This window comes from Streptomyces sp. NPDC000983, assembly GCF_040299205.1.
GTDB lineage: Bacteria > Actinomycetota > Actinomycetes > Streptomycetales > Streptomycetaceae > Streptomyces.
The window spans coordinates 56467-111785 of sequence record NZ_JBEPBM010000009.1 but is presented as its reverse complement, the minus strand read 5'-3'; the positions used below and the strand labels follow the sequence as shown (position 1 = coordinate 111785).

The window sequence follows — 55319 nt, the reverse complement described above, 5'->3', positions numbered from 1 at the left end:
GGCCAGGGTCACCACGAAGGGCGCCACTTTGATGTAGGTGACCACCAGGCCGTTCACGAGTCCGATCGCCATGGCGAGGGCGACGGAGGCGAGGATGGTGACGACGACGGAGGCGCCGTTGTGCAGGAGTTGGGCGGCGAGGGCGGCGACGACGTAGACGTTGCTGCCCATGGAGAAGTCCATGCCGCCCGCGGTCATCACCAGCGTGAGGGCGGCGGCGATGACGGCGGTGATGCTCACCTGGCGCAGGACGTTGATCAGGTTGTCCTGGGTCAGGAAGGCGTCGCTCCGGGTGGCGGTGAAGCCCGCGACGAGGATCAGCACGGTGAGCAGACCGAGGTGCGGGATCCGCCGTACGACCGCCAGGAGGCCGCCCGTGGTGTGCTCCGCGGGTCCGGACGGCGTCCGCCCGGCGGGGGATTCGGCCTCGGGGGCCGGCGTCTTCAGGCTCATGAGTTGTCCCCTCCCAGGGCGGTCGCGACCAGTTCGTCGCGGGTGATGCGGGCGATGTCGTGCTCGGCGACGATCCGGCCGGAGCGCACGACCACCGCCCGGTCGGCCAGGCGCATGACCTCCTCGGCGGAGGAGGAGGCGAGCAGGACCGCCACGCCCCGGCTCGCGAGGTCGTCGACGATGGTGTGGATGTCGGCCTTGGCGGCGACGTCGACCCCGTTGGTGGGGTCCTCCAGGAAGACCGCGGCCGGGGCGGTCTCCAGCCACTTGGCGAGCAGCACCTTCTGCTGGTTGCCGCCGGAGAGCGCGCTGACCGCGGGGTTGCGGGCGAGGGTGACCACGCCGTACGTCTCGCGGCGCGGGGCGGCACGGCGGGTCTGCTCGGCGTCCCGGTGCAGCCGGCGGCGGTCGAAGCGGTCGCTGGCGAGCATCAGGTTCTCGTCGACGGACAGGCCGGGGATGATGCCGAGGTTGCGGCGGTCGCCGGTGACGCAGCGCAGTCCGCTGCGCAGCGAGTGCCGCACCTTGCCGAGCGGTACGGGGCGGCCGTCGACGAGGAGTTCCCCGGTGTCCGGGCGGGTCCGGCCCGAGAGCAGGTCGAAGAGGTAGGACTGCGCGTCGCCGGCGGCTCCGAGCACCCCGACGACCTCGCCCCGGCGCACCTCGACACCGAAGTCGCGGATGAAGCGGCCCCGGGCGAGGCCCCGGACCTCCAGGCCGACCTCGTCTCTCGGTGCCGGCCGGGTCGGGCGGTGGGAGACGACGTCCCGGCCGACCATGTGCCGGACCAGTCCGGTGCCGTCGAGGCCGTCGACGGTGCCCGTGTGCACGACGCGGCCGTCGCGCATCACGGTGACCCGGTCGGCGACGTCGAGGACCTCGTCGATGTAGTGCGAGATGTAGACGATGGCGATGCCCTCGTCCCTGAGCCGGCGCACCAGGGCCTTGACCTGGTCGGCGGCGTCGGCGCCGAGGCAGGCGGTGGGCTCGTCGAGGATGAGGACCCGGCCGCCGCGGCGCACCTCGCGGGCGACCTCGACCATGGTCTGCTCGGCCACCGTCAGGGCTCCGGCGGGCTGTTCCACGTCGAGGTGGATCCCGAGGTCGCGCAGTGCCCCGCGCGCCTGGTCCTTCACCGTGGACCAGCTGACCCGGCCCCCTTTGACCGGCAGGTCGCCGAGGAGGACGTTCTCGGCGACGGTGAGGCCCATGACCAGTTCGCGGCGCTGCGGCACGAAGGAGATGCCGAGCCGCCGGGCCTGACGCATGGTCAGCGAGCGGTGGGCGTGGCCGTCGATGTCGACGGTGCCCCGGTCGGGCTGGTGGACGCCGGCGAGGACGTGCACCAGGGTCGATTTGCCGGCGCCGTTCATGCCCATCAGGGCGTGCACCTCGCCGGGGAGCAGGTCGAGGCCCACGTCCTTCAGCGCGGCCGCGCCGCCGAAGCTCTTGGTGACACCGCGTACGCGGACCACGGCGGAGGTGCTCACGGCGTGACCTCGGGCACGACGCGGGCGTAGCCGCGGATGTCGGGGAACGGCGGTTCCCTGTCGGCCTGGAGGTCGACCTGGAAGGCGTTGAGGCACATGCCGAGCATGGTGAAGTTGCCGAGGGCGCCGATGGTGTCGACCAGGCCCTTGGGGCCGAAGTGGGCGAGGGCCCGGGCGAAGGTGGCGTCGGTGACGAAGTGGTCGTCGAGGATCTCGCGGCAGAACTGGTAGAACGCCTGGTCCGCCTCGTCGTCGAAGACGGCCTCGCGGCGCTCGGCGACGGCCTGGACGGCGGCCTCGGGTATGCCGGCCTCGATCGCCTGGTGCACATGGGCGTTCCAGGAGTACTGGGCGTCCCAGTTGCGGGCGGCCATCAGCAGGCTCAGCTCGCGCAGGTGCTTGGGGAGGGAGCAGTCGAAGCGTGCGAAGGCCCCGAGGGACTCGGCCCGTTCGCACATCTCCGGGCTGTGCAGCCAGACCCGGAAGGGGCCGCGGACGGCGCCGCGGCGGCCGGCGATCCGGGCGGCCAGTTCCTGCTGCCGCGGATCCATTTCGTCTTGGCTGAGAACGGGGAGCCTCATGTGGCCGATACCTGCCTTTTCTTTCCGGCACGTTGCGGGCACGGAACGGATCGCCGTGCGACGCCAGCAGACGGTACAGCCGGGCCGGGGAAGCTCACCCTCCTCGGAACGCAAGGTAAAACTGCACGCCGGAGGGCACCCATTCGCTCGCGCGCGACCTACCGTCGGTCGCCCGGAACCACGTACTGGAGAGGAACCCCGGATGACCACGATCATCAAGGTCGCGTCGGTGCCGTTGCTGGACCGCGGCGGCTCCGTGGTGACGACGCCGCTGATCACCACGCCCTCGGCGGGCGGCGAGAACAGGATCACCAGCGGGATGAGCGTGTATCCGGTCGGTTCCGGCGCGCCGCTGCACTCGCACAACTGCGACGAGCACGTGACGGTCCTGGAGGGCGAGGCGGAGGTGGTGGTGAACGGCGAGGTGACGAAGTTGGAGCGGTTCGACACGACGTACATCCCGTCCCCGGTCCCCCATCTCTTCCGGAACACCGGCGACGGCCCGCTGCGGATCCTGTGGGTGTACTCCTCGGGCCATGTCACCCGCACCTTCACCGAGACCGGCCGCACGGTGGAACACCTGTCGGCCGAGGACCAGATGGGCTGACACCCCCGCCCCGCACGGCACCGCCACCCGGCACCGGGAGGCGGTGCCGACGCGTTCCCGGGCCCCGGCCGTGGGAACGGCCGACGCCGGTCTCCGCGTGTCGCGGGGACCGGTGTCCGGCGTCCTCAGTGGGTGCCGACCAGCTTCTGCGGGGCGCTCTCGGCGGCGTTCCTCCAGCCGTCGCGCAGGGCGGCGATGCCGATGAAGACCATGGACGACACCCCGGCGAGCGCGAACGCGGTGAAGCCCCAGTCGCCGTTGCCCGCGGCGAGCAGCTGGCCGCCGAGCCAGGGGCCGAAGACGGCGCCGAAGCGGCCCATGCCGGAGGTCCAGCCGACGGCGGTGGCGCGGTTGCCGGGCTCCGAGCCGATCGAGACGGTCGCGTAGATCATCGTCTGGGCGCTGTTGAGGAAGACACCGGTGAGGAAGACGACCGTCATGGTCACCGCGGTCGGCATGTGGACGCTGAGCAGGAACACCCCGGCCGCGGTGAGCGCGAACCAGACCGCCGAGATCCGCGGGGCGCCGAAGCGGTCGGCGGCGCGGCCCGCCACCAGCATGCCGACGATGCCGCCGAGGTTGAAGACGACCACGAAGGTCAGCGCGGAGCCGAGCGCGTAGCCCTCGGCGCGCATCAGGGTGGGCAGCCAGGTGGCGACGCCGTAGACCAGGAGCAGGCCGCCGAAGGAGGCCAGCCAGTACAGCAGGGTCTGGACCCACTCGCCGCCGCGGAAGAGGCCGACGAGGTTGGTCCAGCGGTCGGCGGCGCCCTGCCTGTCGCCCTTGGCGGCGGGGAGTTCGACGTCGTACCGGGCGGCCAGCGCGCGGGCCTCCTCGGTGCGGCCCTTGGCGACGAGGAAGCTCAGGCTCTCGGGGAGGAACCTGGCGAGCACGGGGGCGAACAGGAGCGGGAGCACGCAGACCCAGAAGGCGGCGCGCCAGCCGACGGGGTCGATCAGCCACTTGGCGACGTAGGCGGAGAGGATGCCACCGGCGTGGTGGGCGGTCATCAGCAGGCCGATGACGATGGCTCCGCGGCCCCGCGGGGCGTAGTCGGAGACCATGCTGATCGCGGTCGGCAGGAGCCCGCCGAGGCCGATCCCGGCCACCGTGCGGCCGAGGCCGAAGACGGCGACGCTGTCGGCCAGCGCGCAGACGCCGGAGGCCAGCGAGAACAGGGTCACGCAGGCCACCATGAGCTTCTTGCGCCCGATCCGGTCCGCCACGGTGCCCGCGGTCAGGGCGCCTATCAGCATGCCGAAGGTGGCGTAGGAGCCGAGGTCGCCGGCCTGGTCGGGGGTCAGGCCGAAGGTCTTGGTCTCCAGCAGGTGGGGCAGCACCGAGCCGTAGATGAACATGTCGAGGCCGTCGAAGAGAACGGCCAGCCAGCACAGGCCGACGACCAGGAGGGCCAGTCTGCTGCCGCGGGTGGATGGAGCGAGGGGGGACATCTTTGTTCTTCCTCTCGTGCGGGGTGCGCTAGACGCTAAGGAGCCGCCCCGAAAGAGTCAACGTTTTTGTCAACAATCTCAGCGACAATGCGGGAACGGCTCCTCGCGCGCCCCTGTCACGCGACGGGCGGGGTCCCGTGGGTGTGGAACGACTCGATGGTCTTCAGGCCCCAGGCCTGCCCCTTCTTCCGCTCCTCCTCGGTCCAGGTGACGAGCGGCCAGTCGGGCGCCAGCACCAGCCGGGTGAGCGGGTTGCACAGCTCGATCCGGTTGCCGCCGGGCTCGTACACGTACAGGAAGAAGGTCTGCTGGATCGCGTGCTTGTGCGGGCCCGTCTCGATGAACACCCCGCTGTCGATGGCCAGATCGGCGGCGCGCAGGATGTCCTCGCGGGTGTCGGTGGCGAACGCGATGTGGTGCAGCCGGCCGGCCGACCCGGTCCAGTCCGAGGTGTAGACGACGTCGTACGACTTGTTCGTGTACGTCAGCCAGCGGGCCGCGATCCGTCCGGTGTCGAGCCGGATCTGTTCCGTCGGGCGGGCGCCGAGGACGTTCTGCTGGAACTCGGAGTTGGCGAGGACGTCGGCGGCGAGGAAGTTGATGTGGTCGAGCCGCCGTACGCCCACGCCCCGGTTGGGTTTGGCCTGCGGCTGGTTCTTCAGCGCCGGTTCCAGCCCCTCGGGGGCCGTGTAGTGCTCGCTCTCCCAGTACAGGGCGTGTTCGTGGCCGTCGGGGTCGGTGGTGACGTAGAGCTTGCCGAGGCCGGGTTCGTCCTCGACCCAGTGCCCGGTGCCGCCGGACTCCTCGACCGCCCGGACCCGGCGGTGCAGCGCCTCCTCGCCGGAGGTGCGCAGCGCCAGCCGGCCGAGGCCGGGTGTCTCGCGGGCGGTGAGCACCAGGCTGTGCTGCTCGTAGTCGTCGAAGGTCCGCAAGTAGACGCTGTCGCCCACCTGTTGATTGACCGTCAGTCCCAGGTAGTCGGTGAAGAAGGCGACGCTGGCGTCCAGGTCGGGGGTGAAGAGCTGAGCGTGGCCGATGTGGGCGATGTCGCCGAGCGGCGGAGTCATCGTTGACCTCCTGTGGGGTGTCCGGCGGCCCTGGGGAACACGGAGCCGTCGAAGATCTTGCGGGCCGTACGGACCACGGCCGTACGGCGGGGGAAGGGGGTGCCGTCGGCGGTCACGCCGAGGCTACTTTCGATGTCGAGGAATCCCGAGGGATGTTCTATGCGAATTCGGTCACTTTCCGGATGGACTCGGGCGATTCCCTCGGCCACGCTTCCTTCGATGCGCAGGCCGGCGGCGACGCTCGCCCCGCCGAGCACTCCGATCGAGGGGTGGCAGCGCACGGGAATGAAGGTGCGGGTGGTGACGGCGCCGCCCTCGCGGGGCGGGGCGAGGAGGGTGAGCTTGGGCACGGTCGTGCCGGACACGTCGCCGAGCCCCATCAGGCGGCCCGCCTTCAGCCGGATGCGGCGCAGCCGGTCGGCCAGCGCGGCGTCCTCCTCCAGGTCGGCGGGCGGCTCGTATCCGGTGACCTTCAGCGCAGCGGCCTCGATCAGGACGGTCGGCATGCCGTTGTCCACGCAGGTGACGGGCACGCCGTCGATCTCGTCGCGGGCGCGTCCGGTGGGCAGCAGGGGCGCGGCGCCCGCCGGGAACTCGATCAGGACGGGGGCGGCGGTGCCGGGCACCCCCGAGATCGCGGCGTCGCCGGTGTAGTCGACCCGCCCGCCCGGTGTCGGGAAGGCGGCGGTGGCCCGCTCGCCGGAGTTGACCATGCGGATGCGGACGGCGGTCCGCGCCTCCCCCGGCGCGACCAGGCCCCGTTCCACGGCGAACGGGCCGACCCCGGCGAGGATGTTCCCGCAGTTCTGACGGTCGCTCACCTCCGCCCGGTCGACGGCGACCTGGAGGAAGAGGTAGTCGACGTCGGCGTGCGGGTCGGCGGACGGCGAGACCACGGCCACCTTGCTGGTGAGCGGGTGCGCTCCGCCGAGTCCGTCGATCTGGCGCGGGTCCGGGCTGCCCATGATCCGCAGGAGCAGGGCGTCCCGGGCGGCGGGCTCCGCGGGGAGGTCGTCCGCGAGGAAGTAGGCGCCCTTGGAGGTGCCGCCGCGCATCAGCAGACAGGGCACCTCCTCGGGCCCCCGCGTCACGGCCGCTCTCCGGTGTGCTCCTCGTACGTGCGGTACTCGACGCCGAGCGCCTTGAGTTTCTCCCGCAATCCGTAGCGGTCCAGGCCGAGTTCGCCGTCGAGGAAGGCGGCGCGCGCGGCGGCCTCCTTCGCCTCGCGGGCCTCGGAGAGCTCCGCCGTCTCCCGGGCCCGTTCGCGGGGGACGACGACCACGCCGTCGTCGTCGGCGAGGATCACGTCCCCGGGGCGGATCACCCGGCCGTCGACGGCCACCGGTACGTTGACCGAGCCGCCGGTCGCCTTGACCGTGCCCTGCGCCGAGACCGCCCGTGACCAGACCGGGAAGCCCGTCTCGCGCAGTTCCTGGGTGTCCCGGACGCCCGCGTTGATCACCAGGCCGCGTACGCCCCGCCGGTGCAGGGCCGTGGCGAAGAGTTCGCCGAACATGCCGTCCACGGACGGGGAGGTGGTGGTGACGACGAGGATGTCGCCCTCGCCGCACTGCTCCACGGCCGCGTGGATCATGAGGTTGTCGCCGGGCCAGCTCAGCACGGTGACGGCGGTGCCGGCGACCCGTACGCCCTGCTGGATCGGGCGGATCCCGTGGTCGAGCAGGCCGGTGCGGCCCATCGCCTCGCTGACGGTGGCCACGCCGAACGCGGCGAGCGCCTCGACGTCCGCGGCCTCGGCCCTGGGCGGACCGGTGACGACGACGCCGCTCATGCCAGCTCCTTCGCGATCTGCGGGTAGGGGCGCATGTACGCCTCGGCCATGGCCTTGTGGGCGAGGCCGAGGTTGGGGCCCGCGTTGCGCTTGAGCTGGACGCCCCGGCGGACGGCGAGGTCGGTGTAGTAGTCCCACAGGTGCTGCTGGGCGCCGAGGCACTCCATCGCCTTGCGCTTGGTCTCCCAGACCTCGGTGATGTCCAGGAGGACCTCGGGCCGGAAGCCGCTCATCTCCGGCTGGTGGGGCTCGAAGTAGAAGACCGGCGGGGCGCCGATGATCTCGCCCCTGCCCGGGTAGCCGATGGCCTGGGCGAGCACCCGGGCCTCCAGCGCCATGCGGTTGGCGGCGGGGTGGTCGCCGTTGTAGGGGTCCTCGGTGGGGTGGGTGAGGACGATGTCCGGCTGGGTCTCGCGGTAGACCTCCACGAGCCGGTCGGTCAGCTCGGGGGTGGCGATCAGCGGGTAGTCGCCGGCGTCGTAGAAGCGGACCTCGGCGCCGAGGACGGCGGCGGCCCGCTCGGCCTCGTCACGCCGGACCGCCTTGATCTCCTCCAGCTTCATGCCCTCGCGCCACGCCTTGGCGGACTCTCCGCGCTCACCGAAGGTCAGACAGGCGATGGTCACCTTCTCCCCGCGGGCCGCGGCCAGGGCGATGGCCCCGCCCGCCCGCCACACGAAGTCCCCCGCGTGGGCGGTCACCACGAGCGTGGAGCGTGGCGGGGCCGGCACGTTGGCCTGAGTCATGGTTGCGAGCTCTCTCTTCTCGGGCGGTGCGGCCTCGGGGCGCCCGTGCGCGGGCGGCGGCGCGAGCGGCCTCCGGCCCGGTGGGCCACGGCCTGCTCGCGCCGCCGTCCTCGCACGCCCCTTCGGCTCACGCCGCGTCGACAGGTGAGCGCCCGCCTCGTGCGAGGTTCAGTCGCGCAGCGCCTCGATGACGCTGCTGAGGTGGGCGCGGACGGCCGCCTCGGCCGCCTCGGGGTCCCTGGCACTGATCGCCTCGATCATCGCCAGGTGCTCGCTCAGGGACTGCTGCGGACGCCCTGGCCGCAGTGCCAACTGGAAGCGGTGACGCACCAGTTGGGCGTTGAGCCGCTCCAGCAGCTCCAGCGCGGTGCGCTGGCCGGAGAACTCCCGGATCCGGGTGTGCAGTTCGTGGTTGAGGTCGGAGTAGGTGACCGGCTCGCCGGCTGCCACGGCCTTGGTCATCGCCGTGCCCAGCTCGGTGAGTTCGGCCAGTTGGTCGTCGCTCGCCGCGACGGCCGCCTTCGCCGCGCACAGTCCTTCCAGGACCATGCGGCACTCGGTGATGGCGACCGCTTCGTCCACCGTGACCACCCGCACCCGCGAGCCGCGGTTGCGGATCCGTTCGACGAGGCCCTGGGCCTCCAGATCGATGAGCGCCGCGCGGATGCTCGCCCGTGTCACACCGAACTGCTCGGCGAGTTCGTTCTCCACCAGCCGCTGGGCCGGTGCCATCTCGCCGTGCAGGATGGCCTGCCGCAGCCGCGCGAGCGCGAGCTGTTTGGCCTGCTCCCCGGTGCCCGGACGGGCTTCTTTCGGCATCGTTGCCCTCCCTGAGTGAGTGCCTGTCGAACGTAAATCTAGCCAGACAGAATTGTCAACAATTTTGTCCAACGTTCTGCCGCCGCGACGAAGTGTCCTCCCGCCGCCCCCGACACCCCACACTCTGTCCGCGGCCGGGGCCCGCTCCCCCTGGTTAGGGTCCTGCCCATGACCCACAGTTTCGTCGTACACGTCCCCGACGCCGAGCTCGAACCCGAGCCGCTCGCCCCGGAGCAGATCGTCTCCGGCACCCCCGAGGTGACCGGGAAGGTCCTGTGGGAGTCGGCGGACGGACGTCAGGTGCGCGGGATCTGGCAGATCACCCCGGGCGTGGTCACCGACACCGAGGCGGACGAGCTGTTCGTGGTGATCAGCGGTTCGGCCACGGTCGAGGTCGAGGGCGGCCCGACACTCACGGTGGGGCCCGGCGACATGGCGGTGCTGCGCGAGGGCGACCGGACGACGTGGACCGTGCACGAGACGCTGCGCAAGGTCTACTCGATCAGTCTGTGAGCGGCGGGGCCGTGGTGCCCCGGACCTCCAGCGCGGGGGTGGCCAGCCGCAGCAGGCCCGGCGCGCCGGGCCGGTCGAACCGGTCGAGCAGACAGCGGGCGGCACGCCGGCCCACGTCGTACCCCGCGCCGTCCACGGTGGTCAGCCACAGGTGCCGCAGCCGGGAGATCCCGGTGTTGTCGTAGCCGACGACGGACAGGTCGCGCGGCACCCGCAGCCCCAGTTCCTCGGCCGCCGAGAGCGCGCCGATCCCGGAGATGTCGTTGACGGCGAAGAGCGCCGTCGGCCGGTCCGGGCGGCCCAGCAGCCGTACCGCGGCACGGTGGCCGCCCTCCTCGGTCATGTCGCAGGCCTCGACCCGGGCGAGGTCGCCGAGGCCGTGCGCCCGCATGGTCTCCTCGAAGCCGCGCCGGCGCAGCCCGCCGACCGCGCCGTAGCCCGCGAGGTGCGCGATCCCACGGTGGCCGAGGCCGATCAGGTGCTCGGTGGCCAGCCGGGCGCCGTGCCCGTCGTCGCCCGCCACGACGTCCACGTGCTCCGGCACCGCCTCACGGGCGCCCGCCACGACCACCGGCATCCGCTCGGCGACCGGCCCCAGCGCGGCCGGGTCGGGCAGCGTGCCGACCACGACGAGGCCGTCCACCCGCAGGTCGAGGAGGGGTTCGGCGGGGTCCTGGCCGGTGCGGCGGTTGAGCCGGGCGTCGGCGAGCAGCATGTGCAGGCCGTTGTCGTGGAGCAGGGGGTTCAGCCCGTCGAGGAGGTCCACGAACCAGGGGTTGCGCAGGTCGTTCAGGAGCACGCCGACGGTCCGGGTGCGGCGCTCGCTGAGGCTGCGGGCGGCGGTGTTGGGGCGGTAGCCGAGTTCGCGGACGGCCTGCAGCACGGCGTCCCGCTTCTCGGGCCGCACCTGGGGGGAGCCGCGCAGCACCAGGGAGACCAGGGACTTGGAGACGCCGGCGCGTTCGGCCACGTCGCGGATGGTCGGCGGTCTCATGCGATGGACCGTTCCATGGGGTGTACGGGCTTGTCAAAGGGTTGACACCGGGAAGGAGACCGGCTCAGGGTGGTCGGACACGTTGTGGACCGGTCCAAAATGTGGCCGGTGCGCGGAGGGGCCGTCCGGAGAAGGGCTGTCATGGTGGATGCGCTCGGGGTCGCCGTCGTCGGATTCGGCTGGATGGGGCGGGTGCACACCCAGGCCTACGCCCGTGTGCGGCACCACTATCCGCGGCTGCCGCTGCGCCCGGAACTGGTCGCCGTCGCCGAGGAGGTGCCGGGCCGGGCGGAGGAGGCGGCCGAGCGGTTCGGCTTCGCCTCGGCCACCCGCAACTGGCGCGAGGTGGCCGCCGATCCCCGGGTGCGGGCGGTGAGCGTCACCGCGCCCAACTTCCTGCACCGCGAGATCGGGGTCGCGATGGCCGAGGCGGGCAAGCACCTGTGGATCGAGAAGCCGGTCGGGCTGACCGCCGAGGACGCCCGGGCGGTCGCGGACGCGGTCGCGCGGGCCGGGGTGCACGGCGCGGTCGGCTTCAACTACCGCAACGCGCCCGCGGTGGAGACGGCCCGGAAGCTGATCGCCGCGGGGGACATCGGCACGGTCACACACGCCCGGTTCCGGCTGTTCAGCGACTACGCGGCCCATCCCGAGGCCGCGCTGACCTGGCGTTACCGGCGTGAGCGCGGCGGCAGCGGGGTGCTCGGCGACCTCGCCTCGCACGGTGTGGACCTCGCCCGGTACCTGCTCGGCGACCTCGTCTCGCTCGCCGCCGACACGGCGGTGTTCGTGCCCGAGCGGCCTCGCCCGTCCGGCGCCACGCAGGGCCACACCCGGGCGGTCGGCGGCGAGTTGGGCCCGGTCGAGAACGAGGACTACGTCAGCTGTCTGCTGCGGTTCGCCTCCGGCGCCCGCGGGGTGCTGGAGGCGTGCCGGGTCTCGGTCGGCGAGCAGAACAGCTACGGGTTCGAGGTGCACGGCACCCGGGGCGCGGTGTTCTGGGACTTCCGCAGGATGAACGAACTCGGCGTGAGCCGCGGCACCGCCTACCAGGACCAGCCCGTCAGCACGGTCCATGTCGGGCCGGGGGACGGCGAGTTCGGCGCGTTCCAGCCGGGCGCGGCGAACGCGATGGGCTACGACGACCTCAAGGTCGTGGAGGCGTACCGCTTCCTGCGCTCCATCGCCGAGGGCCGCTCCCACGGCGCCACCCTTGCGGACGCCGTGCACAGCGCCGTCGCCCTCGACGCGATGAGCCGCTCGGCACGGACCGGTGCGTGGGTCGAACTGACCTAGGGTCCTTCTGATGGATCTCCGTGGCAGAAGGAGCGGCGTTCGGTGCGTGCGCTCGGCGTGCGGCGTGGAGGGTCATGTGGCGGAGCCACCTGTCCCTCCACGCCGTGCGTCGAGAGTGCGTGCCGGGCGTCGCGACGCCGCGGAGGTCCATCAGAAGGGCCCTAGCCGGCGGGCATGTTGTAGGGCGTCACCACCTGGATCGGGGACGGCGGCGAGGGTCCGGCGGGCGGCAGCGCGCCGTGGGCGCGCATGACGTGGTGGCAGGCCTCGCGCAGGTCCTGGCGCAGGTCGTGGTGGAGGACCGCGGACAGGCGGTGCTCGCGCAGCAGCCGGGTGTTGTCGTGGTCGAGGTCGTGGGCGACGAACACCGCGCACTGTCGGCCGAGGTCGGCGAAGGCCCGCAGGGTGGCGTTGTTGCCGCCGCCGATGGAGTAGACGGCACGGATCTCCGGGTCCCCGAGGAGCGCGGCGCGGACCAGGTCGTACTGGGTGGCGTCCAGCCCCTGTCCCTCCGTCACCTCCACCAGGGCGCGCCCGGGGTGGCGGGCGCGCATGGCGCTGCGGAAGCCCATCTCGCGCTCCTCCTCGTTGCGGAAGAAGCCGCTGGACAGGCTGGTGAGCACATGGCCGGGCCGGTCGCCCAGCCACTGCCCCATGAGGTACGCGGCGGTCGCGCCGGCGGCCCGGTTGTCGATGCCGACATAGCCCAGGCGGGGTGTGGAGGGCAGGTCGGTCACCAGGGTCACCACCGGGATCCCGGCCTCCGCCAGCCGGCCCACGGCGGCGGTGACCTCGGGGACGTCCGGCGCCTTGAGGATCACCCCCTGGGTGCCGCGCCGGGCGATCCGGTCCAGGACCCGGGTCAGCTCCCCCGCCGGGCCGGTCTCCCGGAAGTGGAAGCGCGAGCGCACCACCGCCGGGTGCAGGGAGGGCAGTTCGGCCTCCAGGGCGGCCCGGACGGCGGTGCTGAACCGCTCCGGGGCCTGCATCACGATGTCGACCATGAAGGTACGGCCGACCAGGCGGACCTGGGTGCGCTGCCGGTCCAGATCGGCGATGGCCCGGCGCACCTCCCGTGCCGTGCTGTCGCGCACCCCTCCCCTGGCGTTGAGCACCCGGTCCACGGTGGCCTCGCTGAGCCCCGCCTGGCGCGCGATCTCGCGGATCGGGAACGGATGGCCCATCGGGCAGTCTCCCTTGAGGGGTTTTTGATGGCTTCCTGCTGGTTGTTCGACGTCTTTGTCCTGACAAGAATGACAGCACTGAGCCGCCCCTGTCACCGAGAGGACACCGATGTCCTTCACCCCCGCACGCCCCCGTGCCCGGCTGTCCCAGCGGGACTGCGACCTCGGCTCCTTCCGCGCGCAGGTCGAGCGCGCCACCGACCCGGCGGACTATCCGCACGCCGTGGCCGTCGAGCGGAACGTGCTCGTCTACGAGGGCGCCGCGCCCGACGAGGAGCTGATCCGCGCCCTCACCGACGGGCCGGGTGTGATGGTCTTCCGCGGCGCGTTCCCCGACCCGGCGGTCGTCGACCGGCTGACCGGGGTGTTCGACGCCCTGATCGCCGAACAGCGGGCCTCGGGCCGGGACGCGGGCGACCACTTCGCGCGGCCCGGCACCAACGACCGGGTCTGGAACGCGCTGGAGAAGGCCGCCCTGCGCGACCCCGACGGGTTCGCCGACTACTACGCCAACGACGTGCTCGCCCAGGTGTCCCGGGCCTGGCTCGGCCCCGGCTACCAGGTGACCTCCCAGGTCAACGTGGTCCACCCGGGCGGCGTCGCGCAGACCGCGCACCGCGACTACCACCTGGGGTTCCTCTCCGACGAGGCCGCGGCCGCCCATCCGGCGCACGTGCACCGCCTCTCCCCCGTGCTCACCCTCCAGGGCGCCGTGGCGCACGCCGACATGCCGGTGGAGTCGGGCCCGACGCTGTACCTGCCGTACTCGCAGACCTACGAGCCGGGCTATCTGGCCTGGCGGCGGCCGGAGTTCCGGGCGTACTTCGACGCCCACCACGTACAGCTGCCCCTGGCCAAGGGCGACGTGGTCTTCTTCAACCCGGCGCTGTTCCACGCCGCCGGGGCCAACCGCACCGCGGACGTGCGGCGCACGGCCAACCTGCTCCAGGTGTCGTCGGCGTTCGGGCGGGCGATGGAGACGGTGGACCGCGAGGCGGTGGTGAACGCCGTCTACCCCGTGCTGCTGCGCCGCCGCGCCGAGGGCGTGGCCCCGGAGCCGCTCGACAACGTGGTCGCGGCGGCCGCCGAGGGCTACCCCTTCCCCACCAACCTCGACCGTGACCCGCCGGTGGACGGACTCGCCCCGCCCTCGCAGGCGGACCTCGTACGGCGCGCGCTGGCCGAAGCCCGGCCGCCGGAGGTCCTGCGCGCCGAACTGAGGGCCGCCGCCGAGCGGCGCCTGAGCTGAAGGGAACCGCATCTCATGGGACTTCTCGACGACAAGGTCGTCCTCGTCAACGGCGGCACCCAGGGCGTCGGTGCCGCCGTCGCCCGGGCCGCCGTACGGGAGGGGGCGGCGGTGACGGTGACCGGCCGGCGCCCCGGGCCCGGCGAGGCGCTGGTCCGGGAGCTGACGGAGGCCGGCGGCAAGGCCCTGTTCGTGGGCGCCGACCTGGCCGGGGCCGAGGAGGCCGGGCGCACCGTCGCCGAGACGGTGGCCGCGTACGGCCGGGTCGACTGCCTGGTGAACTCCGCCGGGCTGACCGCGCGGGGCACCCTGCTGGACACCACGCCCGAGCTGTTCGACCGGCACATCGCCGTCAATCTCAGGGCGCCGTTCTTCGCGATGCGGGCGGCGGTGGCGGACATGCTGGCCCGCCAGGCGCCGGGCACGATCCTCAACGTCATCACGTCCTCGGCCCACGGCGGGCAGCCGTTCCTGGCGCCGTACGTCGCCGCCAAGGCCGGGCTGGTCGGGGTCACCCGCAACGCCGCGCACGCGCACCGCTTCGACCGGATCCGGATCAACGGCCTCAACATCGGCTGGACGGAGACCGAGGGCGAGGACGCCACCCAGCGGGCCTTCCACGGCGCCGGGGACGACTGGCGCGAGCGGGCCGGCGCCCGGCTGCCGATGGGCAGGCTCGGCCGGCCGGACGAGATCGCCGACTTCGCGGTGTTCCTGCTCTCGGACCGTTCGGGCGTGGTCACCGGCTCGGTGATCGACTGGGACCAGAACGTACTCGGCGGACTCGACTGACAACCCCCGCACCTCCCTAGGAGCCGCACCCTCATGCGTATCGGAATCCTCGGCCTCGGCCGCATCGGCGCCTTCCACGCCGAGACCCTCTCCGGACTCGACGCCGTCGACTCCCTCGTCCTCACCGATCCCGTCACGGACGCGGCCAAGTCCGCCGCCGGGCGCTTCGGCGGCGAGGTCGTGGACTCGCCCGAGGCCCTGTTCGCCGCCGGGGTGGACGGCGTCGTCGTGGCCGCGGCCACCGACGCCCACCCGGCGCTGATCCTGGCCGCGGTGGCGGCGGGCCTGCCCGTGTTCTGCGAGAAGCCCGTGGCCGGGACCATGGCCGAGGGCGTGAGGGTCCTGCGGGCCGTCGAGGGCTCGGGCGTGCCGGTCCAGATCGGCTTCAACCGCCGCTTCGACGCCGGTTTCGCCGCCGCCCGCGCCGCCGTGCGCGCCGGGGAACTGGGTGACCTGCACACCGTGCGGTCCACGACGCTGGACCCGGCGCCGCCCCCGGCCGCGTACATCGCCGCGTCCGGCGGGATCTTCCGGGACTGCTCGGTGCACGACTTCGACATCATCCGCTGGGTGACCGGCCGCGAGGTCACCGAGGTGTACGCGGTGGGCGGCAACCGGGGTGCCGACCACATCGCGCGGGCGGGCGACGCCGACACCACCGGCGCGATCCTCACCCTCGACGACGGCACCCTGGCCGTGGTGTCCAACTCCCGCCACAACGCCCGGGGTTACGACGTCCGCATGGAGATCCACGGCTTCGCGGACTCCATCGCCGTCGGGCTGGAGGACAGGCTGCCGCTGCGCTCGGTGGAGCCGGGGGCGACCTTCCCCGCGGGCACGCCGCACGACTTCTTCATGGACCGCTTCGCCGCGGCCTACCGGGCCGAACTCACCGCGTTCACCGAGGTGGTGGCCGGTACCCGGCCGTCCCCGTGCACGGTCGCGGAGGCCCTGGAGGCCGGCTGGATCGCCGAGGCGTGCACGCTGTCGCTGCGCGAGCACCGGCCCGTCACCGTCGGGGAGGTCCGCCGGGTCTGACGGGCTCGCGCGGTCGTGTGATCGGGCGGACGTCCGGTCGCGCGGTCGCGCGGTCGCGCGGTCAGGTGCGTGCCCCGGCCGCGCGTCGGCGCTCAGCCCTCCGCGCCGCTGATGTTGACCATCCAGAAGGTGCCGAAGCGGTCGGTGCACATGCCGAAGACGTCGCCCCACATCTGCTTCTCCAGCGGCACCGAGACCGTGCCGCTCTCGGCGAGCTTCGCCCAGTAGCCGCGCAGCTCGGCGTCGTCGTCGCCACTGAGGCTGACGGAGATGTTCCGGCCCGGCTGGTGCTCGGCGCCTGGTGGGTTGTCGGCGCCCATCAGGGTGAAGCCGCTCGGGGTCTCCAGCATGCCGTGCATGATCTTGTCGGCCATCGGCGAGTCGGGCTGCCCGAAGTCGCCGTAGGTGTTCAGGGCCAGGGTGCCGCCGAAGACCTCCTGGTAGAACTCCAGGGCCTGCCGGGCGTCTCCGGCGAAGCTGATGTAGGGGTTGAGTCGCGAAGCCATCACGAGCCTCCGGGAGCGGGTGCGGTCACTGCTGCGCACGCTAACCCGCCCGGTCGGCGACGGCCCGTCGGGCGGGGCGAGCGCGTGCTCAGCGGTAGAACGCGGGCCGTTCGGCCTGCTCCACCGGGACCCGGCCGCCCTCGCGCAGGGACCGCACACCGGCCTCGCAGACGGCGGCGGCCGCGTAGCCGTCCCAGATGCCGGGCCCGGTGACCTCGCCGCGGCGGGTGGCGTCGACCCAGGCCTGGACCTCCCGGTCGTAGGCGGCCGCGAACCGCTCGGTCCAGTCCTGGTCGACGGTGCCGCCCCAGCGTCCCTCCGCCGTGGTGACCAGGGCGTGGCCCTCGCCGATCCGGGCGGTGCCGCGTTCGCAGACGGCCTCGGCGCGGACCTGGTAGCCGAACCCGCAGTTGACGAAGATCTCCACGTCCGCCAGGGCCCCGCCGGCCGTCTCCAGCACCACGAACTGCGGGTCGATCAGCCCCTCGGGCGCCAGGGCGGAGGAGGCCGGGCGCAGCACGGTGACCGCGGTGATCTCCTGGCCGAGGAGCCAGCGCGTCACGTCCACCTCGTGCGCCACGGAGTCGGTGACGAGCATCTCGGAGGTGAAGAACTCCGCGCTCGAGACGTTGCGGTGCTGGTGGTGCAGCATCAGCGGGCGGCCCAGCCGGCCGCCGTCCAGCAGTGCCTTCAGGCTCGTGTACTCGGCGTCGTAGCGGCGCATGAAGCCGACCTGGACCAAGCGCCGGCCCAGCGCCGTCTCGGCCTCGACCAGGCGCAGCGCGGAGGCCGCGTCGGGGGTGAGGGGCTTCTCGCACAGCACCGGCAGGCCGTGGGCGAAGGCGGCGAGGAGTGCCTCCTCGTGCGCCGGGCCCGGGGAGGCGACGAGGACGGCGTCGACGTCGCCGGAGGCCATGGCGGCGGCCGGGTCGGTGTGCACGGCGCAGCCGTCGACGCGGGCGGCCACGGCCCCGGCCCGCTGTGCGTCGACGTCGACCACGGCGGTGACCCGGGCCCCGCTGACGACGTCCCTGATCCGGCGGACGTGGTCGGCGCCCATGCGTCCGGTGCCGATGACGGCAACGCGCAGCGTCGGGGTCATGACCGTCCTCTCAGGCGCCGCAGGAGCGCAGGAACTTGCGGGTGCGCACGGCGATCGGCAGCGGCCGGTCCGGCTCGCAGGGGTACATGTCCTGCTCGACGATCGCGAACAGCTCCACCCCGAGCCGCTGCGCCGCCACCAGGACCGGCTCCAACTCCGGTACGCCGGTGGGTGGTTCGCACATCACCCCGCGCTGCACGGCCGGACCGAAGGGGACGCCGTCGCGTACGACGTCGGCGAGGACGTCCGGGTCGACCTGCTTGAGGTGCAGGTAGCCGATGCGCTCGCCGTAGGTCTCGATCAGTTTGACGCTGTCGCCGCCGCAGTAGGCGTAGTGCCCGGTGTCCAGGCAGAGGTTGACGAGGTCGGAGTCGGTGGAGTCGAGGAACCGCTCCACGTGGTCCTCGGTGTCGATGTGGGTGTCGGCGTGCGGGTGGACGACGATGTCGAGGCCGTAGGTCTCCTTGACCTCGTGGCCGAGGCGTTCCATGCCCTTGGTGAGGTGGGCCCACTGCTCGCCGGTCAGCTCCGGCGGCTCCAGGATCTCGGCGGTCTTGTCGTCCCGCCAGAAGGAGGGGATGACCACGAGGTGCCGGGCGCCGGTCGCCCGGGTCAGTTCGGCGACCTGGCTGACGTGCTCCCAGGTGGACTCCCACACCGAGGGGCCGCGGTGCAGGCCGGTGAAGACGGTGCCGGCGGACACCTTCAGGTCGCGGGCGGCGACCTCCGCGCGCAGCAGGGCGGGGTCGGTGGGCAGGTAGCCGTAGGGGCCGAGTTCGATCCACTCGTAGCCGGCCTCGGCGACCTCGTCGAGGAAGCGGGCCCAGGGCACCTGCCGGTCGTCGTCGGGGAACCACACGCCCCAGGAGTCCGGGGCGGAGCCGATCCGGATACGGTCCAGTGCCGCCATGTTCACGCCTTTCCTTCGTCGGTGGGGGCGGTCGGCGCGGTGAGGTCCCCGGCTTCGGGCAGTTCCTCCACGTCGACGCCCCGCACCTGGGACAGCTCATGCTTGAGTGCGGCCAGCTCGGTGCCGCCGGCCATGTGGTGGGTGAGTTCCTCCAGGCTGACCCGGTCGCGGGGTGCGGACAACTCCAGGGTGCCGAGCCGCAGCACGCTGAAGTGGTCGCCGACCATGTACGCGTGGTGGGGGTTGTGGGTGATGAAGATGACGCCGAGGCCCCGGTCGCGGGCGGCCGCGATGTACTTCAGCACCACCCCGGACTGTTTCACGCCGAGGGCGGCGGTGGGCTCGTCGAGGATGAGGACGCGGGCTCCGAAGTGGACGGCGCGGGCGATGGCCACGCACTGGCGCTGGCCGCCGGAGAGGGTGCCGATGGGCTGTTCCAGGTCGTCCAGGACGATGCCCATGTTGCGCAGTTCCCGGTCGGCGGTGGACTTCATCCGTGCGATGTCGAGCCGGCGGACGGGCCAGGGGCCCCGGGTCAGTTCGGAGCCGAGGAAGAAGTTGCGCCACACCGGCATCAGCGGGACCGTCGCGAGGTCCTGGTAGACGGTGGCGATACCGCGGTCGAGGGCCTCGCGCGGGGTGCCGAAGCGGACCGCCTCGCCGTCGACGAGGAACTCGCCCTCGGTGTGCCGGTGCAGCCCGGAGACGATCTTGATGAGGGTGGACTTGCCGGCGCCGTTGTCGCCGAGCACGCAGGTCACCGTGGAGGGGTGGACGGCGAGGCTCACTCCGTGCAGGGCGCGGATGTTGCCGTAGGACTTGCCGGCGCCGCGCAGTTCGACGAGGGGCCGGTCCCTGCCGGGGGCGGGGTCGTCGGCCGTGGCGGTGTGCGGGGTCGTCATGGCGGTCACCTCCGGGTCGCCGTGCGGCGGACCCACAGATTGATGAGCGTGGCGCCGAGGAGCATCACGCCCAGGAACGTCTTGAACCAGTCGGGGTTCCAGCCCGCGTACACGATGCCCTGCTGGACCATGCCGAACATGAAGGCGCCGAAGACCGGGCCGATCGCCGAGCCGTGGCCGCCGGTCAGGAGACACCCGCCGATGACGGCGGCGGCGATGTAGATCAGCTCCTGGCCGACGCCCTCGCCGGACTGCACGGTGTTGAAGGAGAACAGCTGGTGCATGCCGACGAACCAGGCGCCGAAGCCGACCAGCATGAACAGGGAGATCTTGGTGAAGGTCACCGGGACGCCGACGGCGCGGGCGGACTCCTTGTTGCCGCCCACCGCGAAGATCCAGTTGCCGTACTTGGTGCGCAGCAGCACCCAGGTGGCGAGCGCGGCGAAGACCAGCCACCAGACGATGGTGATCTTGACCTGGACGCCGCCGACGTCGAAGGAGGAGGCGAACAGGGCCTCGGCCTGGCCGAAGCCGTCCATGTCGCTGATGTCGTCGGTGGCGACGTTCCCGGTCACCCACTTGGTGACGGCGAGGTTGGCGCCCTGGAGGATCAGGAAGGTGCCGAGGGTGACGAGGAAGCTGGGCAGGCCGGTCCGTACGAGCATCCAGCCGTTGAACAGCCCGACGGCCAGGGAGACGACCAGGGCCACGATCACCCCGGCCCAGACGTTCATGGTCAGCTGGTAGCTGATCATGCTGGCGGTGAGGGCCGAGGTGACCACGGCGACGCCCGCGGACAGGTCGAACTCGCCGCCGATCATCAGCAGGGCCACGGGCAGGGCCATGATCCCGATCGTCGACGACTGGTACAGGATGTTGGCCATCGAGCCGCCGTCGCGCACGGGCGGCGCGGTGACGAGGAAGAAGACCAGCACCGCGGCCGCGCCGAGGAGGACGCCCACCTCGGGCCGGGCGAGCAGCCTCAGCGCCAGGGGGCGGCGGCCGGTCCTCGGCGGGCCGGGGTCCGGCGGTGCGGCCACCGCCGGACCGGCCTGTCCGGTCGTGCTCATCACCGGGTGCCCTTGGCGGCGAAGCCCTCGACGGCCTCGACGTTGGACTTGTCGACGAAGGCGGGGCCGGTCAGCACGGGCTGCTCGCCGCCGCCCATGTAGTTGCCGTTGTTCTTGTAGAGCCACAGCGAGTCGATCGCGAGGTAGCCCTGGAGGTAGGGCTGCTGGTCGACGGCGAACTCGATGGAGCCCTCGCCGATGGCTCCGGTGAGTTCCTTGTTGAGGTCGAAGGTGGCGACCTTGGCCTTGCTGCCCGACTCCGACACCGACTTCGCGGCGGTCAGCGCGAAGGGCGCACCGAGGGTGACGACGTAGTCGATGGCCTTGTCCTCGGCGAGCTTGGCGGTGATCGTCGACTTGACCGAGGGCATGTCGGTGCCGTTGACGTTCAGGGTCTCGACCGTGCCGGAGAAGGTCTTCTCCACCCCGTCGCAGCGCTGGGTGAGCCCGATGTTGCCCTGTTCCTGGATGACGCAGACGGCGTTCTTGGCGCCCGCCTCGTTCAGCCGCTTGCCGAGCGCCTCGCCGGCGACGGTCTCGTCCTGGCCGAAGAACTCCATCAGGCCGAGGTCCTGCCACTCGCTGACGCCCGAGTTGAGGCCGACGACGGGTATGCCGGCCGCCCTGGCCTTGGCTATGACGTCCTTGAGGGCGTCGGGTTTGGCGAGGGTGACGGCGATGCCGTCGACCTTCTGGTCGATGGCGTTCTGCACCAGGTTGGCCTGGACGCCGGCGCTGGGGTCGGCCGAGTAGACGAGCTTGACGTTGTCCTTGGCGGCGGCGGCCTCGGCGCCCTTGCGGACGATGTCCCAGAAGGTGTCGCCCTGCGACTGGTGGGTGACCAGGGCGACCGTCATACGCGGGGTGTCCGCCTTGCCCGCGGAGGCGCCGTCCGCGCCCTCCTCGGCCTTCTTGCCGCCGGAGCCGCTGGAGCAGCCGGCGAGGGTCAGGGCGGCCGCGGCGGCCACGGCCGCCAGGGTCGTCGTCCTGCGGGAGCGGAAGCGGGAGCGGGCGTGCGAAGAGCGGTCCATCTTTCCTGCACCTCACTGTGCGACAGGGGAACGACGGGTGAGAAACGCGGCTGCGTTGGTCCCGGATCCAATCCCTTGAGGCGCCCGCTGTCAATACTTTGTTAAGACATCATTTCACGCAAAGGTCAGAATGTAAGTACAAATGACCGACGGGGTCGCAGCGGGAGGCGACGAAGGCGATCTCTACCCGCCGCGTCCAGGGGTATCCCTCGCACCTCGCGCCACTCCTCCGGCTTCCGGCCGCCGGCCGGGGGCCGAGCGCTTGACTGTGGGGGCCCGGGGGCGCACAGTCGTACATATACGTCGTAAACATACGGTGTTCGCGTTCTTCGTGAGATGAGGGAGCGGAGCCGGGCCCATGAGCGCACCGTCCACTGTCCTCGTGACCGGCGGGGGCGGATTCATCGGCAGTCACACCTGCGTCGAGCTGCTGGACCACGGCTACGAGGTGATCGTGGTCGACAACTACAGCAACAGCTCCTCGCAGGTCTTCGCACGCGTCGAACGCGTCGCGGGCCGCTTCGTCGGCGCCGTCTACGACCTGGACATCCGGGACCGGCACGCCCTGTCGGCCGTCTTCGACCGGCACACGGTGGACGCCGTCCTGCACTTCGCGGGCCTGAAGTCGGCGTCCGGGTCGCTGCGCAGACCGGTCGACTACTACGACGTCAACGTGGGCGGCACCATGGCCCTGCTGGGCGCCATGCACTCCCACGGGGTGCACCAGCTGGTGTACTCCTCGTCCTGCTCGGTCTACGGCGCGGCGGGCCCCGGCCCGATCCGCGAGGACGCGCCCACCCGGCCCGGCCATCCGTACGCCCAGTCCAAGTGGATCTGCGAGCAGATCCTCGCCGACCTGTGCCGCCGCCACCCCGAGTACTCGGTGCTGTGCATGCGCTACTTCAACCCGGCCGGCGCCCATCCGAGCGGACTGCTCGGCGAGGACCCGCGGGGCACGCCCGACAACCTGATGCCGTACCTGGCCCAGGTGGCCGTGGGCCGGCATCCGCGCCTGAGCGTCCGCGGCGGTGACTACCCCACCCGCGACGGCACCGCGGTCCGGGACTACCTGCATGTCATGGACTGCGTCGAGGCGTACCGCACGGCGCTGGACCACCTCGCCGACCGGACGGGCCTTCAGGTGTTCAACCTCGCCCGCGGCAAGGGCAGTTCGGTGCTGGACGTGGTCGACACCTTCTCCCGGGCGTGCGGACGCCAGGTGCCCTACGAGGTGGAGCAGCGGCGGCCCGGTGACGTGGCGGAACTGGTCGCCGACGTGAGCGCGGCGGACCGGGCCTGGGGCTGGCGGCCCACCCGGGACCTGGCCGACATGTGCCGGGACAGCTGGCGCTTCCAGCAGCTCAACCCGCTCGGCTACGCCGGGTCCGCGCGGCGCCAGAAGCCGTCGGGCTGAGGGCGCCGGAAGCCGTCGGGCCGAAGTCCCCGGCATCCGTCGGGCCGAGGTCCCCGGCCAGGGCGAACGCGGTCTCGGCGAGGGCGATGTGGCTGGACGCCTGCGGGGCGTTGCCCAGTTGGCGGCCGAGGGCGGGGTCCCACTGCTCGGAGAGCAGTCCCACGTCGTTGCGGACGGCGAGGACCCTCTCGAAGGTCTCGCGGGCCTCCCCGGTGCGGCCGGTGGCGGCGAGCGCGTCGGCGTACCACAGCGAGCAGGAGACGAACGCGCCCTCGCGGCCCGGCATTCCGTCCACCTCGTGCACACCGCGGCCGGCCCGGGCGTACCGCCGCAGGAATCCGCCGTCGTCGAGGCCGCTCATGGCGCGGACGGTCCCGCGCACCCGGGGGTCCCGGGCGGGCAGGAAGCGCAGCCGGGGCAGCAGCAGGGCGGAGGCGTCGAGGGCGGGCGAGCCGTACGCCTGGACGAAGGAGCGCTGGGCGGGGTCGAAGCCCTGCCGCAGGATCTGCCGGCGGACCTCGTCGCGCATGGTCCGCCAGCGGTCCGAGGAGCCGTTGCGGCCGAGGAGCCGCCCCATGCGCAGGGCGCGGTCGGCGGCCACCCAGGTCATGACCTTGGAGTGGACGAACTGGCGGCGCGGTCCGCGCACCTGCCACAGGCCCCGGTCGGGTTCGCGCCAGTGCCGCAGCAGGAAGCCCATCATCACCTCGACCAGGTTCCACACGTGCGCGGGCATGGGGATGCCGGCGAGCAGTGACCGCCAGAGCGTGTCCAGGACCTCGCCGTAGACGTCGAGCTGGAACTGGCCGACCGCCGAGTTGCCGAACCGCACCGGGCGCGAGCCCTCGTAGCCGGGCAGCCAGGGCGCCTCGGTCTCGGGCAGCAGGCGCTGCCCGCCGACGCCGTAGACGGTCTGGAGGTCGGCCGGGTCGCCGGCGATCGCCCGCACCAGCCAGGCCAGCCAGGCCGTGGCCTCCTCCCGGTAGCCGCAGCGCAGGAGGCAGGAGAGGGTGAGGGTGGAGTCGCGCAGCCAGCAGTAGCGGTGGTCCCAGTTGCGTTCGCCGCCCACGCAGCCGGGCAGCGAGGTGGTGGGGGCGGCGACGATCCCCCCGGTGGGGGCGTAGGTGAGCGCCTTGAGGGTGATCAGGGAGCGGACCACGGCGTCCCGCCAGGGTCCGTCGTAGCGGCAGCGGCCGGTCCAGCGGCGCCAGTAGTCGACGGTCTCCTTCAGCACCGTCTCCGCGGGCACCGTGAGCGGTGCGGGCGGGCCGGGCCGGTGGGAGGGCGCCCAGACCAGGGTCAGCGCGAGCCGGTTTCCGGCGGTGACGGTGAACTCGGCGACGGTGGAGGACTCCCCGCCGATGGTCCGCACGGGTCCGTCGGCGCTCACCCACACCGCGTCGGGCCCCGCGACGGCGACGACGCGGTCCCCGTCGGGCCGTGCCCAGGGCACCACCCGGCCCTGGTGGAAGCGCAGCCGCAGCTCGCTGCGGAGGGTCACCGACCCCGAGAGTCCCTCGACGACCCTGACCAGACAGGGCAGTTGGGCGCGCGGCGGCATGAAGTCGGTGACCCTGACGGTGCCGGTCACGGTCTCCCAGTACGTGTCCAGGACGAGGGTGTCGGGCCGGTACGCCCGGCGCGTGCAGCGGCCCCGGCCGAGCGGCGCGAGGCGCCAGAAGCCGTGGTCGGGGGTGCCCAGCAGGGCGGCGAGACAGGCGGGCGAGTCGAAGCGGGGCAGACACAGCCAGTCGACGGAGCCGTCCCGGCCGACCATGGCCGCGGTCTCCAGGTCGCTGAGGAGTGCGTAGTCCTCGATGGGCGCGCTCATGATCGTCGGCCACCCGCGGTCGTTCCGTCGCGGCACGGGCCCCGCGCCGACGGGGGCGGCAGCTCCGCCGGCGGCGCGGGTGCGAATCCGATCCATCCGGTTCCGCGTGCCCGTGGTCCCTCACCGCAGCATCGTATGTATACGATGTATACGTACATCATCCACTCAGGTACCGGCCCGGTCAACCCGGGACGGCCCGGATCACCCCGTACGCTGCCACCGGGCCCGCGCACCGCCGGACCTGACGGACGGAAACCCGAGGTGGTGAGGGATGGCGAACCCCAAGAAGCCGGCGCCCGCGCGACGCGCCGGCGACCGCGGCCGCTACGGCCGGCTGAGCCGGGAGCGGGTGCTGGCCAGCGCCCTGGAGCTGGTGGACCGGGAGGGCCTGTCGGCGCTGAGCATGCGCCGCCTCGGCGGTGAGCTCGGCGTGGAGGCGATGGCGCTGTACCGGTACGCGGCCGGCAAGGAGGCCCTGCTGGACGGCCTGGTCGAGGCGCTCTACCTGGAACTCGCCGAGCGGCTGGCCGCCGCCCCGGACGACACCTCCGACTGGCGGGCCGGACTGCACCGCATCGCCCTGGTCTCGTACGAGGTCTGTCTCGCGCATCCGCACGCGGTGCCCCTGCTCGCCACCCGCATGCTGGCCGTACCGCTGGCGCGCCGCCCGCTGGCCGTGCTGAAGGACCACGAGCGGGTGCTGGGGCTGCTGCGGGAGGCCGGGCTGGACGAGGCACGCTCCACGGCGGCGTTCCGCGCGTACACCGCGTGGCTGCTGGGCTATGTCTCGGTGGAGCTGCGGGCGATGGTGGACAACCCCGAGGAGACGGATCCGGCGTTCCGGCTGGGGCTGCACCGGATGCCGTCGCAGGAGCTGCCCCGGCTGCGGGAGGCGGCCCCGGCGCTGGCCGAGCGGGGCGGGGCGGAGGGCCTCGCCGCGGGGCTGGACGCGCTGCTGGACCGGTTCATGTCCTGATGCCGAGGCCTGGGACGGGTCACTTCTTCGGGATTCGTCGGGCGGTGTGCTTCCTCGGGCGGTGTGCTTCCTCGGGCGGGTCACTCCTTCAGCGTGCCGCTGAACACGGTGACGGGGCGCGGCAGGCGTTCGCCGTCCACGACGAGGTCGACGGCCTCGTTGTAGAAGGCGAGCCGTCCCTCGACGGCGCCGACCGCGGGCAGCGGCTCCGGGTAGCTCCACAGGACGTTGCTCGGGACGTCCGCCTCGCCGGCGAAGCTCCAGTAGCGGGCGTTGCCCTTGTAGGGGCAGAGCGAGGTGTGCCGGGTGGCCTCGAACAGGTCGAGGCGGACGTCCTCGGGCGGGAGGTAGTAGCGGGCGGGCAGTCCGGTCTCGAAGAGCAGGACCGGGCGGCGGGTGTCGGCCACCAGGACTCCGCCGATCTCCACCTGGACGTGACGGCTGCTGCGCAGGGCGTCCACCCGGTGGTGCGGGTCGCGGGGGTGGCCGAAGATCTCCTCGTCCTCGTCGTACCAGTGGTCCAGGCCGTTCTCCCGGCGCAGGAACCAGTCGAAGGCGAGGTGTCCGGCGAGGTCGGCGCCGGGGAAGGTCCAGGCCGCGTTCGCCATCCGCTCGCCGTCGACCTCCAGGTCGTAGAAGACGCGCGAGCCGGTGCGGGGGCCCGTCGGGGGGTTCGCAGCCGGATGCAGGAGGTCGGTGCGGACCTCGGCGCGGGGGAAGGCGTAGCAGGGGACGGGGATCCCCTCGGGTTGCCAGACCAGCACGGGGTGGCGGCTGTCGACGACGGTGGTGGTGCCCTTGACGCCGCGCACCCAGCGCTCGCAGGGCTCCCACAGCAGACCTTCGGGGGTGGTACGGACGGACCCGGCGCCGGGGATGGGCATGATCCACGCTCCTTCGGCTTCTCTTCGGAGCCTACTGCGGACGGCCGCCCGCCACCCGGCGCTCAGCCGTCCGCCACCCGGCGCCCAGTGGGCGGCGTCCGTCCACCCGGTGCTCAGTGTGCCGCGTCCAGCCGGGCGCGCTGTCCGGCCGTCAGCTCCAGGTCGACCGCGGCCAGGTTCTCCTCCAGCTGTGCGACCGAGGACGCCCCGGCCAGCGGGACCACCGGCAGCGGCGCGCCGATCTGCCAGGCCAGCACGACCTGGTTGACGGTGGCGTCGGCCTCCTTCGCCACCTCGCGCAGCACCTTCAGGCGGGCGGGGCTGCCCGGGTGCTCGTAGTCCGGCGGCAGCGGCTTGTCCGCGCGGGTGTAGGCGCCGGCGAGCAGCGGGGAGTACGCGACCAGGGTGAGGTCGGACTCGGCGCGCAGGTACGACATCAGCTCCGCTCCGGCGTGGCCGAGGCTGCCGTCGGGGAACAGCCCGCTCGGCATGTCCAGGCGCGGGCGCAGATGGCTGTGCTGGTACTGGAGCACCTGGTAGCCGGGGAGCCCCCGGGCGGCGGCCAGCGCTCGGGCCCGTTCCACCCGCCACACGGCGTGGTTGCTGGCCCCGAGGAGGCCGACGGTGCCCTCCGCCACCAGTGCGGCGAACCCCTCGACGGTCTCCTCCAGGGGGACCCGGTGGTCCTCGATGTGGGCGTACAGCAGGTCGATCCTCTCGACGCCGAGGAGTTCGCGGCTGCGTTCGGCGGACTCGCGGATCACCTTCGCCGACAGGCCCTCCGGGTTGTCGACGTAGCCGGTGCCGGGGGCCAGGGGGCGGGCACCGAGCTTGGTGGCGATGACGATCTCCTCGCCGATGCCCCGGCTGCGCCGCCACCGGCCGAGCAGTGCCTCGCTCTGGCCGCCCTGGCCGCCGTCCTCCCAGTAGGCGTAGTTGTCGGACGTGTCGATGAAGTTGCCGCCGGCCTCGACATAGCGGTCGAGCACGGCGAAGGACGTCGCTTCGTCGGTGCGGGTGCCGAACAGCATCGCGCCGAGCGCGAGGACGCTGACCTCGCGGCGGTGCCGGGGATCGGTGCCGATGGTGCGGTACTTCATGCGGATGCCTCCCGTTCGTGGTGTGAGACAGGGAGTCTTCAGCTTGAAGCGCACTTCAAGTCAAGTGCTGATGCGGCTACTTGGCGAACGGACCGTCCAGGGCCGCCCATTGGAGGAGCATGATGGTCTTGGCGTCGGCGATCTCCCCGCTTCGGATCATCTCCAGGGCCTGGCGGAAGGGGAGTTCGAGGATCTCGATGTCCTCGCCCTCCTCGTCCAGTCCGCCGCCCTCGTGGGTGCGGGTGGACGCGCCGTACTCGGCGGCGTAGAAGCTCACGCGTTCGGTGACCGAGCCGGGGCTCATGTAGACGTCGAAGACGTGCTCCACCGCTCCGATGGTGTGCCCGGTCTCCTCCACCACCTCGCGCCGCACGGCGACCTCGGGGTGCTCGTCATCGTCGTCGAGGAGGCCGCCCGGGGTCTCCACGAGCATGCCGTCGGGGTGGCCGTTGACGTAGACGGGGAAGCGGAACTGCCGTGTCAGCAGCACGGTTTCGCGGGCCGTGTCGTAGAGCAGCATGGTCGCGCCGTTGCCGCGGTCGTGGGTCTCGCGCTCCTGGGTGTGCCAGGTGCCGTCGGCGTGCCGGAGGTCGAAGGTGGTGGTCCGCTCGACGTACCAGTGGCTGGAGAGCAGCTTCACGTCCCGTACCCGCACGCGGGGGTTGCCGGTCAGGTCCAGGCCGGTCCGGTCGAGCCCGGTGCGCCTGCGGCGGTCGGGGGTGCCGGCTCCGGGCAGGCCGGCGGACGCGGGATCAGGTGCTGAATGGTTCATGGTCCGCTTCTATCACCACCGGCCGGGCTCGGGCCGCCGGCTCCGGTGCGCAGCGCGGCCAGCACATCGGCGTCGGTGAGCTGTGCGAAGTCGTCGTACCAGAGGCCGACGGCCGTGAAGTCGACCGGCCGGTGCGGGCAGATCACCTCGTCGGCCTCCTCGCCCACCAGGGCCAGGCCCTCGGGCGAGCCGACCGGCACGGCCAGCAGGACGCGCTCGGGTGCGCGGCCGCGGATGCGGCGCAGGGCGGCGCGGGCCGTGACACCGGTGGCGAGGCCGTCGTCGACGACGATCACCGTGCGCCCCCGCAGGGAGAGGGCGGGTCGGCCGCGCCGGTAGGCCTCCTCGCGCCGGTGCAGCTCCGCGCGTTCGCGGGCCACGGCGGGGGCGAGGTCCTCCTCCGTGAGGCCGAGCCGTTCCAGGGTCCAGTCGTCGAAGACCGGGGGGTCGTCCCCGCAGACCGCGCCGATGCCGAACTCCTCGTGGAAGGGCGCGCCGATCTTCCTGGCGACCAGGACGTCGAGCGGGGCGTCCAGGTCCCGGGCGACCTCCCGGGCCACGGTCACCCCGCCCCGGGGCAGCGCCAGGACCACGGGGTCGTGGAACTCCGCTCGCCGGCTCCGCAGCTCCCGGGCCAGCTCCCGGCCCGCGTGCCCTCGATCACGGAACAGCGTCATGACGGTCACCCCATCGGCGCGCGCCGGGGATCCGCACTCCCCTGCCGCGTGGTCCGCGTACCCAGGACGAAGCAGGTCATACGGGCGCATGCCCGGGCATACGAAAAGGGCCCCCGCGGGCTCTCGCCCGCGAAGACCCTTCGTACCGTCGGGACGACAGGATTTGAACCTGCGACCCCTTGACCCCCAGTCAAGTGCGCTACCAAGCTGCGCCACGTCCCGGTGCGCTCACCCACGGTGAGGTGGATGATCGCGCGGACAGCACTTTACCCCACACCGGGGGCCCGCTCGAAAGAGGCACCGGGCGCGGCACAATCGGTCATATGGACGGACGATCAGCGAGCCGGACGGCCGGGGCACGGGACCGGGACAGCGAGGGGCGGGCCCGCAACGCCCGGCCCCGGGACGGACTCGGGCGGCCGCTGCCCTACGGCGCGGACGGCGTGGCCCGGCAGCCCGAGGGCGTCCTGCGCATCCCGGAGCGGACGGTCGCGGAGGCGCAGGAGCTGCTGGACGCGGGCCGGCCCTTCCACGCCCACGAGGTCTTCGAGGACGCCTGGAAGGCGGGGCCCGAGGAGGAGCGCGGGCTGTGGCGGGCGCTGGCGCAGCTCGCCGTGGGCCTGACGCACTCGGCGCGCGGGAACGTCACGGGCGGCGCCCGGCTGCTGCGGCGCGGGGCCGGCGCGGTCGAGGAGTGGGCGGTGGCAGCGGGCGAGCCGCGGCCGTACGGGATGGACACGGCGGCGGTGACCGCGTGGGCGCGTGCGCTGGCATCGCGGGTGGAGGGTGCCGGGGGCGACGCGGCCCCGATCGACGCGGCGGCGTGCGCACCGCGGCTGCGGACGGACGCGTAGAGCGGGCCGCGGCATCCCCGAGGCCGCCCGGGCGCGACGTAGGCACCCGGGCGGCGCAGGCACCCGGGCGGACCGCCCCGCGTGCGGGGGCGGTCCGCCCGGGTGATCGTGACCTCGTGACAGTCGCCGAGGAAGCCGCGCGGCCACCGGCCGCCGAACCCCCCGTGCTGGACGTGCGCCGCCGCAACGTCGTCTTCGTGACGATCATGCTCGGCATGCTCCTGGCCGCCCTGGACCAGACGATCGTCGGCACCGCGCTGCCGACCATCGTGTCGGACCTCGGCGGCGCCTCGCACATGTCGTGGGTGGTGACGTCGTACCTGCTCGCGGAGACCGTCGCGACCGTGCTGGTCGGCAAGTTCGGCGACATGTTCGGCCGCAAGGTGGTCTTCCAGGTCTCGGCGATCGTGTTCATCACCGGCTCGTTCCTGTGCGGTCTGGCCGGGAACATGACGCTGCTGATCGTGTGGCGGGCGATGCAGGGTGTCGGCGCGGGCGGGCTGATGGTCACGTCGATGGCGCTGATCGCCGATGTGATCCCGCTGCGCGAACGCGGCAAGTACCAGGGCGCGATCGGCGCCGTGTTCGGCGTGGCCACGGTCATCGGGCCTTTGCTGGGCGGGCTGTTCACCGACCATCTGACCTGGCGCTGGGCGTTCTACGTCAACGTGCCCATCGCGATCGTCGTGGTGATCGCCGCCGCCCGCACCATCCCGGTGGTCAAGTCGGCCTCCCGGCCGGTGATCGACTATCTCGGCATCGCCTGCGTCGCGGTCGGCGCCAGCGCGCTGATCCTCGCGACGAGCTGGGGCGGCAACGAGTACGCGTGGGGCTCCGGCGTCATCGTCGGCCTGTTCGTCGGCGGTGTGATCGCGCTCGGCCTGTTCTGCTGGGTGGAGACCCGGGCGCCCGAACCGATGCTGCCGATGCGGCTGTTCAACAACCCGGTGTTCACGGTCTGCTCGGTGCTGAGCTTCATCGTCGGCTTCGCGATGCTCGGCGCGATGACCTATCTGCCGAGCTATCTGCAGTACGTCGACGGCGACTCGGCGACGATCTCCGGCGTACGGACCCTGCCGATGGTGATCGGCCTGCTCATCGCGTCGGTGTTCAGCGGCAACGTGGTCAGCAAGACGGGGAAGTACCGGCTGTTCCCGATCGTCGGCTCGCTGGTGATGGGGCTCGGCCTGTATCTGATGTCCCTGATGGGGCCGTCGACCGGGACCTGGCTGGAGTCGCTGTACATGTTCGTGTTCGGCACCGGGATCGGCCTGTGCATGCAGGTCCTGACGATCGCCGTGCAGAACACCGTGGACTACGCCGATCTGGGCACCGCGACCTCGGGCGTCACCTTCTTCCGCACCCTGGGCAGCTCCTTCGGCACCGCCGTCTTCGGCACGATCTACACCAACAGCCTCACCCCCAACCTGCGCCAGGGCGTCGCCGAGGCGTCCACCGTCCCGGGCGCGGACCCGGCCGTCGTCGCGCGGGCGGCGACCAGCCCGGAGGGCTTGCACGAACTGCCCGACGCGGTGGCCGCGCCGATCGTCGACGCCTACGCGGACACCCTCCAGACGGTGTTCCTGTGGACGGTGCCGGTGGCGGCCGTGGGGTTCGTCGTCGCGCTCTTCCTGAAACAGGTCGAACTGCGCGACAGCGCCCGCATGGGGTCGACGGACATGGGCGAGGGGTTCGGGCAGCCGCGCGGCGCCGACTCCCAGCCGGTGCTCGAAGCCTCCGTCATGAAGATCATCGGCAGTACGGACCTGGACACCGCGCGCCGGCTGGTCCAGGGCTCCGACACCCGGCTCGACGTGGCCGGCGCCTGGGCGGTGATGCAGGTGGAGCTGCTCGGCCGGGTGGTCGGCCACGCGAGCCTGGGGCTGGTCGCCGCCCGCCGCCATGTGCCGCCGGAGGTGCTGCTGCCGGTCTTCGACCGGATGGTCGACGAGGGCTACCTGACCCGCGACGGCTCCCTGCTCTCGCACACCCCGGCGGGCGCCCGGGAGGCCGAGGTGATCACGGCGGCGTGGGGCGCGTGGCTGATGGCCCGGGTCGAGCAGGACATCGGCCGCCCCTCCGGCGCGGCGCTGCGCGCGGCCGTCGACACCATCGCCAAGCGGCTGCTGACGGAGGACCTCAGCAGCGGACTGCCCAGCAGCAGACCGGCGCCCGAGACGGCCGACGCCCGCTGAAACCCGATTGCCGCGGGACGCCCGCGACCGTCATGATCGAGCCATGTCCCCGACCCCGACGCGCTTCCGCGACCCCGGCAGGAGCGACTACTCCTTCCGTGACTCCGTGCTGGTGCGCTGCCCCCGCTGCGACCGGATCGCGCACTTCGGGCGAGCCGGGGTGGTCTGCCGCTCCTGCGGGAGGTCCGGCCCCGTCGCCGCGGGCACCTGGCCGGCGCTGTGGCTGCGCACGGCCACCCGGCACGGCGAGTTGTGGGCGTACAACCTCGAACACCTGGACCTGATCCGCCGGTTCGTCGAGGCGCGGCTGCGGGAGCGGGACCCCTGGTACGAGCACGGCCGGAAGATGACGTGCGTCGCCCGGCTCCCCGCCTGGGTCAAGAGCGCCAAGAACCGTGCCGAGGTGCTGCGCGCCATCGACCGGATGCGCGCCTCGGTCGTCGAGGGCTGAACCCGGCGCGCCGGCCTCCCCGCGAGCGGGGCCGGCGAACTCTATGAACACAAACGATCAGACGGTGTCCCTCGCTCCGGGCGGTCCCTAGCATCACGGCCGACGTCGACGAAGACGAGGAGAAGCGCCTTGAACGGCACCACCGCACGCGCATGGAGACAAGGGCTCGCCGCCTGCCTCGCGGCCCTGACCGTCGGCACCCTGACCGCGGCCGCACCGGCGGACGCGGCCACCGCCGGACCGGCCCCCGTGGCCTGTCCGGCGGCCCTGGCCGAGAAGGCCACCTGCTGGACGGGACAGGACGCGAACGGCGCCCACTACGCCGTCGCCGTGCCCGAGGACTGGAACAGCTCGCTCGTCGTGCACGCGCACGGCGGCCCCGACCTGGGCGCCGGGTCCGACCCGGCCCGCAGCCTCGACGACCTGGGCCGCTGGTCGGTGATGGTGGACCAGGGGTACGCCTGGGCCGGGTCGTCGTACCGGCGGGGCGGCTACGGCACCCGGATGGCGGCGGCGGACACGGAGAGCGTGCGGCGGGTGTTCGCCGGGCGGTTCGGCGCACCGGAACTGACCCTGGTGCACGGGCAGTCCTGGGGCGGGAACGTCGCGGCGAAGGTCGCCGAGACCTACCCGGGCCACTACGACGGGGCGCTGCTGACCAACGGGGTGCTGGCGGGCGGCTCGCGCGGGTACGACTACCGGGTCGATCTGCGCGTGGTGTACCAGTACTACTGCGGCAACCATCCCCGCCCGACCGAGCCCCGGTACCCGCTGTGGCAGGGGCTGCGGGCGGACTCCACGATGACCTCGGCGGGACTGCGCGCCCGGCTCCAGGAGTGCACGGGGCTCGCCTCGGCGCCGCGGGAGCGGACCGCCGTGCAGCAGCGGAACCTCGACGACATCCTCGGCGTCACCGGGATACCGGAGCGCTCCCTGGAGTCGCATCTGCGGTTCGCCACCTTCACGTTCCGTGACCTCGTGCACAGGCGGCTCGGCGGCCGCAATCCCTTCTCCAACCGGGGTGTGCGCTACTCCGGTTCGCACGACGACCGGGCGCTGAACGCCGGGGTCGAGCGGTTCTCCGCCGATCCCACGGCCGTCCGGGACCTGTCGTACGACAGTGATCTCACCGGCGACGTCCACATTCCCGTACTGACGCTGCGCGCGATCGACGACCCGACCGCGTTCGTCGAGCACGAGTCCGCGTACCGGGCCACGCTCGAAGGGGCGGGCAGGGGGCGGTACCTGGTGCAGACGTTCACGCGGGAGAGCGAGCACAGTGAGCTGAGCGGCGCCGAGTACGCGACCTCCGTCGCGGCGCTGGAGCGGTGGGTGCGCACCGGGGTGCGGCCCACGGCCGGCTCGGTGGCGCGGGCCTGCCCGAGCGGCTGCTTCTACGATCCGGACTTCCGGCCCGGTTCCTACGCCTCGCGGGTCGCGGCCCGGCCGGGCGGGCTGCGGTGGCCGGCGATGACGGCCGCCCGGGAGCGGGCCTGGAGCCGGGTCCCGGGCGTCGGAATCGCCCCCTGATCAGCCCGCTCCGCACGGCTCAGGTCAGCAGCAGTTGCACGCCGCCCACCACGGTGGCCGCGATGACGAGCTGCTCGAAGAGTCGCTGGTTGATCCGGTTCACAGCCCATTTGCCGATGAGCGCGCCGGGCACGACGAACAGCACGAGTGCGGCGTCAAGGAGCAGCGAGCGGCCGTCGATCAGGCCGAGCCCCACGCTGAAGGGCACCTTGGAGACGTTGACGATCAGGAAGAAGAAGGCCGAGGTGCCCAGGAAGCCGAGCTTCCGGAACCCGGCCGACAGCAGGTACATCGACATCACCGGTCCGCCGGCGTTGGCGACCATGGTGGTGAAGCCGCCGAGGACGCCGTAGGAACGGGCCTTGATCCGCCCGGCGCGGGTGACGACCTCGTCGGGCGCCCGCTCCGCCTCGGCGGCCCGGCGCCGCCACACCGTCACGCCGGCCATCAGCAGCAGGATCGCGCCGATCGAGGTCCTGACGACCGCGTCGTCCGCCCACATCAGGAACACCGTGCCGGCCACCACCCCGGCCGCGACCGCGGGGAACAGCCGCCACAGGGTGGGCCAGTGGGCGTGCCGCCGGTAGGTGAGGACGGCGAGCACGTCCCCGGCGATCAGCACCGGCAGCAGGACCCCGGTGGAGGCACGGGCCGGCAACACAGCGGCAAAAACCGCCAAACTAACAGTGTTGGCCCCACTCACAGCAGTCTTGGAAAAGCCGACGAGCAACGCAGCAAGAGCAAGCGCCACAAATCCCCAGCCACTGATTCCCCAAAGCATCATCGTGTCCATATCGAACACCGATGCTATGCACCCCACCCCACCACCACCCACCAGGGGCGCGAGGAACTGCGCGACCAGCCCCAACGCCGCCCCACCCGAGCACCACCCCCAGGGCCGCGCGAACAACCAGCCCATACAAACCCCGCCCGCCCCCCACCCCGCCAGGGGCGCGGGGAACTGCGCGACCAGCCACGACGCCGCCGCACCCGACCAACCCCCCAGGGGCGCGGGGAACTGCGCGATCAACCACAACAGCGCCGCACCCGACCACCACCCAAGGGGCGCGGGGAACTGCGCGACCAGCCACAACGGCGCCGCAGCCGAAACCGCACCCCCAACTACACCCCCCGCTCCACCAGCACCGCACTCCCCTGCCCCACGCCCACACACATCGTGGCCAGCCCCCGCCCCGCCCCCACACGCCGCATCCGGTGCAACAACGTCGTCAGAATCCGCGCCCCCGAACACCCCAACGGATGCCCCAGCGCAATCGCGCCCCCACTCGGATTCACCAACTCCGGGTCAATACCGAGCAGATCGACACACGCCACCGCCTGCGCAGCGAACGCCTCGTTGAACTCCGCCTCCTGAACATCCCCCACCGCCCACCCCACCCGCGCGAGCGCCTTCCGCGTGGCCGGCACCGGCCCGATCCCCATCACATCCGGATGCACCCCGGCCGACGCCCCCGCGACATACCGCCCGAGCGACTCCAACCCGAGTTCGCCGAGCACCTCCTCGCTCACCAGGAGCAGCCCCGCGGCGCCGTCGTTCATGGGCGAGGCGTTCCCCGCCGTGACCGTGCCGCCGTCCCGGAACGCGGGCTTCAGCCGAGCGAGCCGCTCCAGGGAGGTGTCCTCGCGCACGCACTCGTCGCGGTCGACGACGACCCCGTCCGGGCGCACCACCGGGAGGATCTCGGCGTCGAAGTGGCCGGCCTCACGGGCCCGCGCGGCCAGCCGGTGGCTGCGCAGCGCGAACTCGTCCTGCCGCTCGCGGCTGACACCGTGCCGCGCGGCGACCTCCTCCGCGGTCTCGCCCATGGACAGCAGCCCGTGCAGGTCCCGCATCGCGGGGTTGACCAGCCGCCAGCCGAGCCGGGTGTCGACGGTCTCGATGCGGTGCGGCAGCGCCTCGTCGGGGCGGGGCAGGACGAAGGGCGCGCGACTCATGGACTCGGAGCCGCCCGCGAGCACGATGTCCGCCTCGCCGGCGGCGACGGTGCGGGCGGCGGTGGTGACCGCCTCCAGACCGGAGGCGCAGAGCCGGTTCACGGTGGCGCCGGGCACCGACTCGGGCAGTCCGGCGAGCAGCGCGGCCATGCGGGCGACATTGCGGTTGTCCTCGCCGGCCTGGTTCGCGGCGCCCCAGTAGACGTCGTCGATCCGGGCCGGATCGAGCGCGGGCACATCGGCGATCAGCCCGCGGATCACGGCCGCGGCGAGGTCGTCGGGCCGGACGGAGGACAGGGCTCCGCGCAGCTTGCCGATGGGTGTGCGGCGGGCGGCGGCGAAGTGGACGGGACGCACGAGAGGGACTCCTGACCGACGGCGTCGGCGGTCTGAGGACCGGCCATGGACAACGGCACCTTAATTAGCACCGCTAGTTTAGGGCAACAGCCCGTCCCCGCACCTCCGGAAGGCTCCGCCAGTCGTCGCCCCACCGAGAGCCCGGGTTGGCCCGAAGTCGCCACGCACCCGCACACCGCGCCCCGGCGAACCGCCGCACACACCACCCCGCACCCCACCCGGTACACCACCGCGGACCAGCCCGGGAACCGCACCACGAACCTCACCACGAACCCCACCACGAACCGCCAACCCGGCTTCCCCACCCACCCGTTGGCCCACCCCGAGGTGGCCGAAGACAGTCTCAGCGAGCCCGGATGATCGTGAAAGACTGCCCGCGACGCACACCGAGCCGAGCGAGCAGAGGAGCACTTCGTGACCGGGACCGAGCCGGCTGTCCACATCGACACGACCCGGCCCCATCCGGCCCGGGTGTACGACTGGTACCTCGGCGGCAAGGACAACTACCCCGTGGACGAGGCGCTCGGCCGCCAGATCATGGCGATCGACACCGGCGCCCCGCGGGCCGCCCGCAGCAACCGCCGGTTCATGCAGCGGGCCACCCGGCACCTCGCCGGGGCGGAGGGCATCCGCCAGTTCCTGGACATCGGCACCGGCATACCCACCGAGCCCAACCTGCACCAGATCGCCCAGTCCTTCGCCCCGGACGCCCGGGTGGTCTACGTCGACAACGACCCCATCGTGCTGGCCCACGCCGGGGCCCTGCTGCGCGGCACCCCCGAGGGCGTGACCGAGTACGTCCAGGCCGACGCCCGCGACCCGCGCACCATCCTCGAACAGGCCTCCCAGGTCCTGGACTTCGACCGCCCCATAGCCCTGTCCCTGATCGCGCTGCTGCACTTCGTCGCCGACGAGGACGGCGCCCACGACGTGGTCGGCACCCTGGTGGAGGCGCTGGCGCCGGGCAGCCATCTGGTCCTGTCGTGCATGACCGCCGACTTCGAGCCGGAGAACGTCCAGGAGGGCATCGCCCGTTACGCGGCCGGCGGCGTGACCCTGGTGGCCCGCTCGCACGCCGAGGTGGGCCGGTTCTTCGCGGGGCTCGACCTGGTCGAACCCGGCATCGTCTCGGTCCGGGACTGGCGCCCCGACCTCGCCCGGGACGAGGCCCCCCTCGGCGACGGCCCGGTGTCGCTGTACGGCGGCGTGGCCCGCAAGGGCTGACGCCTCCCGCGCGAGCCGGGAGCCGGGCCCCGAGGGCACCCGGCGAGGCCCCGGGGCGCCCGCGCGGCCCGGAACGGACGCCGCCCCGGCGCCGTACCGGCAGGGGCGGACAGCGCCCCGCTCCGGCGCCGTCCCGGTCGAGGCAGACGTCGCTCCCCCGGCGCCGTCCCGGCCGGGGCGGCCTCCGCTCACCCGAACGGGCCGGTGCCGGTGGTGGGCGCGCGGGGCCGGTGATGCGCTGGGGGGACGTGTCACGTTCCCAGGAGGCATCCCGCCATGACCCGCTCCCGACCGGTCCACCTCCTCGCCTCGGCCCTCGCGGCAGGTGCCCTGCTGACCTGCGCGGGCTGCTCGGACGGTTCCGACAACACCGGCAGCGGCACCGGGGAGGCCGTCGCCTCCCCCGTCGCCGCACGGACCACCGCGGCCCCGGACCGGCTCACCGCGGAGGGGGCCGAAGCGGCGCTGATCACCGAGTCGGACATCGAGGACGACTGGACCCAGTCCGACGACGCCGCCGACTGGCACGAGTCCCTGCTCGTCGGCAAGGTCGACGTCGCCGACTTCCTCTCCGCCAAGTCCGACGCCTCCGACTGCCAGCAGCTCCTCGACGGCCTGTACGACGACGACCTGCTCGGCAAGCCCGCCGGGGCGTCGGCGCTGCGCGGCTTCCAGGAGGGCGACTCCCGGCTGCTGTACCAGGTCGCGGCCTACGAGCAGAGCGACCTCGACTCGTCCCTGGCCTGGCTGAAGACGCTGCCGGTGGAGTGCGACCGGTTCACCGCGACGGACGGCGAGGGCGAGAAGCGCACGGTCGAGGTGATCGAGACCTCGGTGCCGGACGAGGGCGACGCCCGTCAGGGCCTGCGCGTCACGGTCCAGGGCGACGTCGACGGCTCCCCCGCCACCCTCACCCTGGACGTGGCCGCCGTCCGCGTGGGCAGCGACGGGATCACGGTCACCTCGGGCGGCCTGGACGGCGACGAGGACGACTCGGTGGAGGACGCGGTCGAGGCCGGCGTCCCGCGGCTGAAGGACGTACAGGCGGGGAAGACCCCGCAGTCCTGAACCCGTTCGAACCGAGCGGATTCCACTCCCGGTTCGTCCTCCCGCAGGCCAACCCCCGCCGAACCTGTGCCGATTCCGGAGACAAGGTGATCAAGGGACGGCACAATGGCCTCCACGGCCGGTTTCGGCCGACGTGCGAGAGAGGACGAATCGTGACCGATGGCGACACCCCGGCGGGCGAGTCGGCGAGGCTGAACACCGGTGTGGCGCACAACGCGCGCGTGTGGAACTACTGGATCGGCGGCAAGGACAACTACGCCGTCGACCAGCAGGTCGGCGAGCAGGTCGCCGGGATGTTCCCGATCATCCGGGACATCGCCCGCGCTGACCGGGAGTTCCTCGGGCGGGCGGTGCGGTTCCTCGCCGAGGAGCGGGGCGTCCGGCAGTTCCTGGACATCGGCACCGGTCTGCCGACGGCCGACAACACCCACGAGATCGCCCAGCGCGTGGCCCCGGACTCCCGGATCGTCTACGTCGACAACGACCCGATCGTGCTGGTGCACGCCCGCACCCTGCTGACCGGCACCACCGAGGGCGTCACCGACTACGTCGACGCCGATGTGCACGACCCGCAGGCGATCCTCGAACGCGCCGCGGGCACCCTGGACTTCACCCGCCCGGTCGCGGTGATGATGCTGGGCATCCTCAACTTCGTCCTCGACCTCGACAAGGCCCGCGACATCGCCCACCGGGTGATGGCGGCGGTCCCCTCCGGCAGCTACCTGGTGCTGACCCACCCCACCTACGACGACGCGGTGGGCGGCGCCGGCCAGATCCCGGCGATGGAGTTCTGGAACGAGAACGCCACTCCCCCGATCACCGCGCGCGACGGCGCGGACATCGCGGGCTTCTTCGAGGGCCTGGAGCTGCTCGAACCGGGTCTGGTCTCGTGCTCGGTGTGGCGCGCCGGGACCGACTCCCCGGTCGTGGTACCGCAGTACGGCGCGGTGGCCGTGAAACCCTGACGGCCACAGCGAGTTACGCGGCCCCGCTCGACGAGGAGAACGCATGACCACCCTTGCCGACCCCGTGCCCGGAGGACGTCCCGGAGACGTCGAGCGGGCCACCGCGCTGAGCGGGGAACTGGCCGGGCGGGGTGTGCACGGCGTCGTGCTGGCCTACGTCGACACCGCCGGGATCGCCAGGGTGAAGGCGGTCCCCACGGCGAAACTGCCCTCCGCGGCGGCCTGGGGCGTCGGCATGTCCCCGGTGTTCGACACGTTCCTCGCCGACGACTCGATCGTCACCACCGACGTCCTCGGCTCCCCCGACGGCGACCTGCGGCTCTACCCCGATCTGAGCCGGCTGGTGGTGCTGGCCGGACAGCCGGGCTGGGCGTGGGCGCCCGTCGACCGGATCACCCAGGAGGGCGGCACCCATCCCGGCTGCGCCCGCACCTTCCTGCGGCACCTGGTGGCACGGGCGGCCCGCCGCCACGGCCTGTCGTTCCGGGCGTCGATCGAGATCGAGTGGGCGGTCGGCCAAGGCCCCGCCGCCGAGGGCGAGTTCGTCCCCGCGGTGACGGGCCCGGCGTACGGTGCCGCCCGGCAGGTGGAGCTGAGCGACTGCCTGGCCGAGCTGCTGGCCGCCCTCGCCGCGCAGGGCGTGGACGTCGACCAGATCCATCCCGAGTACGCGGCCGGGCAGTTCGAGCTGTCGGTGGCCGCGCTGGACCCGGTGGCCGCGGCCGACCGCAGCGTCCTGGTGCGCCAGACGATCCGCGCGGTCAGCGGGCGGCACGGACTGGCGGTCTCCTTCGCCCCGGCCGTCCTGGCCCGGGGCGTCGGCAACGGCGGCCATCTCCACCTGTCCGCCTGGCGCGACGGCGTCAATCTGCACGCGGGCGGCGACCACCGCCACGGCATGACGGCCGACGCCGAGGCCTTCACCGCCGGCGTGCTCGCCCGGCTGCCCGCGCTGACCGCGGTCACCGCGCCCAGCCCGGCCAGCTACCTGCGGCTGAGGCCCTCCCAGTGGGCCGGGGTGTTCACCGCGTGGGGCAGGGAGACCCGGGAGGCCGGGGTGCGGGTGATCACCGGCACCGCGGGACACCGGGACCGGGCGGCGAACATCGAGATCAAGCCGGTCGACCTGGCCGCCAACCCCTACCTCGCGTTCGGCTGCGTCATCGCCGCCGGCCTCGACGGCCTGGCGAACTCCGCGGTCCTGCCCGAGGAGATCACCGGCGACCCGGCGGGCCTCGGCGCCGAGGAGGCCCGCGCCCGCGGTGTGCGCCGGCTGCCCGGCTCGCTGGCCGAGGCGGTGGCGGAGTTCACCGCCGACGAGGTGCTGACCGGCGCGCTGGGCCCGGTCCTCACCGACGCGGTGATCGCCGTGCGCCGCGGTGAGATCGCCGCCGTCGACGGGTTCGACGACGCGGCCGTCGCGGCCGCCTACCGCTGGCGGTACTGAGGTGACGGCCGCCGTCGCGGGCCCGGTCCACGAGGCCCTCGCCGCCCAGCCGCTGGTCGACCACCACTGCCACGGCGTGGTCACCGCCGGCCTGGACCGGCCGGGCCTGGAGTCACTGCTGACCGAGGGCGACGCCTGGCCGGGGACCTCCGCGTTCGACACCCCGGTCGGCGTCGCCGTACGCCGCCACTGCGCGCCCGTCCTCGGCCTGCCCCGGCACGCCTCCCCCGAGGACTATGCCGCCCGGCGGTCGGAGCTGGGCGCCGACGAGGTGAACCGGCGCTTCCTGGCCGCCGCCGGGACCGAGGTGTTCTGCGTCGACACCGGCTACGCCCCGGTGCCCCTCACCACGCCCCGGGAACTCGCCGAGGCGGCCGGCGGCACCGCCTTCGAGGTCGTACGTCTGGAGGGCGTCGCCGAGGCGGTGGCGCGGGACGGCGTCGAACCCGACGCGTACGCGGGCGCCTTCCGCCGGGCCGCCGAGGAGGCGGTGCGCCGGCCCGGCGTGGTCGCGGTGAAGTCCGTCGCCGCCTACCGCACCGGCTTCGGCCTGGACCCGGCGCGCCCCTCGGCCGCCGAGGTCACCGGTGCGGCCCGGCGCTGGCTCGCGGCGGGCGGGCGGCTCGCCGACCCGGTACTGGTCCGGCACCTGCTGTGGACGGCCGTAGAGCTGGGGCTGCCGCTGCAACTGCACACCGGGTTCGGCGACAACGACCTGCGGCTGCACCGCGCGGACCCGGCCCTGCTCACCGACTGGCTGCACCTCACGGCGGGCGCCGTCCCCGTGCTGCTCCTGCACTGCTGGCCGTACCAGCGCCAAGCCGCCTATCTGGCCGCCGTGTTCGAGCAGGTGTACCTCGACGTGGGGCTCACCCTGCACCATGTCGGCCCGGCCCGGGCCCGCGCGGTCCTGGAGGAGGCGATGGAGATCACCCCGTTCCACAAGCTGCTGTACAGCTCGGACGCCTACGGACTCGCCGAGTTCCACCTGTTGGGCGCCCTGTCGTTCCGGCACGGGCTGGCGACGCTGCTCCAGGACCGGGTCGACTCCGACGAACTGAGCCTGCCCGACGCGTTACGCATCGTGCGCCGGACCGCCTCCGCCAACGCCCGCCGCCTGTACGGACTTCCGCCCGAACCCGCCCTCCGTCGCGTCTGAGCACGCGCCGCACCCGGAAAGTATGATCAATAAATGTCTGACATGACCGAAATCACGCCCGGCTGGCTCACCTCCGACGAGCTGGACATGGCGCGCGCCCGGATGCCGATCCTCTACGTCGAGGCCGTGCCGGTGCGCGTCGACGACAGCGGCGAGGTCACCAGCATCGGCCTGCTGCTGCGCATCGGACCGGACGGGACGGTCAGCCGGACCCTGGTCTCCGGCCGGGTGCTGCACCACGAGCGGGTCCGCGACGCGCTGCTGCGCCACCTGGAGAAGGACCTCGGCCCGGTCGCGCTGCCCCGGGTCCCGGCCTCCCTCCAGCCCTTCACGGTCGCCGAGTACTTCCCCACGCAGGGCGTGACCCCGTACCACGACCCGCGCCAGCACGCGGTGTCCCTCGCCTACGTGGTGCCGGTGACCGGTGACTGCCGGCCCCGGCAGGACGCCCTCGACCTGGTGTGGTTCAGCCCCCACGAGGCGCTGTCCCCGGCGGTGCAGAGCGAGATGCCGGGCGGCCACGGCGCGCTGCTGAAGCAGGCGCTGGCCCATGTCGGATGCGTGATCTGACGGTCACCGCGCGTTTCTCGTGCGCGCCGAGAGGCGGAGTGGAGCGGAGTGCGGGAGGGTGCTGCGGTGCGCCGCACGGGCTTCGCGGGCCCGCCCTGCCCGCGACATCCGGACGCCATCACAATTGAATCTGTCGTTTTCTTGAACCGTTCGTGTTTTTGAGGGTAGGTTCGCCGTATGAGCTCAACCGGAACCCCGTCCACCGCCGAGGAGCTGCGTGGTGCCGGCCTGCGGGTGACGGCCGCCCGGGTCGCGCTGCTCGAAACCGTCCGGGCCGGCGACCACCTGGGCGTCGAGGCCATCGCCTCGGGCGTGCGGGACCGGGTGGGCCATGTGTCGCTGCAAGCCGTGTACGAGGGCCTGCACGCCCTGACCGCGGCCAGGCTCATACGTCGTATCGAGCCGGCCGGCAGTCCGGCGCGGTTCGAGGGTCGCGTCGGGGACAACCACCACCACCTGCTGTGCCGGTCGTGCGGCGTCGTCGCCGACGTGGACTGCGCGGTCGGTGACGCCCCCTGCCTGACCGCCTCCGACGACCACGGCTTCACGATCGACGAGGCCGAGGTCATCTACTGGGGCGTGTGCCCCGACTGCTCGACCCCCCGAAAACTCTGAGCACCAAGATTCACCAAGTCCGGAAGGATTCGCCATGGCCGAGAACCCCGACGCAATCGTCACCGACCCCAAGACGGAGGAGGGGACGGGGGGCTGCCCCGTCGCGCACGGGCGTGCCGCGCACCCGACCCAGGGCGGCGGCAACCGTCAGTGGTGGCCGGAGCGCCTGAACCTGAAGATCCTTGCCACGAACCCGCCGGTCACGAACCCGCTCGGCGAGGAGTTCGACTACGCCGAGGCGTTCAAGAACCTCGACCTCGCGGCCGTGAAGGCGGACATCGCCGAGGTACTGACCACCTCGCAGGACTGGTGGCCGGCCGACTTCGGCCACTACGGCCCGCTGATGATCCGTATGGCCTGGCACAGCGCGGGCACCTACCGCATCCGGGACGGCCGCGGTGGCGCCGGCGCCGGCCAGCAGCGCTTCGCGCCGCTGAACAGCTGGCCGGACAACGGCAACCTCGACAAGGCCCGCCGTCTGCTGTGGCCGGTGAAGAAGAAGTACGGCCAGTCCATCTCCTGGGCCGACCTCATGATCCTCACCGGCAACGTCGCCCTGGAGCAGATGGGCTTCGAGACCTTCGGCTTCGGCGGCGGCCGGGCGGACGTCTGGGAGGCCGACGAGGACGTCTACTGGGGTCCCGAGACCACCTGGCTCGACGACGAGCGCTACTCCGGCGACCGTGAGCTGGAGAACCCGCTCGCCGCCGTCCAGATGGGCCTGATCTACGTCAACCCCGAGGGCCCCAACGGCAACCCGGACCCGATCGCCGCGGCCCGCGACATCCGTGAGACGTTCCGCCGGATGGCGATGAACGACGAGGAGACCGTCGCCCTCATCGCCGGTGGCCACACCTTCGGCAAGACCCACGGCGCCGGCCCGGCCGACCACGTGGGCAACGACCCCGAGGCCGCCTCCATCGAGGAGCAGGGCCTGGGCTGGCGGAGCACCTACGGCACGGGCGTCGGCAAGGACGCGATCACCAGCGGTCTGGAGGTCATCTGGACCACCACGCCGACCCAGTGGAGCAACGGCTTCTTCAAGAACCTCTTCGAGTACGAGTACGAGCCGGACACCAGCCCGGCCGGTGCTCACCAGTGGATCGCCAAGGACGCGCCGGAGATCGTGCCGGACGCCTTCGACGCGGAGAAGAAGCACCGTCCGCGGATGCTCACCACCGACCTGTCGCTGCGCCTGGACCCGATCTACGAGCCGATCTCCCGCCGGTTCTACGAGAACCCGCAGGAGTTCGCCGACGCGTTCGCCCGCGCCTGGTTCAAGCTGACCCACCGTGACATGGGCCCGAAGTCGCTGTACCTCGGCGCGGAGGTCCCCGCGGAGACGCTGCTGTGGCAGGACCCGCTGCCCGCGGCCGAGGGCGAGACGATCGACGCCGCCGACGTCACGGCGCTCAAGGCGAAGATCCTCGACTCCGGTCTGACCGTCTCGCAGCTGGTCTCCACCGCGTGGGCGTCGGCCTCGACGTTCCGCGGCAGCGACAAGCGCGGTGGCGCCAACGGTGCCCGGATCCGTCTGGAGCCGCAGCGCGGCTGGGAGGTCAACAACCCCGACGAGCTGGCCCAGGTGCTGCGCACCCTGGAGGGCATCCAGGGCGAGTTCAACTCCGGCGCCAAGAAGGTCTCCCTGGCCGACCTGATCGTCCTCGCCGGCACCGCCGCCGTGGAGAAGGCCGCCCAGGACGCCGGTGTCCAGGTCGAGGTGGGCTTCACCCCGGGCCGCGTCGACGCCGGTGACGAGCACACCGACGCCGAGTCGTTCGCGGCGCTGGAGCCGTCCTCCGACGGGTTCCGCAACTACCTCGGCAAGGGCAACCGCCTGCCGGCCGAGTTCCTGCTGCTGGACCGGGCGAACCTGCTCACGCTGAGCGCCCCCGAGCTGACCGTCCTGGTCGGCGGCCTGCGGGTGCTGGGCGCCAACCACGCCGGTTCCAAGCACGGTGTCCTCACCCAGACGCCGGGCACGCTCACCAACGACTTCTTCGTCAACCTGCTCGACCTGGGCACGGAGTGGAAGTCGACCTCCTCGGACCAGAGCGTCTTCGAGGGCCGCGACCTGGCCTCGGGCGAGGTCAAGTGGACCGGCACCCGTGCCGACCTGGTCTTCGGCTCGAACTCCGAGCTGCGGGCGCTCGCCGAGGTGTACGCGAGCGACGACGCGAAGGAGAAGTTCGTGCGCGACTTCGCCGCCGCGTGGACCAAGGTGATGGAGCTGGACCGCTTCGACCTGGTCTGACCGACCCGAGCCTGACCTCCGGGCCGGCCGACACCCGTCGGCCGGCCCGGCCGTCTGTCCGAACCGGCCGCCGTCCGCTGCCGCCGTCCGCTGCCGCTCAAGGCGGCGGTCCGCAAGCCGCAGGGTCCGGCGGAGGGCGACGCGACGGCGGTGGAGCCGACCGCGCGCCTCTGAACGGGTCCGGACATGACGACGGCCGCCTTCTCGATGAGAAGACGGCCTCCGACCTGCTGTGAAGCTGGTCGGGACGACAGGATTTGAACCTGCGACCCCTTGACCCCCAGTCAAGTGCGCTACCAAGCTGCGCCACGTCCCGAGCCTCGCTGACCTGGGCTTTCCCCGGGCCGAACGAACAGGGAAACAATACCGCACTTGACTCCGTGGTCGCGCACCGGTTTTCCGGCCGCAGTCGGCGCACCGGGGCGGGCGGTCAGTCCGCCGCCGGGTCTGTGCCGGTCCGGCACACCCGGTCCGCAGGCCCGGCGGGCAGCGCGCCCGCGGTGGGGGCGTCCGCCCGTTCCAGGTTCCGTACGGGCCGGACGCAGAGCAGGACGGCGGCGACGACCAGGCTCATCGCACCGGCGACGACCAGGACCTGTCCGGCGCCGAGGGCCGCGGCGGCCGGTCCGGCCAGGGCCTGGCCCACCGGCATCATCGCCAGGGAGCCCGCCACGTCGTAGGCGTGGATGCGGTTGAGGACGTCGGCCGGGACCTGGGTCTGGACGGTGGTCGCCCACATCACGCCCCAGAAGGACATGCCGGCGCCTGCGACGGCGGCGCCCGCCGCCATCGCCGGGACGTCCAGTCCGAGCCCGACGGTCGCCGGGAAGCCGACGAAGGCGAAGAGGCCGATCGCACCGGCGCGCAGCATCCGCCGGGGCCGCAGTCTCAGGGCGAGCAGTCCACCGACGACGGTACCGGCGCCGAGGGCGGAGTTGATCAGCCCGTAGGCGCCGGGGCCGTGCCGCTGGACCACCTCGGTCGCCACCAGGGGGAGGGTGGGGCCCCAGACCGTGAGCATGTACAGGCACCACACGGCGATGACGCCCCAGAGCCAGGTGCGCGCACGGAACTCCCGCCAGCCCTCGACGAGGTCCGCCGTGAAGGTGCTCGGCACCGGCGCGCCGCCCACGGCGAGCGGGGGCAGCCGGAGCAGCAGCAGGCACAGCGCGCTCACCGCGTAGGTCGCGGCGTGGGCGGCGAAGACCCCGCCCGGTGAGGCGAGGCCCACGAGGAGTCCGGCGAACGCGGGTCCGGCGAGCTGGGCGGCGGACTCCGCGACGCGTATCGCGCCGTTGGCGCCCTGGACGTCGGTGGCGAGCCGGGGTGTGGTGCTGGCGACGCCGGGCTGGAAGAGGGCGCCCGCGACGCCGTTGACCAGGCCGATCGCGCAGATCTCCCAGAGGACCACATGGCCGCTGAAGAACAGGACCGCGGCGAGGGCCTGGGCGGCCAGGCGCACCAGGTCCGCGCCGATCATCAGCCGGCGGGTGCTGAACCGGTCGGCGATCACCCCGCCGAAGACGACGAACCCGGCGAAGGCGGCGACGGTGGCGGCCATCGCGAGGCCGACCGCGCCGGCACCGTAACCGTGCTGGAGCAGGCCGGCCGCGAGGGCCACCGGCAGCATGGTGTCGCCGAGCCGGGCGACGGCCCGGGCGACGAAGAACAGCGCGAAGTCCCGTGACCACACGGGATGGACGGCGCCCTCCCCGGCACCCTCCCCGCCCCCGCTCCTCGGTTCCGCCTTCGCCGGACCCCCGGGCATGCCCCGTGCTCCCCTCCCGCGCACCGGTCACCGTGGGAGCCGGGGCCCCCTCCGCCCCGGCTCCCACGCTCGTCCCCGGATCATGCCACGCCCCACTGACAACGCCGGAGGGGTTTTCATCCGCCGGCGGGCAGCCCCAACTCCGGGTGGGCGTCGAGCAGTCGGGTGGGCGCGGCCTGGCGCCAGGAGTCGGCCAGGATGTCGCGCAGTTCGTCCCCGTCCTCCAGGGCCGCGAGGCGCACCCGCACCCAGGCGAACTGCGCCTCGTGGTCGGCGATCCAGAACTTCTCCGGTTCGGCCAGCACCAGTTCGTCGCGCTCCTCCTTGGGGCAGCGCACGGCGATGGAGGTCTCCTCCTCGGGGAGCGTCGCGAACATCTTCCCGGCCACCCGGAACGTGGGCATGTTCCAGGCGATCTTCTCCGTGGTGTCCGGCAGGGACAGGGCGGTGCGGCGTACGTCTTCGGCATCCTGCATGGCAGGCACCGTAGCCGCTGGCACCGACAGTCACCCGGCGGGAGCGGCCGGGCCCAGGTGCTTGTAGTACAGGGTCGTCCCGCGCAGCACGCCGCCCGGGTCGGCGGCGTAGTCGGGGATCACGCCCGCGCGGGTCCAGCCGGCGGAGCGGTAGAGGCGCTCGGCGGGGCTGTCGGTCTCGGTGTCGAGGTGCAGCAGGGTGAGGTCCGCGGCGGCCGCGGCCTCCTCCGCGGTGGTCAGCAGCCGGCGTCCGAGGCCCCGGCCCCTGGCGTCCCCGTGGACGATCAGTTTGACCAGCTCCGCGCGGTGGCGGCTGTTGGGTTTGTCGGGGAAGGCCAGGGTGACGGTGCCGACGATCCGCCCGCCGTCGAGCGCTCCCCACACGGTGTAGGGCCCCGCGGCGCGCGCCTGCCACCAGGCGCGGGCCTCGGCCGGGTCCAGGGGCGCGAGGAAGCCTACCGAGGCTCCCCCGTCGACCGCGTCCACCAGCAGTGCCGCCAACTCATCGGCTCGGGCGAGGAGTTGCTCCGCGCCGAGCCGTACGACGACGGTCACGGCGTCACCACCGCCAGGACGTAGCGGGTCTCGGCCGGTGAGGCGCAGCGGAACCGGGTGGAGCCCCACACCCTCAGCCGCAGGCAGTCGCCCGGCTCCAGGTGGTGCTCGTCCTCCTGGACGGTGACGGCGAGGGTCCCCTCCAGCACCCAGATGTGCTGTTCGAGGCCGGGCACGGGCGGGCGGTCGTAGGCGATGTCGGCACCCGGGGCGAGCCGTCCCTCGACCAGTTCGCCGCGCATTCCGGGGTGCGGCGGGGACACCGAGCGCCGGGTGAACCCGGAGGCCCGGTCCTGCCAGAGGGGCTGTTCGGCGGCGCGGACCAGGAGGGCCGGCGCGGACTCGATCTCGCCGAGGAGCTGGGACATGGTCCGCCCGTACACCGCGCACAGCCGGTTCAGCAGGGCGGCGGTGGGGCTGATCTCCGCGCGTTCGGCGCGGGAGAGGGTGGACTTGCTGATGCCGCTGCGCTCGGCCACCTCGCCCAGCGACCAGCCGCGCTCGGCGCGGAGCGCGGCGAGCCGGGCCCCCAGCCGGACGTCGACCGGGTCCGGACCGACCTCGGATGCCTGTTTCATATCGGGGACGATATCCCAGATCCGCAACAAGCGGGCCCCTATCCTTCGCCCGCCGCCCGCAGCGCGTCCAGCACGGGGCGGATCAACGGATGGTCCTCCGCGCCCCGGCGTACGGCGGCGAAGACCCGGCGGGTGGGCGCCACTCCGTCGACCGGGCGGACCACCACACCGGTCAGGTCCATGCCGCGCAGCGCCGAGCGCGGGACCAGGGCGACGCCGGCGTCGGCCGAGGCCAGCGCGACGACCGCCCGGAAGTCGTCGGAGGAGTGCTCCAGGCGCGGCTGGAACCCGGCGCTCTCGCAGGCGAGGACGACCACGTCGTGGCAGGGGTTGCCGGGGTAGGGGCCGATCCACGGGTCCTTGGCCAGTTCGCCGAGCGGCACCTCCGCCACGTCGGCCAGCCGGTGCGTCATCGGCACCACCGCGTCGAAGGGCTCCGCGTACAGCGGGACATGGCTGAGCCGGGGGTCGTCGGCGGAGGGGGCCCCGCGGTACTCCACGGCGACCGCCACATCGGTCTGCCGGTCCAGGACCATCGGCAGACTGGCGTCGCCCTCGGCGTCCTGGACGCGGATCCGGATGCCGGGCGCCGAGACCGCGAGGCGGGCCACGGCAGGGGCGACCACCTGGGCGATCCCCGTCGCGAAGGAGGCGACGGTGACCGTGCCGGCCGCACCCGAGCCGTAGGCGGCCAGCTCCGCCTCGGCCCGTTCCAGCTGGGCGAGGACGGCGTGGGTGTGGCCGAGCAGGATCTCACCGGCCGGGGTGAGCCGTACGCCCTTGGCGCCGCGCTCGACCAGGCGGTGGCCGGTCTCCTGCTCCAGCGCGGTGAGCTGCTGGGAGACGGCCGAGGGCGTCAGGTACAGCGCGGCGGCCGCCGCCGTCACGGTGCGGTGGTCGGCCACCGCACGGAGGATGTGGAGCCGCCGCGCTTCGATCACGCCTCGATTCTCTCAGCTCAGGCGTCGAGCTCCGCACGGGCGGCGACGAAGGCGTCCACGGCCCGGCCCACGTCGGCGGTGGAGTGCGCGGCGGACAGCTGGACGCGGATGCGGGCCTTGCCCTGCGGCACCACCGGGTAGGAGAAGCCGATGACGTAGACGCCGCGCTCCAGCAGCAGCTCCGCCATCCGGCCGGCGACGGCCGCGTCACCGATCATGACGGGGGCGATGGCGTGGTCGCCGGGGAGGATGTCGAAGCCCTCCTCGGTCATCCGGCGGCGGAACAGCTCCGTGTTCTCGGCGAGCCGCACCCGCAGGTCGTCGGCGGACTCCAGCAGGTCCAGGACCTTCAGGGAGGCCGCGGCGATCACCGGGGCGAGGGTGTTGGAGAACAGGTACGGGCGGGAGCGCTGGCGCAGCAGGGCGACGATCTCCGCGCGGGCGGCGACATAGCCGCCGGAGGCGCCGCCGAGCGCCTTGCCGAGGGTGCCGGTGATGATGTCGACCCGGTCCATCACGCCGTGCAGCTCGGGGGTGCCGCGCCCGCCGGGGCCGACGAAGCCGACGGCGTGCGAGTCGTCGACCATGACCATGGCGTCGTAGCGGTCGGCGAGGTCGCAGATCTCGGCGAGCGGCGCGACGTAGCCGTCCATGGAGAAGACGCCGTCGGTGACGATCAGCTTGCGCCGGGCGCCGCCTTCGCCGGCTTCCTTCAGCTGCTGCTCCAGGTCCGCCATGTCGCGGTTGGCGTACCGGAAGCGGCGGGCCTTGGACAGCCGGATGCCGTCGATGATCGAGGCGTGGTTGAGGGCGTCGGAGATCACCGCGTCCTCGGGGCCGAGCAGGGTCTCGAAGACACCGCCGTTGGCGTCGAAGCAGGAGGAGTACAGGATCGTGTCCTCCTGCCCGAGGAAGGCGGAGAGGCGGGCCTCCAGCTCCTTGTGCACCTCCTGGGTGCCGCAGATGAACCGCACCGAGGCCATGCCGTAGCCCCAGCGGTCCAGCGCCTCGTGGGCGGCGGCGATCACCTCGGGGTGGTCGGCGAGGCCGAGGTAGTTGTTCGCGCAGAAGTTGAGGACCTCACCGGGGCGGCCGCCGGCGGTGACGGCGACGGTCGCGGACTGCGGCGTCCCGATCACCCGCTCGGGCTTGTGCAGACCCGCGGCCCGGATCTCGTCGAGGGTGACCCGCAGGTCGTCGCGCACGGAGTCGAACATCGCAGAAGCTCCTAGGGTTACGCAGTCCAGTCGAGGATGATCTTGCCGCCGCGGCCGCTGGCCGCGTCGGCGAAGGCCGCCTCGAAGTCGCGGTAGTCGTAGCGGCCGGTGATCACGGGGCTGAGGTCGAGGCCGCCCTCCAGCAGGACCGACATCGCGTACCAGGTCTCGAACATCTCGCGGCCGTAGATGCCCTTGATGGTGATCATCGAGGTGACGATGCGGGCCCAGTCGACGGGGAACTCCTCGGCGGGCAGGCCGAGCATGGCGATCCGGCCGCCGTGCGTCATGTTGGCGATCATGTCCCGCATGGCCTCGGGGCGGCCGGACATCTCCAGGCCGATGTCGAAGCCCTCGCGCAGGCCCAGCTCGCGCTGGCCGTCGGCGATGCCGGTCTCGGCCACGTTCAGCGCCAGGCTCACGCCGATCTTGCGGGCCAGTTCCAGGCGCTCCTCGCTGACGTCGGTGACGACGACGTTGCGGGCTCCGGCGTGCCGGGCGACGGCGGCGGCCATCAGGCCGATCGGGCCCGCGCCGGTGATCAGTACGTCCTCGCCGACCAGCGGGAAGGACAGCGCGGTGTGCACGGCGTTGCCGAACGGGTCGAAGATCGCGGCGACGTCGAGGTCCACGGGGACCCGGTGCACCCAGACGTTGCCCGCGGGCAGCACGACGTACTCGGCGAAGGCGCCGTCGCGGCCGACGCCGAGCCCGACGGTGGCCCGGCACAGGTGCCGGCGTCCGGCCAGACAGTTGCGGCACTTGCCGCACACCAGGTGCCCCTCGCCGCTGACCCGGTCGCCGGCCTTGATGTCGGCGACGTCCCGGCCGGTCTCCACGACCTCGCCGACGAACTCGTGGCCGAGCACCAGCGGGGTCCGGATCGCCTGCTGCGCCCAGCCGTCCCAGGCCCGGATGTGCAGGTCGGTGCCGCAGATGCCGGTGCGCAGCACCTTGATGAGCACGTCGCCGGGTCCCACGGTGGGCTCGGGTACGTCCATGAGCCGCAGTCCGGGCTCCGCCTTCTCCTTGACCAGCGCCTTCACGCGTGCGGCTCCTGTGGGTTGTGATCCCGGACGCGGGCATGCCGAGGAAACCCGGACCCGGGGAGAAAGGTGGTGTCGACTGCAATCTTGCGCACCGTCGCACCCCCGGTCCATCGAGGATTTCTTAACCGCGGCCGAAGCTGCGCTTCACGCCCCCACGGCCGCGCGCCCCGACGCCTCGCGGGACCCTCACGGCCCGGGCCCGCCGTCCAGCGGCCGTTCGAGCCGGGCGACGAGGTCGGCGGCGGCGGATTTGATGGTCTCCAGGCCGGGCCTGCCCCAGGGCCGGGGCGCCACGTCGGCCACGCACACGGTGCCCAGCGCCATGCCGGTGCTGTCGACGAGGGGCGCGCCCAGGTAGGAGCGGATGCCGAACTCGTCGACGACCGGGTTTCCGGCGAAGCGCGGGTAGTCCAGGACGTCCTCCAGGACCAGCGCCTTGCGCCGGACCACCACATGGGGGCAGAACCCGTGGTCCCGGGGCAGACTGCGGCCGACCTCGGGCGCGGTGCCGTCGCCCTTGCGGTAGGGCCCGCTCGCCGGACGGCACAGGCCGGCGAAGAACTGGCGGTGCTCGTCGGGGAAGTTGACCATGGCGTACGGCGCCCCGGTCGCCTCGGCGAGCCGGCCGGCGTAGGCGTCGAGGGCAGGATCGGCCCGCTCCCCGAGGCCCAGCCCGCGCAGCCGGCGCGCTCGGGCGGGTGCTTCGCCGTCCTGCGGGGTGAGCAGCAGTCGACCGGCCGGGCGGGGCGGGTCGTAGCTCATGGGCGCGCTCCGGGGCGGTGGGAATGGGGCATGGGCGGGCTCCAGACGGTGGGCGGGGTCACCTGCGGGCGCCGTGGCCGGTCGCGGCGGCCGGGGTGTGCGCGATGAGGTGTTTGACGAGGGTGAGCAGGGTCTGGACGCCCGAGCTGGAGATCCGGGCGTCGCAGCGCACGACGGGGATGCCCGGTTCGAGGTCGAGGGCGGCGCGGACCTCCTCGGGGTCGTAGCGGTAGGAGCCGTCGAACTCGTTGATCGCGAGGATGAAGCCGAGGCCGCGCTGTTCGAAGAAGTCGACGGCGGCGAAGCAGTCCTCCAGGCGCCGGGTGTCGGCGAGGACGACGGCGCCGAGCGCGCCCTCGCAGAGTTCGTCCCACATGAACCAGAACCGCTCCTGCCCGGGGGTGCCGAACAGGTAGAGCACATGTCGGGGGTCGAGGGTGATGCGGCCGAAGTCCATGGCCACCGTCGTCTCGACCTTGTTCTCCACGCCGTCGAGGTTGTCGGTCGCGGCGCTGACCGTGGTGAGCAGTTCCTCGGTGCTGAGCGGCGCGATCTCGCTGACCGCGCCGACGAAGGTCGTCTTGCCGACCCCGAACCCGCCGGCCACCAGGATCTTCAGCGCGGTGGGGAAGGGGTCGGTGCCGCCTGCGTGGTCAGAGCTGTCGTCGTAGTCCATCGAGCACTGCCTCCAGAAGAGCCCGGTCAGTGGGGTTGTGGTGGAACTCGGGGGGCTTGGTGGTGAGCGCCCCGCAGTCGACCAGGTCCGACAGCAGCACCTTGGTGACCGCCGCCGGAAGCTTCAGGTACGCCGCGGCCTCCGCGACCGAGACGGGGGCCCGGCACAGGTCGAGCGCCTCGGTGTGTTCGGGGCCCAGATAGCCGAGGGGGGTCGCCCCGGTGGCCATCACCTGCGAGATGAGGTCGAGCGCGACGGTCGGCCGGGTCCGGCCGTTGCTGACCGTGAAGGGGCGCACCAGCCGTCCGGCGGCGTCGTCGAGCCAGGGCCCGTCGCCGGCCGCAGCCACGCTCAAGGCCTCGACGCCGAGGGTTCGACGGCGTGCTGCCGGGGCGCGGTCGCCAGGTAGGGGCGGACGCTCTTGACGAGCATCGCCATCTCGTAGCCGAGTACGGCGGCGTCGGCCTCCCGGCCGGCCAGCACCGCGAGACAGGTGCCGGAGCCGGCGGTGGTGACGAAGAGCAGCGTCGAGTCGAGTTCGACGACGACCTGGCGGACGTCCCCGCCGTCGCCGAAGCGGATGCCGGCGCTGCGGCCGAGGGAGTACAGGCCGGAGGCGAGGGCCGCCATGTGGTCGGCGCTGTCCGGGTCGAGGCCGTGGACGGACTTCACCAGCCCGTCGCAGGAGAGGAGTACCGCGCTGCTCGTGTGCGGTACGCGCTGCACGAGGCCGCTCATCAGCCAGTCGAGATCGGATGAATGGCCGGTCGGCGCTTCGCTCGCCATGGTCGATCGACTCCTTGAGGTACGAAGGTCTGCGGGAGCGGTGGGGGTGGGTGCGTGTGTGGTCATCCGGCTGGTGCGCTCCCGTCGTGCCGGTGGGTGAGGTCGGGGGCGGACAGGGGCGCGGGGCGTGTGGCGGGTATGCGCGCCGCGGGGACGTCCGCCACCGGGAAGTCCGTGGTCAGGGGGTCGCCGCCGAGGTCGCCGAGGTCGTCGAAGCGGTGCTCCGCCTCCAGGTGCTGGGCCTCGGCGAGGCCGACCCCGCGCTGGAAGGCGGCCATGAGTCCGGGGTCGTGGCCGGCGAGCTGCTCGGGTTCCTGGCGCGGGAGGGGGCCGTCGCGCAGTTGCGGCGCGATGTGCTCCTGGGCGCGGCGCCGGGGCAGGTGGGGCTTGCCCATGGTGCCGCGCACGGCGCCGGAGCGGGGGGTGGGTGGTGCGCCGGCGTGCTCGGCGAGGTGCGGCCGGTCCTCGGGCCGGATGCCGGGCACGGCCTCGGCGATGGTGGGCCGTGCGGCGTGGGCGCCGCGGACGGGCAGGGGTACGTGGCCGGTGCCGTTCCCCGCCGGGGGCGCCGGGTGGGGCGCCGGAGCGGGCGCCGCCTGGTGCGCCGGAGCGGGCGCCG

General features: G+C 72.8%; 56 protein-coding genes and 2 tRNA genes (2 of these 58 only partly in view). 20 read left to right on the top strand and 38 right to left on the bottom strand.

All coding sequences use genetic code 11. From position 1 onward, the window contains the following. The 3 genes in view from ABT296_RS12935 to ABT296_RS12925 are tightly spaced (each overlapping or abutting the next) and all read right to left on the bottom strand, a layout consistent with a single transcriptional unit that may run on beyond the window. Positions 1–453, bottom strand: the beginning of a protein-coding gene (locus ABT296_RS12935) for an ABC transporter permease (protein WP_351926322.1). The gene continues 579 nt to the left of window position 1, outside the view; the window shows 453 of its 1032 coding nt (coding positions 1–453); it begins with the start codon at positions 451–453; its stop codon lies beyond the left edge, outside the window. Next, the gene (locus ABT296_RS12930) at positions 450–1943 is read right to left on the bottom strand and encodes a sugar ABC transporter ATP-binding protein (RefSeq protein ID WP_351926320.1); all 1494 of its coding nucleotides are present in this window, start codon (positions 1941–1943) and stop codon (positions 450–452) included. The genes ABT296_RS12935 and ABT296_RS12930 overlap by 4 nt, the downstream gene beginning before the upstream one ends. Next, positions 1940–2494 carry a carboxymuconolactone decarboxylase family protein gene (locus ABT296_RS12925; RefSeq protein WP_351926318.1) on the bottom strand — a complete coding sequence of 185 codons (555 nt, stop codon included), beginning with the start codon at positions 2492–2494 and terminating at the stop codon, positions 1940–1942. Before ABT296_RS12925 ends, ABT296_RS12930 begins: the two co-directional genes overlap by 4 nt. A 232-nt stretch (positions 2495–2726) precedes the next feature. Between ABT296_RS12925 and ABT296_RS12920 the strand changes: the two genes are divergently transcribed. Beyond that, complete coding sequence (locus ABT296_RS12920) at positions 2727–3131, top strand: cupin domain-containing protein (RefSeq protein ID WP_351926316.1); 405 nt, start codon at positions 2727–2729, stop codon at positions 3129–3131. Positions 3132–3256: 125 nt separating this feature from the next. Here the strand turns inward: ABT296_RS12920 and ABT296_RS12915 are convergent, their stop codons facing one another. From ABT296_RS12915 to ABT296_RS12890, 6 genes are all read right to left on the bottom strand, one after another. Continuing rightward, positions 3257–4582: an MFS transporter gene (locus ABT296_RS12915; protein ID WP_351926314.1), complete on the bottom strand. Its 1326-nt coding sequence runs from the start codon at positions 4580–4582 to the stop codon at positions 3257–3259. Between the two features lie 116 nt (positions 4583–4698). Beyond that, on the bottom strand, positions 4699–5649 hold the full coding sequence (locus tag ABT296_RS12910; protein ID WP_351926312.1) for a VOC family protein: 951 nt from the start codon (positions 5647–5649) through the stop codon (positions 4699–4701). Further along, the gene (locus tag ABT296_RS12905; RefSeq protein WP_351926310.1) at positions 5646–6740 is read right to left on the bottom strand and encodes a 4-oxalomesaconate tautomerase; all 1095 of its coding nucleotides are present in this window, start codon (positions 6738–6740) and stop codon (positions 5646–5648) included. Before ABT296_RS12905 ends, ABT296_RS12910 begins: the two co-directional genes overlap by 4 nt. Beyond that, positions 6737–7441: a 4-carboxy-4-hydroxy-2-oxoadipate aldolase/oxaloacetate decarboxylase gene (locus tag ABT296_RS12900; RefSeq protein ID WP_351926308.1), complete on the bottom strand. Its 705-nt coding sequence runs from the start codon at positions 7439–7441 to the stop codon at positions 6737–6739. Before ABT296_RS12900 ends, ABT296_RS12905 begins: the two co-directional genes overlap by 4 nt. Then, the gene (locus ABT296_RS12895; protein ID WP_351926306.1) at positions 7438–8187 is read right to left on the bottom strand and encodes a PIG-L deacetylase family protein; all 750 of its coding nucleotides are present in this window, start codon (positions 8185–8187) and stop codon (positions 7438–7440) included. The genes ABT296_RS12900 and ABT296_RS12895 overlap by 4 nt, the downstream gene beginning before the upstream one ends. Positions 8188–8355: 168 nt before the next feature. Next, the gene (locus tag ABT296_RS12890) at positions 8356–9006 is read right to left on the bottom strand and encodes a GntR family transcriptional regulator (RefSeq protein WP_351926304.1); all 651 of its coding nucleotides are present in this window, start codon (positions 9004–9006) and stop codon (positions 8356–8358) included. A gap of 168 nt (positions 9007–9174) precedes the next feature. On the opposite strand from ABT296_RS12890, the gene ABT296_RS12885 reads away from it, so the two are divergent. Continuing rightward, complete coding sequence (locus ABT296_RS12885; protein WP_351926302.1) at positions 9175–9519, top strand: cupin domain-containing protein; 345 nt, start codon at positions 9175–9177, stop codon at positions 9517–9519. On the opposite strand, the gene ABT296_RS12880 is transcribed toward ABT296_RS12885, so the two are convergent. Further along, positions 9509–10513, bottom strand: a complete 1005-nt coding sequence (locus ABT296_RS12880) for a LacI family DNA-binding transcriptional regulator (RefSeq protein ID WP_351926300.1) — start codon at positions 10511–10513, stop codon at positions 9509–9511. The two genes, ABT296_RS12885 and ABT296_RS12880, sit on opposite strands and share 11 nt — an antisense overlap. Positions 10514–10654: 141 nt before the next feature. Here ABT296_RS12880 and ABT296_RS12875 point away from each other — a divergent pair, with 141 nt between their 5' ends. Next, complete coding sequence (locus tag ABT296_RS12875; protein WP_351926298.1) at positions 10655–11809, top strand: Gfo/Idh/MocA family protein; 1155 nt, start codon at positions 10655–10657, stop codon at positions 11807–11809. A 161-nt stretch (positions 11810–11970) separates the two neighbouring features. Here ABT296_RS12875 and ABT296_RS12870 read toward each other — a convergent pair whose 3' ends face one another. Continuing rightward, positions 11971–12993, bottom strand: coding sequence for a LacI family DNA-binding transcriptional regulator (locus tag ABT296_RS12870; protein ID WP_351926296.1), 1023 nt, complete (start codon positions 12991–12993; stop codon positions 11971–11973). Positions 12994–13102: 109 nt separating this feature from the next. On the opposite strand from ABT296_RS12870, the gene ABT296_RS12865 reads away from it, so the two are divergent. Genes ABT296_RS12865 through ABT296_RS12855 form a run of 3 tightly spaced genes read left to right on the top strand, consistent with a single transcriptional unit; the run spans position 13103 to position 16072 of the window. After that, positions 13103–14242, top strand: a complete 1140-nt coding sequence (locus ABT296_RS12865; protein WP_351926294.1) for a phytanoyl-CoA dioxygenase family protein — start codon at positions 13103–13105, stop codon at positions 14240–14242. Between the two features lie 15 nt (positions 14243–14257). Continuing rightward, positions 14258–15034, top strand: a complete 777-nt coding sequence (locus ABT296_RS12860) for an SDR family oxidoreductase (RefSeq protein ID WP_351926292.1) — start codon at positions 14258–14260, stop codon at positions 15032–15034. A gap of 33 nt (positions 15035–15067) precedes the next feature. Continuing rightward, a complete protein-coding gene (locus ABT296_RS12855) occupies positions 15068–16072 on the top strand; it encodes a Gfo/Idh/MocA family protein (protein WP_351926290.1) in 1005 nt (334 codons plus the stop codon). A 92-nt stretch (positions 16073–16164) separates the two neighbouring features. Here ABT296_RS12855 and ABT296_RS12850 read toward each other — a convergent pair whose 3' ends face one another. From ABT296_RS12850 to ABT296_RS12825, 6 genes are all read right to left on the bottom strand, one after another. Next, a complete protein-coding gene (locus ABT296_RS12850) occupies positions 16165–16578 on the bottom strand; it encodes a VOC family protein (RefSeq protein ID WP_351926288.1) in 414 nt (137 codons plus the stop codon). Between the two features lie 88 nt (positions 16579–16666). Further along, positions 16667–17680, bottom strand: coding sequence for a Gfo/Idh/MocA family protein (locus ABT296_RS12845; protein ID WP_351926286.1), 1014 nt, complete (start codon positions 17678–17680; stop codon positions 16667–16669). 10 nt (positions 17681–17690) lie between these two features. Continuing rightward, positions 17691–18590: a sugar phosphate isomerase/epimerase family protein gene (locus tag ABT296_RS12840; protein WP_351926284.1), complete on the bottom strand. Its 900-nt coding sequence runs from the start codon at positions 18588–18590 to the stop codon at positions 17691–17693. Positions 18591–18592: 2 nt separating this feature from the next. Beyond that, positions 18593–19492 (bottom strand): ATP-binding cassette domain-containing protein, encoded by a 900-nt coding sequence (locus ABT296_RS12835; RefSeq protein ID WP_351926282.1) that lies wholly within the window; start codon positions 19490–19492, stop codon positions 18593–18595. 5 nt (positions 19493–19497) lie between these two features. After that, the gene (locus tag ABT296_RS12830) at positions 19498–20562 is read right to left on the bottom strand and encodes an ABC transporter permease (RefSeq protein ID WP_351926280.1); all 1065 of its coding nucleotides are present in this window, start codon (positions 20560–20562) and stop codon (positions 19498–19500) included. Further along, positions 20562–21593 carry a sugar ABC transporter substrate-binding protein gene (locus ABT296_RS12825; RefSeq protein ID WP_351926278.1) on the bottom strand — a complete coding sequence of 344 codons (1032 nt, stop codon included), beginning with the start codon at positions 21591–21593 and terminating at the stop codon, positions 20562–20564. The genes ABT296_RS12830 and ABT296_RS12825 overlap by 1 nt, the downstream gene beginning before the upstream one ends. A 358-nt stretch (positions 21594–21951) precedes the next feature. On the opposite strand from ABT296_RS12825, the gene galE reads away from it, so the two are divergent. Then, complete coding sequence (gene galE, locus ABT296_RS12820; RefSeq protein WP_351926276.1) at positions 21952–23007, top strand: UDP-glucose 4-epimerase GalE; 1056 nt, start codon at positions 21952–21954, stop codon at positions 23005–23007. On the opposite strand, the gene ABT296_RS12815 is transcribed toward galE, so the two are convergent. Further along, positions 22955–24838 carry a glycoside hydrolase family 15 protein gene (locus ABT296_RS12815; protein WP_351926274.1) on the bottom strand — a complete coding sequence of 628 codons (1884 nt, stop codon included), beginning with the start codon at positions 24836–24838 and terminating at the stop codon, positions 22955–22957. The genes galE and ABT296_RS12815 overlap by 53 nt on opposite strands. 271 nt (positions 24839–25109) lie before the next feature. Here ABT296_RS12815 and ABT296_RS12810 point away from each other — a divergent pair, with 271 nt between their 5' ends. Further along, positions 25110–25814 (top strand): TetR/AcrR family transcriptional regulator, encoded by a 705-nt coding sequence (locus ABT296_RS12810; protein WP_351926272.1) that lies wholly within the window; start codon positions 25110–25112, stop codon positions 25812–25814. A gap of 80 nt (positions 25815–25894) precedes the next feature. Here the strand turns inward: ABT296_RS12810 and ABT296_RS12805 are convergent, their stop codons facing one another. The 5 genes from ABT296_RS12805 to ABT296_RS12785 form a co-directional block, all read right to left on the bottom strand. Then, entirely contained in the window at positions 25895–26698 is an 804-nt protein-coding gene (locus ABT296_RS12805) for a DUF427 domain-containing protein (protein ID WP_351926270.1), read from the bottom strand. Positions 26699–26811: 113 nt separating this feature from the next. Then, positions 26812–27798 (bottom strand): aldo/keto reductase, encoded by a 987-nt coding sequence (locus ABT296_RS12800; protein ID WP_351926268.1) that lies wholly within the window; start codon positions 27796–27798, stop codon positions 26812–26814. Between the two features lie 76 nt (positions 27799–27874). Further along, on the bottom strand, positions 27875–28570 hold the full coding sequence (locus ABT296_RS12795; protein ID WP_351926266.1) for an NUDIX domain-containing protein: 696 nt from the start codon (positions 28568–28570) through the stop codon (positions 27875–27877). After that, on the bottom strand, positions 28567–29247 hold the full coding sequence (locus ABT296_RS12790) for a phosphoribosyltransferase (RefSeq protein WP_351926264.1): 681 nt from the start codon (positions 29245–29247) through the stop codon (positions 28567–28569). The genes ABT296_RS12795 and ABT296_RS12790 overlap by 4 nt, the downstream gene beginning before the upstream one ends. 148 nt (positions 29248–29395) lie before the next feature. Next, positions 29396–29469 (bottom strand) — tRNA-Pro (locus ABT296_RS12785). Positions 29470–29570: 101 nt separating this feature from the next. Between ABT296_RS12785 and ABT296_RS12780 the strand changes: the two genes are divergently transcribed. From ABT296_RS12780 to ABT296_RS12765, 4 genes are all read left to right on the top strand, one after another. After that, entirely contained in the window at positions 29571–30101 is a 531-nt protein-coding gene (locus tag ABT296_RS12780) for a DUF309 domain-containing protein (protein WP_351926262.1), read from the top strand. 116 nt (positions 30102–30217) lie between these two features. After that, entirely contained in the window at positions 30218–32296 is a 2079-nt protein-coding gene (locus ABT296_RS12775) for an MDR family MFS transporter (RefSeq protein WP_351926260.1), read from the top strand. A gap of 43 nt (positions 32297–32339) precedes the next feature. Further along, positions 32340–32747 carry a hypothetical protein gene (locus ABT296_RS12770; protein ID WP_351926258.1) on the top strand — a complete coding sequence of 136 codons (408 nt, stop codon included), beginning with the start codon at positions 32340–32342 and terminating at the stop codon, positions 32745–32747. Positions 32748–32876: 129 nt separating this feature from the next. Further along, the gene (locus tag ABT296_RS12765) at positions 32877–34277 is read left to right on the top strand and encodes a DUF6351 family protein (protein ID WP_351926256.1); all 1401 of its coding nucleotides are present in this window, start codon (positions 32877–32879) and stop codon (positions 34275–34277) included. 19 nt (positions 34278–34296) lie between these two features. On the opposite strand, the gene ABT296_RS12760 is transcribed toward ABT296_RS12765, so the two are convergent. Together ABT296_RS12760 and ABT296_RS12755 are read right to left on the bottom strand one after the other, a co-directional pair. Then, entirely contained in the window at positions 34297–35070 is a 774-nt protein-coding gene (locus ABT296_RS12760) for a sulfite exporter TauE/SafE family protein (RefSeq protein ID WP_351926579.1), read from the bottom strand. A 329-nt stretch (positions 35071–35399) separates the two neighbouring features. After that, positions 35400–36590: a thiolase family protein gene (locus ABT296_RS12755; protein ID WP_351926254.1), complete on the bottom strand. Its 1191-nt coding sequence runs from the start codon at positions 36588–36590 to the stop codon at positions 35400–35402. Positions 36591–37004: 414 nt separating this feature from the next. Here ABT296_RS12755 and ABT296_RS12750 point away from each other — a divergent pair, with 414 nt between their 5' ends. The 8 genes from ABT296_RS12750 to katG all read left to right on the top strand — a co-directional run bounded on the left by ABT296_RS12750 (position 37005) and on the right by katG (position 45892). Then, complete coding sequence (locus ABT296_RS12750; protein WP_351926252.1) at positions 37005–37814, top strand: SAM-dependent methyltransferase; 810 nt, start codon at positions 37005–37007, stop codon at positions 37812–37814. Positions 37815–38090: 276 nt separating this feature from the next. Further along, complete coding sequence (locus tag ABT296_RS12745) at positions 38091–38882, top strand: hypothetical protein (RefSeq protein WP_351926250.1); 792 nt, start codon at positions 38091–38093, stop codon at positions 38880–38882. Between the two features lie 152 nt (positions 38883–39034). Next, on the top strand, positions 39035–39847 hold the full coding sequence (locus ABT296_RS12740; RefSeq protein WP_351926249.1) for an SAM-dependent methyltransferase: 813 nt from the start codon (positions 39035–39037) through the stop codon (positions 39845–39847). A gap of 43 nt (positions 39848–39890) precedes the next feature. Next, a complete protein-coding gene (locus ABT296_RS12735; protein WP_351926247.1) occupies positions 39891–41294 on the top strand; it encodes a type I glutamate--ammonia ligase in 1404 nt (467 codons plus the stop codon). 1 nt (position 41295) lies between these two features. After that, entirely contained in the window at positions 41296–42453 is a 1158-nt protein-coding gene (locus ABT296_RS12730; RefSeq protein WP_351926245.1) for an amidohydrolase family protein, read from the top strand. 42 nt (positions 42454–42495) lie between these two features. Continuing rightward, a complete protein-coding gene (locus ABT296_RS12725) occupies positions 42496–43023 on the top strand; it encodes an NUDIX hydrolase family protein (RefSeq protein ID WP_351926577.1) in 528 nt (175 codons plus the stop codon). A gap of 177 nt (positions 43024–43200) precedes the next feature. Further along, positions 43201–43638 carry a Fur family transcriptional regulator gene (locus tag ABT296_RS12720; protein ID WP_351926243.1) on the top strand — a complete coding sequence of 146 codons (438 nt, stop codon included), beginning with the start codon at positions 43201–43203 and terminating at the stop codon, positions 43636–43638. A gap of 34 nt (positions 43639–43672) precedes the next feature. Then, positions 43673–45892 carry a catalase/peroxidase HPI gene (gene katG / locus ABT296_RS12715; RefSeq protein ID WP_351926241.1) on the top strand — a complete coding sequence of 740 codons (2220 nt, stop codon included), beginning with the start codon at positions 43673–43675 and terminating at the stop codon, positions 45890–45892. Between the two features lie 239 nt (positions 45893–46131). Here katG and ABT296_RS12710 read toward each other — a convergent pair. The 13 genes from ABT296_RS12710 to ABT296_RS12650 all read right to left on the bottom strand — a co-directional run. Then, a tRNA-Pro gene (locus ABT296_RS12710) sits at positions 46132–46208 on the bottom strand. Positions 46209–46322: 114 nt separating this feature from the next. Continuing rightward, positions 46323–47660, bottom strand: a complete 1338-nt coding sequence (locus tag ABT296_RS12705; protein WP_351926239.1) for an MFS transporter — start codon at positions 47658–47660, stop codon at positions 46323–46325. Between the two features lie 116 nt (positions 47661–47776). Further along, positions 47777–48136 (bottom strand): MmcQ/YjbR family DNA-binding protein, encoded by a 360-nt coding sequence (locus tag ABT296_RS12700; RefSeq protein WP_351926237.1) that lies wholly within the window; start codon positions 48134–48136, stop codon positions 47777–47779. 30 nt (positions 48137–48166) lie between these two features. Then, positions 48167–48691: a GNAT family N-acetyltransferase gene (locus ABT296_RS12695; RefSeq protein WP_351926235.1), complete on the bottom strand. Its 525-nt coding sequence runs from the start codon at positions 48689–48691 to the stop codon at positions 48167–48169. Beyond that, positions 48688–49269: a helix-turn-helix domain-containing protein gene (locus ABT296_RS12690; protein WP_351926233.1), complete on the bottom strand. Its 582-nt coding sequence runs from the start codon at positions 49267–49269 to the stop codon at positions 48688–48690. Before ABT296_RS12690 ends, ABT296_RS12695 begins: the two co-directional genes overlap by 4 nt. A 38-nt stretch (positions 49270–49307) precedes the next feature. Continuing rightward, positions 49308–50210 carry a LysR family transcriptional regulator gene (locus ABT296_RS12685; protein WP_351926231.1) on the bottom strand — a complete coding sequence of 301 codons (903 nt, stop codon included), beginning with the start codon at positions 50208–50210 and terminating at the stop codon, positions 49308–49310. 17 nt (positions 50211–50227) lie between these two features. After that, positions 50228–51427, bottom strand: coding sequence for a glycine C-acetyltransferase (locus tag ABT296_RS12680; protein WP_351926228.1), 1200 nt, complete (start codon positions 51425–51427; stop codon positions 50228–50230). 17 nt (positions 51428–51444) lie between these two features. Continuing rightward, a complete protein-coding gene (tdh, locus tag ABT296_RS12675) occupies positions 51445–52473 on the bottom strand; it encodes an L-threonine 3-dehydrogenase (RefSeq protein WP_351926226.1) in 1029 nt (342 codons plus the stop codon). A 189-nt stretch (positions 52474–52662) separates the two neighbouring features. Continuing rightward, entirely contained in the window at positions 52663–53238 is a 576-nt protein-coding gene (locus tag ABT296_RS12670) for a GAF domain-containing protein (protein ID WP_351926224.1), read from the bottom strand. Positions 53239–53296: 58 nt separating this feature from the next. After that, positions 53297–53914, bottom strand: coding sequence for a GTP-binding protein (locus ABT296_RS12665; RefSeq protein WP_351926222.1), 618 nt, complete (start codon positions 53912–53914; stop codon positions 53297–53299). Next, positions 53892–54263, bottom strand: coding sequence for a DUF742 domain-containing protein (locus ABT296_RS12660; RefSeq protein WP_351926575.1), 372 nt, complete (start codon positions 54261–54263; stop codon positions 53892–53894). The genes ABT296_RS12665 and ABT296_RS12660 overlap by 23 nt, the downstream gene beginning before the upstream one ends. A gap of 2 nt (positions 54264–54265) precedes the next feature. Further along, complete coding sequence (locus tag ABT296_RS12655) at positions 54266–54700, bottom strand: roadblock/LC7 domain-containing protein (RefSeq protein WP_351926220.1); 435 nt, start codon at positions 54698–54700, stop codon at positions 54266–54268. A 62-nt stretch (positions 54701–54762) separates the two neighbouring features. Then, positions 54763–55319, bottom strand: partial view of an ATP-binding protein gene (locus ABT296_RS12650; RefSeq protein ID WP_351926218.1) — the final stretch only. The gene runs 1285 nt beyond the window's last position; only the last 557 of its 1842 coding nucleotides appear in the window; the start codon falls outside the window, past its right edge; it ends in the stop codon at positions 54763–54765.

Coding starts and splice junctions, on each gene's coding strand:
- ABT296_RS12925 (WP_351926318.1), bottom strand. CDS start 2,494: ATGGATCCGCGGCAGCAGGAACTGGCCGCCCGGATCGCCGGCCGCCGC.
- ABT296_RS12920 (WP_351926316.1), top strand. CDS start 2,727: ATGACCACGATCATCAAGGTCGCGTCGGTGCCGTTGCTGGACCGCGGC.
- ABT296_RS12915 (WP_351926314.1), bottom strand. CDS start 4,582: ATGTCCCCCCTCGCTCCATCCACCCGCGGCAGCAGACTGGCCCTCCTG.
- ABT296_RS12910 (WP_351926312.1), bottom strand. CDS start 5,649: ATGACTCCGCCGCTCGGCGACATCGCCCACATCGGCCACGCTCAGCTC.
- ABT296_RS12900 (WP_351926308.1), bottom strand. CDS start 7,441: ATGAGCGGCGTCGTCGTCACCGGTCCGCCCAGGGCCGAGGCCGCGGAC.
- ABT296_RS12895 (WP_351926306.1), bottom strand. CDS start 8,187: ATGACTCAGGCCAACGTGCCGGCCCCGCCACGCTCCACGCTCGTGGTG.
- ABT296_RS12890 (WP_351926304.1), bottom strand. CDS start 9,006: ATGCCGAAAGAAGCCCGTCCGGGCACCGGGGAGCAGGCCAAACAGCTC.
- ABT296_RS12885 (WP_351926302.1), top strand. CDS start 9,175: ATGACCCACAGTTTCGTCGTACACGTCCCCGACGCCGAGCTCGAACCC.
- ABT296_RS12880 (WP_351926300.1), bottom strand. CDS start 10,513: ATGAGACCGCCGACCATCCGCGACGTGGCCGAACGCGCCGGCGTCTCC.
- ABT296_RS12875 (WP_351926298.1), top strand. CDS start 10,655: ATGGTGGATGCGCTCGGGGTCGCCGTCGTCGGATTCGGCTGGATGGGG.
- ABT296_RS12870 (WP_351926296.1), bottom strand. CDS start 12,993: ATGGGCCATCCGTTCCCGATCCGCGAGATCGCGCGCCAGGCGGGGCTC.
- ABT296_RS12865 (WP_351926294.1), top strand. CDS start 13,103: ATGTCCTTCACCCCCGCACGCCCCCGTGCCCGGCTGTCCCAGCGGGAC.
- ABT296_RS12860 (WP_351926292.1), top strand. CDS start 14,258: ATGGGACTTCTCGACGACAAGGTCGTCCTCGTCAACGGCGGCACCCAG.
- ABT296_RS12855 (WP_351926290.1), top strand. CDS start 15,068: ATGCGTATCGGAATCCTCGGCCTCGGCCGCATCGGCGCCTTCCACGCC.
- ABT296_RS12850 (WP_351926288.1), bottom strand. CDS start 16,578: ATGGCTTCGCGACTCAACCCCTACATCAGCTTCGCCGGAGACGCCCGG.
- ABT296_RS12845 (WP_351926286.1), bottom strand. CDS start 17,680: ATGACCCCGACGCTGCGCGTTGCCGTCATCGGCACCGGACGCATGGGC.
- ABT296_RS12840 (WP_351926284.1), bottom strand. CDS start 18,590: ATGGCGGCACTGGACCGTATCCGGATCGGCTCCGCCCCGGACTCCTGG.
- ABT296_RS12835 (WP_351926282.1), bottom strand. CDS start 19,492: ATGACGACCCCGCACACCGCCACGGCCGACGACCCCGCCCCCGGCAGG.
- ABT296_RS12830 (WP_351926280.1), bottom strand. CDS start 20,562: ATGAGCACGACCGGACAGGCCGGTCCGGCGGTGGCCGCACCGCCGGAC.
- ABT296_RS12825 (WP_351926278.1), bottom strand. CDS start 21,593: ATGGACCGCTCTTCGCACGCCCGCTCCCGCTTCCGCTCCCGCAGGACG.
- galE (WP_351926276.1), top strand. CDS start 21,952: ATGAGCGCACCGTCCACTGTCCTCGTGACCGGCGGGGGCGGATTCATC.
- ABT296_RS12815 (WP_351926274.1), bottom strand. CDS start 24,838: ATGAGCGCGCCCATCGAGGACTACGCACTCCTCAGCGACCTGGAGACC.
- ABT296_RS12810 (WP_351926272.1), top strand. CDS start 25,110: ATGGCGAACCCCAAGAAGCCGGCGCCCGCGCGACGCGCCGGCGACCGC.
- ABT296_RS12805 (WP_351926270.1), bottom strand. CDS start 26,698: ATGCCCATCCCCGGCGCCGGGTCCGTCCGTACCACCCCCGAAGGTCTG.
- ABT296_RS12800 (WP_351926268.1), bottom strand. CDS start 27,798: ATGAAGTACCGCACCATCGGCACCGATCCCCGGCACCGCCGCGAGGTC.
- ABT296_RS12795 (WP_351926266.1), bottom strand. CDS start 28,570: ATGAACCATTCAGCACCTGATCCCGCGTCCGCCGGCCTGCCCGGAGCC.
- ABT296_RS12790 (WP_351926264.1), bottom strand. CDS start 29,247: ATGACGCTGTTCCGTGATCGAGGGCACGCGGGCCGGGAGCTGGCCCGG.
- ABT296_RS12780 (WP_351926262.1), top strand. CDS start 29,571: ATGGACGGACGATCAGCGAGCCGGACGGCCGGGGCACGGGACCGGGAC.
- ABT296_RS12770 (WP_351926258.1), top strand. CDS start 32,340: ATGTCCCCGACCCCGACGCGCTTCCGCGACCCCGGCAGGAGCGACTAC.
- ABT296_RS12760 (WP_351926579.1), bottom strand. CDS start 35,070: ATGGACACGATGATGCTTTGGGGAATCAGTGGCTGGGGATTTGTGGCG.
- ABT296_RS12745 (WP_351926250.1), top strand. CDS start 38,091: ATGACCCGCTCCCGACCGGTCCACCTCCTCGCCTCGGCCCTCGCGGCA.
- ABT296_RS12735 (WP_351926247.1), top strand. CDS start 39,891: ATGACCACCCTTGCCGACCCCGTGCCCGGAGGACGTCCCGGAGACGTC.
- ABT296_RS12725 (WP_351926577.1), top strand. CDS start 42,496: ATGACCGAAATCACGCCCGGCTGGCTCACCTCCGACGAGCTGGACATG.
- ABT296_RS12720 (WP_351926243.1), top strand. CDS start 43,201: ATGAGCTCAACCGGAACCCCGTCCACCGCCGAGGAGCTGCGTGGTGCC.
- katG (WP_351926241.1), top strand. CDS start 43,673: ATGGCCGAGAACCCCGACGCAATCGTCACCGACCCCAAGACGGAGGAG.
- ABT296_RS12705 (WP_351926239.1), bottom strand. CDS start 47,660: ATGCCCGGGGGTCCGGCGAAGGCGGAACCGAGGAGCGGGGGCGGGGAG.
- ABT296_RS12700 (WP_351926237.1), bottom strand. CDS start 48,136: ATGCAGGATGCCGAAGACGTACGCCGCACCGCCCTGTCCCTGCCGGAC.
- ABT296_RS12690 (WP_351926233.1), bottom strand. CDS start 49,269: ATGAAACAGGCATCCGAGGTCGGTCCGGACCCGGTCGACGTCCGGCTG.
- ABT296_RS12680 (WP_351926228.1), bottom strand. CDS start 51,427: ATGTTCGACTCCGTGCGCGACGACCTGCGGGTCACCCTCGACGAGATC.
- ABT296_RS12670 (WP_351926224.1), bottom strand. CDS start 53,238: ATGAGCTACGACCCGCCCCGCCCGGCCGGTCGACTGCTGCTCACCCCG.
- ABT296_RS12665 (WP_351926222.1), bottom strand. CDS start 53,914: ATGGACTACGACGACAGCTCTGACCACGCAGGCGGCACCGACCCCTTC.
- ABT296_RS12655 (WP_351926220.1), bottom strand. CDS start 54,700: ATGGCGAGCGAAGCGCCGACCGGCCATTCATCCGATCTCGACTGGCTG.